45 protein-coding genes and 1 pseudogene are annotated in these 47,847 nt (G+C 39.1%); 19 read left to right on the top strand and 27 right to left on the bottom strand.

Features of this window, described 5'->3' with window-relative positions:
* Nucleotides 1-3,353 (top strand): hypothetical protein (locus VB713_RS02145; protein WP_323309940.1); only part of this gene is annotated, 3,353 nt, incomplete at its 5' end.
* Between the two features lie 446 nt (nucleotides 3,354-3,799).
* A complete protein-coding gene (locus tag VB713_RS02140; protein ID WP_323309939.1) occupies nucleotides 3,800-4,507 on the top strand; it encodes a sugar transferase in 708 nt (235 codons plus the stop codon).
* 36 nt (nucleotides 4,508-4,543) lie between these two features.
* Here the strand turns inward: VB713_RS02140 and VB713_RS02135 are convergent, their stop codons facing one another.
* Nucleotides 4,544-5,377 carry a carbohydrate ABC transporter permease gene (locus VB713_RS02135; protein ID WP_323309938.1) on the bottom strand — a complete coding sequence of 278 codons (834 nt, stop codon included), beginning with the start codon at nucleotides 5,375-5,377 and terminating at the stop codon, nucleotides 4,544-4,546.
* Nucleotides 5,378-5,549: 172 nt separating this feature from the next.
* On the opposite strand from VB713_RS02135, the gene VB713_RS02130 reads away from it, so the two are divergent.
* Nucleotides 5,550-7,196 (top strand): metallophosphoesterase family protein, encoded by a 1,647-nt coding sequence (locus VB713_RS02130; RefSeq protein ID WP_323309937.1) that lies wholly within the window; start codon nucleotides 5,550-5,552, stop codon nucleotides 7,194-7,196.
* A 105-nt stretch (nucleotides 7,197-7,301) separates the two neighbouring features.
* On the opposite strand, the gene VB713_RS02125 is transcribed toward VB713_RS02130, so the two are convergent.
* The 6 genes from VB713_RS02125 to VB713_RS02105 all read right to left on the bottom strand — a co-directional run bounded on the left by VB713_RS02125 (nucleotide 7,302) and on the right by VB713_RS02105 (nucleotide 10,609).
* The gene (locus VB713_RS02125; protein WP_323309936.1) at nucleotides 7,302-7,517 is read right to left on the bottom strand and encodes an NAD(P)H-quinone oxidoreductase subunit O; all 216 of its coding nucleotides are present in this window, start codon (nucleotides 7,515-7,517) and stop codon (nucleotides 7,302-7,304) included.
* A 278-nt stretch (nucleotides 7,518-7,795) separates the two neighbouring features.
* Entirely contained in the window at nucleotides 7,796-8,059 is a 264-nt protein-coding gene (locus tag VB713_RS28205) for a hypothetical protein (RefSeq protein WP_416242403.1), read from the bottom strand.
* 65 nt (nucleotides 8,060-8,124) lie between these two features.
* A complete protein-coding gene (locus VB713_RS28200) occupies nucleotides 8,125-8,316 on the bottom strand; it encodes a hypothetical protein (protein WP_416242402.1) in 192 nt (63 codons plus the stop codon).
* A gap of 271 nt (nucleotides 8,317-8,587) precedes the next feature.
* Entirely contained in the window at nucleotides 8,588-9,421 is an 834-nt protein-coding gene (locus VB713_RS02115; RefSeq protein WP_323309935.1) for a DNA-formamidopyrimidine glycosylase, read from the bottom strand.
* 180 nt (nucleotides 9,422-9,601) lie between these two features.
* Entirely contained in the window at nucleotides 9,602-9,820 is a 219-nt protein-coding gene (locus VB713_RS02110; RefSeq protein WP_323309934.1) for a photosystem I reaction center subunit IV, read from the bottom strand.
* Between the two features lie 204 nt (nucleotides 9,821-10,024).
* Nucleotides 10,025-10,609 carry a PAP/fibrillin family protein gene (locus VB713_RS02105; protein WP_323309933.1) on the bottom strand — a complete coding sequence of 195 codons (585 nt, stop codon included), beginning with the start codon at nucleotides 10,607-10,609 and terminating at the stop codon, nucleotides 10,025-10,027.
* A gap of 247 nt (nucleotides 10,610-10,856) precedes the next feature.
* On the opposite strand from VB713_RS02105, the gene VB713_RS02100 reads away from it, so the two are divergent.
* Together VB713_RS02100 and mraY are read left to right on the top strand one after the other, a co-directional pair.
* On the top strand, nucleotides 10,857-11,093 hold the full coding sequence (locus VB713_RS02100) for a DUF3134 family protein (RefSeq protein ID WP_323309932.1): 237 nt from the start codon (nucleotides 10,857-10,859) through the stop codon (nucleotides 11,091-11,093).
* Nucleotides 11,094-11,174: 81 nt separating this feature from the next.
* Nucleotides 11,175-12,278, top strand: coding sequence for a phospho-N-acetylmuramoyl-pentapeptide-transferase (gene mraY, locus VB713_RS02095; RefSeq protein ID WP_323309931.1), 1,104 nt, complete (start codon nucleotides 11,175-11,177; stop codon nucleotides 12,276-12,278).
* Nucleotides 12,279-12,782: 504 nt separating this feature from the next.
* Here the strand turns inward: mraY and VB713_RS02090 are convergent.
* Nucleotides 12,783-12,962: a PCP reductase family protein gene (locus tag VB713_RS02090; protein WP_323309930.1), complete on the bottom strand. Its 180-nt coding sequence runs from the start codon at nucleotides 12,960-12,962 to the stop codon at nucleotides 12,783-12,785.
* Between the two features lie 260 nt (nucleotides 12,963-13,222).
* On the opposite strand from VB713_RS02090, the gene VB713_RS02085 reads away from it, so the two are divergent.
* Entirely contained in the window at nucleotides 13,223-13,819 is a 597-nt protein-coding gene (locus VB713_RS02085; protein ID WP_323309929.1) for a pyridoxamine 5'-phosphate oxidase family protein, read from the top strand.
* A gap of 278 nt (nucleotides 13,820-14,097) precedes the next feature.
* On the opposite strand, the gene VB713_RS02080 is transcribed toward VB713_RS02085, so the two are convergent.
* Together VB713_RS02080 and psb28 are read right to left on the bottom strand one after the other, a co-directional pair.
* Complete coding sequence (locus VB713_RS02080) at nucleotides 14,098-14,613, bottom strand: MogA/MoaB family molybdenum cofactor biosynthesis protein (RefSeq protein WP_323309928.1); 516 nt, start codon at nucleotides 14,611-14,613, stop codon at nucleotides 14,098-14,100.
* A gap of 42 nt (nucleotides 14,614-14,655) precedes the next feature.
* The gene (gene psb28 / locus VB713_RS02075; RefSeq protein WP_323309927.1) at nucleotides 14,656-14,991 is read right to left on the bottom strand and encodes a photosystem II reaction center protein Psb28; all 336 of its coding nucleotides are present in this window, start codon (nucleotides 14,989-14,991) and stop codon (nucleotides 14,656-14,658) included.
* A 69-nt stretch (nucleotides 14,992-15,060) separates the two neighbouring features.
* On the opposite strand from psb28, the gene VB713_RS02070 reads away from it, so the two are divergent.
* Nucleotides 15,061-16,821: an alkaline phosphatase gene (locus VB713_RS02070; protein ID WP_323309926.1), complete on the top strand. Its 1,761-nt coding sequence runs from the start codon at nucleotides 15,061-15,063 to the stop codon at nucleotides 16,819-16,821.
* 267 nt (nucleotides 16,822-17,088) lie between these two features.
* Here VB713_RS02070 and VB713_RS02065 read toward each other — a convergent pair whose 3' ends face one another.
* Both VB713_RS02065 and VB713_RS02060 read right to left on the bottom strand, forming a co-directional pair.
* Entirely contained in the window at nucleotides 17,089-18,201 is a 1,113-nt protein-coding gene (locus VB713_RS02065; RefSeq protein WP_323309925.1) for a GTP-binding protein, read from the bottom strand.
* Between the two features lie 68 nt (nucleotides 18,202-18,269).
* A pseudogene (locus tag VB713_RS02060) lies at nucleotides 18,270-18,578 on the bottom strand (Uma2 family endonuclease); the annotation flags it as partial.
* A gap of 115 nt (nucleotides 18,579-18,693) precedes the next feature.
* Between VB713_RS02060 and cysS the strand changes: the two are divergent.
* The 4 genes from cysS (at nucleotide 18,694) to VB713_RS02040 (ending at nucleotide 24,332) form a co-directional block, all read left to right on the top strand.
* Nucleotides 18,694-20,151, top strand: coding sequence for a cysteine--tRNA ligase (gene cysS / locus VB713_RS02055; protein WP_323309924.1), 1,458 nt, complete (start codon nucleotides 18,694-18,696; stop codon nucleotides 20,149-20,151).
* Between the two features lie 59 nt (nucleotides 20,152-20,210).
* Nucleotides 20,211-21,284 carry an AI-2E family transporter gene (locus VB713_RS02050; RefSeq protein WP_323309923.1) on the top strand — a complete coding sequence of 358 codons (1,074 nt, stop codon included), beginning with the start codon at nucleotides 20,211-20,213 and terminating at the stop codon, nucleotides 21,282-21,284.
* Between the two features lie 129 nt (nucleotides 21,285-21,413).
* Nucleotides 21,414-22,892: a TldD/PmbA family protein gene (locus VB713_RS02045; RefSeq protein ID WP_323309922.1), complete on the top strand. Its 1,479-nt coding sequence runs from the start codon at nucleotides 21,414-21,416 to the stop codon at nucleotides 22,890-22,892.
* A gap of 90 nt (nucleotides 22,893-22,982) precedes the next feature.
* Nucleotides 22,983-24,332, top strand: a complete 1,350-nt coding sequence (locus tag VB713_RS02040; RefSeq protein ID WP_323309921.1) for a TldD/PmbA family protein — start codon at nucleotides 22,983-22,985, stop codon at nucleotides 24,330-24,332.
* Between the two features lie 76 nt (nucleotides 24,333-24,408).
* On the opposite strand, the gene VB713_RS02035 is transcribed toward VB713_RS02040, so the two are convergent.
* From VB713_RS02035 to VB713_RS02020, 4 genes are all read right to left on the bottom strand, one after another.
* Complete coding sequence (locus VB713_RS02035) at nucleotides 24,409-24,639, bottom strand: Ycf66 family protein (protein ID WP_323309991.1); 231 nt, start codon at nucleotides 24,637-24,639, stop codon at nucleotides 24,409-24,411.
* Between the two features lie 144 nt (nucleotides 24,640-24,783).
* Complete coding sequence (locus VB713_RS02030; protein ID WP_323309920.1) at nucleotides 24,784-25,161, bottom strand: STAS domain-containing protein; 378 nt, start codon at nucleotides 25,159-25,161, stop codon at nucleotides 24,784-24,786.
* Between the two features lie 76 nt (nucleotides 25,162-25,237).
* Entirely contained in the window at nucleotides 25,238-27,592 is a 2,355-nt protein-coding gene (locus VB713_RS02025; protein WP_323309919.1) for an ATP-binding SpoIIE family protein phosphatase, read from the bottom strand.
* Nucleotides 27,593-27,785: 193 nt separating this feature from the next.
* Nucleotides 27,786-27,920 carry a hypothetical protein gene (locus VB713_RS02020; RefSeq protein ID WP_323309918.1) on the bottom strand — a complete coding sequence of 45 codons (135 nt, stop codon included), beginning with the start codon at nucleotides 27,918-27,920 and terminating at the stop codon, nucleotides 27,786-27,788.
* Between the two features lie 98 nt (nucleotides 27,921-28,018).
* On the opposite strand from VB713_RS02020, the gene VB713_RS02015 reads away from it, so the two are divergent.
* Nucleotides 28,019-28,279, top strand: a complete 261-nt coding sequence (locus VB713_RS02015; RefSeq protein WP_323309917.1) for a hypothetical protein — start codon at nucleotides 28,019-28,021, stop codon at nucleotides 28,277-28,279.
* A gap of 156 nt (nucleotides 28,280-28,435) precedes the next feature.
* On the opposite strand, the gene VB713_RS28195 is transcribed toward VB713_RS02015, so the two are convergent.
* From VB713_RS28195 to coaD, 3 genes are all read right to left on the bottom strand, one after another.
* A complete protein-coding gene (locus VB713_RS28195; RefSeq protein ID WP_416242401.1) occupies nucleotides 28,436-29,644 on the bottom strand; it encodes a GUN4 domain-containing protein in 1,209 nt (402 codons plus the stop codon).
* Between the two features lie 641 nt (nucleotides 29,645-30,285).
* Nucleotides 30,286-30,954 (bottom strand): DivIVA domain-containing protein, encoded by a 669-nt coding sequence (locus tag VB713_RS02005; RefSeq protein WP_323309916.1) that lies wholly within the window; start codon nucleotides 30,952-30,954, stop codon nucleotides 30,286-30,288.
* Nucleotides 30,864-31,415, bottom strand: a complete 552-nt coding sequence (gene coaD, locus VB713_RS02000) for a pantetheine-phosphate adenylyltransferase (RefSeq protein ID WP_323309915.1) — start codon at nucleotides 31,413-31,415, stop codon at nucleotides 30,864-30,866. The genes VB713_RS02005 and coaD overlap by 91 nt, the downstream gene beginning before the upstream one ends.
* A 177-nt stretch (nucleotides 31,416-31,592) precedes the next feature.
* Here coaD and lgt point away from each other — a divergent pair, with 177 nt between their 5' ends.
* From lgt to rlmN, 4 genes are all read left to right on the top strand, one after another.
* Nucleotides 31,593-32,474, top strand: a complete 882-nt coding sequence (lgt, locus tag VB713_RS01995; protein ID WP_323309914.1) for a prolipoprotein diacylglyceryl transferase — start codon at nucleotides 31,593-31,595, stop codon at nucleotides 32,472-32,474.
* Between the two features lie 184 nt (nucleotides 32,475-32,658).
* Nucleotides 32,659-33,471, top strand: coding sequence for a precorrin-4 C(11)-methyltransferase (gene cobM, locus VB713_RS01990; RefSeq protein ID WP_323309913.1), 813 nt, complete (start codon nucleotides 32,659-32,661; stop codon nucleotides 33,469-33,471).
* Between the two features lie 341 nt (nucleotides 33,472-33,812).
* The gene (locus VB713_RS01985; RefSeq protein WP_323309912.1) at nucleotides 33,813-34,166 is read left to right on the top strand and encodes a phenylpyruvate tautomerase MIF-related protein; all 354 of its coding nucleotides are present in this window, start codon (nucleotides 33,813-33,815) and stop codon (nucleotides 34,164-34,166) included.
* Nucleotides 34,167-34,339: 173 nt separating this feature from the next.
* Nucleotides 34,340-35,410 carry a 23S rRNA (adenine(2503)-C(2))-methyltransferase RlmN gene (gene rlmN / locus VB713_RS01980; protein ID WP_323309911.1) on the top strand — a complete coding sequence of 357 codons (1,071 nt, stop codon included), beginning with the start codon at nucleotides 34,340-34,342 and terminating at the stop codon, nucleotides 35,408-35,410.
* A 44-nt stretch (nucleotides 35,411-35,454) separates the two neighbouring features.
* On the opposite strand, the gene VB713_RS01975 is transcribed toward rlmN, so the two are convergent.
* Complete coding sequence (locus VB713_RS01975) at nucleotides 35,455-35,634, bottom strand: replication restart DNA helicase PriA (RefSeq protein WP_323309910.1); 180 nt, start codon at nucleotides 35,632-35,634, stop codon at nucleotides 35,455-35,457.
* A gap of 533 nt (nucleotides 35,635-36,167) precedes the next feature.
* On the opposite strand from VB713_RS01975, the gene VB713_RS01970 reads away from it, so the two are divergent.
* Both VB713_RS01970 and VB713_RS01965 read left to right on the top strand, forming a co-directional pair.
* Nucleotides 36,168-37,220, top strand: coding sequence for a DNA cytosine methyltransferase (locus VB713_RS01970; RefSeq protein ID WP_323309909.1), 1,053 nt, complete (start codon nucleotides 36,168-36,170; stop codon nucleotides 37,218-37,220).
* Nucleotides 37,221-37,244: 24 nt separating this feature from the next.
* Nucleotides 37,245-38,357: a hypothetical protein gene (locus tag VB713_RS01965; protein WP_323309908.1), complete on the top strand. Its 1,113-nt coding sequence runs from the start codon at nucleotides 37,245-37,247 to the stop codon at nucleotides 38,355-38,357.
* Between the two features lie 22 nt (nucleotides 38,358-38,379).
* Here VB713_RS01965 and uvrC read toward each other — a convergent pair whose 3' ends face one another.
* From uvrC to VB713_RS01930, 7 genes are all read right to left on the bottom strand, one after another.
* Nucleotides 38,380-40,257, bottom strand: a complete 1,878-nt coding sequence (gene uvrC / locus VB713_RS01960) for an excinuclease ABC subunit UvrC (protein WP_323309907.1) — start codon at nucleotides 40,255-40,257, stop codon at nucleotides 38,380-38,382.
* A gap of 335 nt (nucleotides 40,258-40,592) precedes the next feature.
* On the bottom strand, nucleotides 40,593-41,495 hold the full coding sequence (locus VB713_RS01955) for an NF038130 family PEP-CTERM protein (protein WP_323309906.1): 903 nt from the start codon (nucleotides 41,493-41,495) through the stop codon (nucleotides 40,593-40,595).
* A 340-nt stretch (nucleotides 41,496-41,835) separates the two neighbouring features.
* Entirely contained in the window at nucleotides 41,836-43,032 is a 1,197-nt protein-coding gene (locus VB713_RS01950) for an LL-diaminopimelate aminotransferase (protein ID WP_323309905.1), read from the bottom strand.
* Between the two features lie 164 nt (nucleotides 43,033-43,196).
* Nucleotides 43,197-43,532 carry a thioredoxin family protein gene (locus VB713_RS01945; protein WP_323309904.1) on the bottom strand — a complete coding sequence of 112 codons (336 nt, stop codon included), beginning with the start codon at nucleotides 43,530-43,532 and terminating at the stop codon, nucleotides 43,197-43,199.
* 494 nt (nucleotides 43,533-44,026) lie between these two features.
* Nucleotides 44,027-44,815 (bottom strand): PspA/IM30 family protein, encoded by a 789-nt coding sequence (locus VB713_RS01940; protein ID WP_323309903.1) that lies wholly within the window; start codon nucleotides 44,813-44,815, stop codon nucleotides 44,027-44,029.
* A gap of 226 nt (nucleotides 44,816-45,041) precedes the next feature.
* On the bottom strand, nucleotides 45,042-45,743 hold the full coding sequence (locus VB713_RS01935) for a PspA/IM30 family protein (protein ID WP_323309902.1): 702 nt from the start codon (nucleotides 45,741-45,743) through the stop codon (nucleotides 45,042-45,044).
* Nucleotides 45,744-45,948: 205 nt separating this feature from the next.
* A complete protein-coding gene (locus VB713_RS01930) occupies nucleotides 45,949-47,145 on the bottom strand; it encodes a hypothetical protein (RefSeq protein WP_323309901.1) in 1,197 nt (398 codons plus the stop codon).
* Between the two features lie 97 nt (nucleotides 47,146-47,242).
* Here VB713_RS01930 and VB713_RS01925 point away from each other — a divergent pair, with 97 nt between their 5' ends.
* On the top strand, nucleotides 47,243-47,788 hold the full coding sequence (locus VB713_RS01925) for a DUF721 domain-containing protein (protein ID WP_323309900.1): 546 nt from the start codon (nucleotides 47,243-47,245) through the stop codon (nucleotides 47,786-47,788).
* The last annotated feature ends 59 nt before the right edge of the window (nucleotides 47,789-47,847 follow it).

Genomic DNA, 47,847 nt, shown 5'->3' with positions numbered 1-47,847 from the left:
TGGATAGAGTGCTGTCAGAACTGACGGCAGATGAGTCACTAGCTTCAGTAACTGAGACTTTGAATATCCCCGATGAATTACAAACAGAGGATGCTGTTGAAGAAGAATTAATTCAGGATATTGCGACTGAGACAGAAGAATCTCCCGCTGTGGAAAATCTGGATAGAGTGCTGTCAGAACTGACGGCAGATGAGTCACTAGCTTCAGTAACTGAGACTTTGAATATCCCCGATGAATTACAAACAGAGGATGCTGTTGAAGAAGAATTAATTCAGGATATTGCGACTGAGACAGAAGAATCTCCCGCTGTGGAAAATCTGGATAGAGTGCTGTCAGAACTGACGGCAGATGAGTCACTAGCTTCAGTAACTGAGACTTTGAATATCCCCGATGAATTACAAACAGAGGATGCTGATGATGTAGATCAACTTTATGCAAGTTTGTTTGGTGGTGAAGATGCTCCCAAACCAACAGATGCCATTATTTTGCCTATGGTAACAACAGGTGAGGTATCTACTTCAGAAATTGATTCTTCATTAAAATCTCAGAGTGCCGATAGCATATCCCTATCACCGATCATTCGGGAGCAACAAGAGGATGATTTCTTGCTGTTGTCAGATCCTGTTGAGCAACAAGATTTAAATCTGTTATCAGAGAGTTCTGGTATTGTCAGAGAAACAACAGAGCAACTATCTGAGTTATGGGGAGAATCATTGTTAGCAGAGGAAACGCAGCCACAAGCAGAATTTGCCAGCGTTTCTACAGCACTTGAATCTCAGCCAGATAGTAGTGATACAATCACAGTTTTGACTGACTTATTGGTTGATGCCAGCAATGAAGAACAAGTTCCATCTCTTGATGCTCAAGAAATGACAGTAGGAGAGACTCCGATTACTGTGGAGGATCAAGATTTAGTAGCTACTTACATTTCTGCTTCACCACAGGAAAATTTACTGTATTTAGAAAATACGGAAACGGAAGGTGTGCCAGATATTGTTCTGGATGAAACGCAGTTGCAGCAATTGGATCAAGATTTAGCTAATTTTAATTGGCAGTTGAATTCTGATTCGGAACAGACAACAAATTCAGAAAGTTTGCAAAATTCGTTTTCAGAAAGTTTGCAAACTTCGTTAGATGATAGTCAGTACCTGCTAAATACAGGTTGGCCAATGGCGGAATTTCCTGGCAGCGAACCAACAGAGAATATACCAATAGTTGCAGTTTCTGATCTAGATATTCCCCAAGCTGAATTAGATTTGAGCCAGAATACTGAAAAAAAAAAGGAAGGTACTATTTCGGAACCCGAAGATGCTTTGTTTGTCAGTGACATTTTGAGTGATGATTCTCAGGTGAATATCAATGACCGAGAAGCGGTTTGGTATTTAGGTATTGATTTGGGGACAACGGGAATTTCTGCGGCGTTGTTAAATCATTCCAGGTTGGTTGTTTATCCAATTTATTGGTCAGCAGAAACCCAATTAGGTGAAACTGCTTTTGAGCAATCATTTCGTTTACCGGCTGAAGTTTATTTACCTACGGCGAGTGTTCCTCACTCAGAAGCTGAAAGTACGGAAACTGAGGGGGTAGCACAGACGCAAATATCTGATCATGTGGCTAAAAATTCTATTGGCTCTCGATCTACGCTAGAATCACAACAGCATCTTTATTCAGCCCATTTAAAGCCTTATTTACACGTGGCTATTCCCTATAAAAATACGCAACAAAAATGGGAACCAGTGTTACAGTTAAATGAATTTTCTGCGGGGCCTTTGATTTGGGTAGTGCGATCGCTCTCTAAACTACTATTAACTCTCAAGTCGGCTCAAGGCAGTACTACTCCAGCTTTAATTGCTCATGCTGTGGGTATAGATGCAGAAACTTTTGCTCACATCATTAATAAAGTTACGGGTATTATCTGTACTTGTCCATCTAGTTGGTCAGAACAATATCGCTTTAATGTGCGAGAAGCCATACTCACAAGTAAACTCGTTTCCCATCCCCAACAAATATTTTTTGTTGAAGAAGCGATCGCTAGTTTACTCCCAGAACTCGATCCTGCTAATAATTTAAAATCAGTCCAATTAAATGAAAATCAGGGTTTGCGACTTTTAAAAACTAGCGAACACCCTATGCAGGGTAACACCCTAGCACTGAATATTGGCGCAACTGCCACAGAAATGGCATTAGTCGATTTACCAACAGACTTGAGCCAATTAACATACAGAGATTTCATGCTCCACAGTTTTGCCTATGCGGGTAAAGCCATTGAGCAGGATATCATCTGTCAATTATTGCTACCACCAAAATCACGCCAACCCCGTGGGGAAATACAAGCTGATAGCAATACATCTACTGGTCATCCCTCTCTGCGAGAAATTCCTGGTTTAGACCAGATACAGTGGTCTAGTTTGAGTTGGGAAGGGTTAGACTTACCGCGAGTTGGGGAACCAGATATTTCTGCCCGTATCCGCTTCCAGCAAAGGTTAGAAAGTTCTTTGTTAGGACAAGCTTTATTAGATACTGCCTTGAGTCTGAAGCTGATTTTGCAGCACCAAGAATCTTTTACCCTAGAATTAGCCGACCAATGTTGGGTATTGCAGCGACGAGATTTAGAAAGCCAAGTTTTTGTACCTTATGTACGTCGTCTCAACCGTGAACTTAATAAATTATTAGTAGCTCGTGGTATCCCCACAGAAGCTATTAACCAAGCAATTCTCTCTGGTGGAGTCGCTTCTATTGGTACAGTCAACCGTTGGTTAAGACAAAAACTTCCCAACGCTAAAATTACTCAAGATTTATATCTGGGGGAAAATGGCGCTCCTAATTGTAGTCGAGTTGCCTATGGTTTGGCTACGTTACCTCTGCATCCCCAGGTTTTAGAAATACCCAGGCAACAGTATACAGATTATTTCTTGTTTGCTGAATTGCTGAAACTTTTACCTGATAACGTGCCGGAGGCCTCAGCCATGCGTTCTCTATCTTTTGGTGAAGTTCTGCAATTATTTGAGAGTCGCGGTATTAATACTCGTATTTGTCAACAGCGGCTACTGGCTTTTTTAGAAGGTGAACTACCTGCGGGTGTCATTCCTTATAGTCAGAAGGAAGAGGTATCAGATGTTAGTCCCACATTAAACTCTCTGTGGTTGACAAAAAGCTCCCAGGAAAATCCTGATTATCAAGCGATCGCATCCGCACCACTTTTTGAAAAACAAGGTAATCTCTCTTATCGTCCTAATTCTCAACAACTTCTGTTTCTGCGTCGCTATCTAGATGCTATCAAAGCCAGTACTCTGCAATCACTAGATGAACCACATACAGTTAATTTTTCTGTATCCAGAAATCCTGCTCATTAATATTGCAGAAAAACTTCCTCCAAAAGGAATAGATAAGAGTAGCTCTAGTAAGATTTACGGAAATATTAACTGAATCTTCATTAAAATCATGCCCACTTCAGAGTAGAAACACCGTCTGCTCAAGAGTGGGCTTCTATTTCGATACTGCTCGCTTAAGGAGGGGAAGAAAAACCTTTAACCTTTACCCTTTAACCTTTTTCCAAACAAACTCACAGTTTCCAGGCTCTTAATCGAGTACTACTGGTATCTATTTTTTACATTGAGGGTTTAACTTATTTACACAAAAAACATCAAAAATTTAAAATCCCCCAGCGAATTAAAAGATTGTATGAATTTCTCTGTTTTTGCTTTCCTCTTGACCAATAAATTACTTATAGTCTTACTTGTATTTAATAAAACTTACTTTTAGTTGACAAAACTGAAAATGTAAGAAAACAACATTAATTATGCACCTGTCTACTATTACAACTAAAACAATAAATTATACTGTGGCTAATTTAGGTGTTCTGAATTATCTGAATGTGGTTGACTTATCATCTCAGTCCCACCACCCGTCAACTACTAGTTCGACAAAAAGATTCATTGACATTCTCGGAGCAATTGTTGGTTTAATAATTACATCATTGGTTGCAGTACCTATAGCAATTACTACCTTAATTACTGATCCAGGACCCATATTATATTCTCAAATCCGTTGTGGTCTAAACGGACGCACTTTTCGGATATGGAAGTTCCGTTCTATGGTGGTTGATGCAGATAAACTGAAGTCTATAGTCAAAAACCAAGCCAAAGGTCACATTTTTAAATCTACTGATGATCCTCGTATTACTCCTTTGGGTAAGTTTTTGCGACGCACTAGTTTAGATGAACTACCCCAATTTTGGAACGTCTTAATGGGAGACATGAGTATAGTTGGTACTCGTCCACCCACCCCTGATGAAGTCGTTAAATATGCACCACATCATTGGGAAAGATTACGAGTCAAACCAGGTATAACTGGAGAATGGCAGACTCATGGACGTTCTAATATTAATGACTTTGAAACTATTGTCCACATGGATATGGACTATCAGCGTAAATGGTCTATATCCTATGATTTGATGTTAATTTTTAAAACAATCTGGGTAGTATTACATAGAAAAGGTGCTTATTAAATTAAATAGGAAATAGGGAGAGAACTCAGAACTCACTTATCCCTTGACACCACTACCCGTATCTGTGGGGACAATAAACCTTTGTAAAAATAAAAATAACAGCAACACTGGGGCAATAGAAATTACTGAACCAGCAGCTACCAATCGCCAATCTAGAGAAAACGTACCTGCTAATTTGGCAACTCCCAAGGGTAAAGTATATAAACTTTCATCTTGGATAACAATTAAAGGCCACAAAAAGTCACTCCAAGCACCGATAAACACAAAAATAGCTAGAGTGATGAGTGCTGGACGAATAGCTGGCAACATCACGAACCACCACAATCCTAATTCAGAACTGCCATCCATACGGGCAGCTTCTTCTATTTCTTTCGGTACACTCATAAAAGCTTGTCTGAGTAAAAAAATCCCAAAAGCAGAAGCCAAACTGGGAAAAATCATGCCTAAATAACTATTTGTTAAGCCTAATTGAACAGTCAAAATATATAAAGGAATCATGACAATTTGGAAGGGAATCATGATTGTAGAAATAATGGCAATAAAAATCCCATTTTTTCCCACAAATGATAATCTTGCTAAGGGATAAGCAGCTAAAGCGCAAAATAGCAGATTTAATCCCACAGTCAGTAAAGATACGAGAATACTGTTATATAAATATTGCCCAAAAGGTAGAGATTCCCAAACACGAGCGAAATTATCTAATGTAGGTTGACTTGGCCATAACTGCGGTGGTGACTGTAAGATATTTTCTGTAGGCGATTTCAAGGCTGTACTAATTAGCCAGAGTAGGGGAAAAAGGGTAAGGAGTGCGATCGCACCCAACAAACCATATATGATGAAAATTTGCAGTTGTGATTTTTTGAAATCCATATTTTTGTTTCGCGTAAAGTAAAGATATTAATTCAGCTTGTGATCTAAATATATGAAAACTGCTGTAAATAATCACTTAGGCTACAGCCGCTACAAAATTTTCCTAACAACTGTACTTATATTGCTATTATGTTTTACGGTGGTAAGCGTGCATAACCTGGGGAAAACAATCATGATATCACCACCGCAACTGTTGACAGACCCATTTTTGCAACTACCAACCGCAACTTCAGTGAGAGTAGTTTGGTTTACCGAATTTGCAGGTGATAAACACTTAGTTATTTACGGTGAAAAACTGGATAAAAGTTCAATTGCAAAAACCACCAAACTCAGCCGTACTAGAGAAGATCAACAATCAAGAGTAGCAAATCAAACTGAGAATGGGCAAATTTATCAACAACCAGTAAAACGGGAAATTTGGCGACACGAAGCAGAAGTTACAGGGTTAATTCCAAATGTGCGAATTCCCTATCACGTTAACAGTATACGAGAAGATGGCACAAGCGTTAATAGCGAAATTTTTACCCTTGCACCCTCTCCAAAATCTGGTACACCATTAAAAATTCTCCTCACCTCTGACCACCAGCTTAAACCCATGACTGCCGCAAATCTGCAAAAAGTAGTAGAAACTGTGGGAAGTTTAGATGGTGTATGGTTTGCAGGAGATTTAGTCAACGTTCCAGACCGCGCTTCAGAATGGTTTGATGATAATCGCGGAAATGCTTTATTTCCAGGTTTACAAGGTCGTGCTAATTATCAAATGGAACACAACGGTGTAAAAGTAACTTACACAGGTGGAAAAATTATTCAAAATGCACCTATGTTTACTTGCATTGGTAATCATGAAGTTATGGGGAGATTTGCTAGAACAGAAAGTTTAAATGATGAATTTAATGATACGATTCCTCGTGAATTTGCTCAAAAGTTGTATGGTGAAACATCTTTGAAAGATCATTATTTTAATACTGAAACTTACGAAGAAATTTTTACCTTACCAGAAACTCAAGAAGGAGGAAAAACCTATTATGCTGTTACCTTTGGTGATGTTCGTTTGGTAGTTTTATATATCACAAATATGTGGCGACATCCTCAATTAGATTCAAAAAATAAAGGTAGATATAGGGAAACAGAAAAAGATTTTAATCATCCTGAAAACTGGGGCTATGGACAGTTAATTTATGAACCAATTTCTGAGGGGAGTCAACAATATAATTGGCTACAACAGGAATTAAAAAGTTCTGAATTTGAACAAGCTAAATATAAAATTGTCATGTTTCATCATCCACCTCATACTTTGGGAGATAATATTGTTCCGGCTTATACTAATCCAGTAGCTGTAATTGAACGGGATAACAAAGGAAATATTCAAGAAATTCGTTATGAATATCCCAAAAATGCAGATTATATTATTCGTGATGTTATCCCTTTATTAGAAAATGCTAATGTGCAGTTAGTATTTTATGGACATTCCCATTTATGGAATCGCTTTGTCAGTTCCAGTGGAATGCACTTTTTAGAAACTTCTAATGTTGGTAATTCTTACGGTGCTGCTTGGGGTGAAAGAAAGCGAGAAGTACCAACAGGCTATCAAGAAGATTATACTGAAATTGGAGATCCTAATGGTTTAGAACCAGTCTTACCAAGCATTGCACCATTATTAGGAGAAGATGGCAAAACGATATCTTATATTGCTAGTAATGATATTACTGTTTTCAGCATTTTCGACACCGGAACAGGTGCTATTAGCAGCTATCGCTTTGATACCAGAAAACCTAATGCTGAAGTTATTAAGTTTGATGAATTCCAGATTAATAGGTGATTGGTAAGAGTTATTTCCTCTTAACCAAGTAGTATTGGATAAGGTGGGTATTACCCACCACAAGTAAGAGTTCAAGCGTATAAATTCAGCGCCATTCTGAAAATCTTATGCAAACTCTTCCAACTGTTCCAACTTTAACCAAATATTGGGTGTTGCTACTTTTCCAAACTTAACCAAAGCGTAATCACCCTTGATATCGACAATTTCCCCTTGGCTATCAAACAAATAAGCAGGGAAGCGAGAATCACTAGCTTTAGCTTCTATACTATTTTCTAACTTTTCGCGGATAGCGCGAACCATATTGCCTTTTTTAACAGCCATGAGTTCCCCTCGTTCCAAAATAAACGCTTTTACTCAAAATTTTATCTTGCTCCCAGACCTAAAGGCATAATTTCTTTGCTCAAATAAGATAACCTCCTACTCTCAGGTAAGGGGTTGAGGAGATTTTATATTATTTATCGTTAGATAGTTCTTCCTTATCAAGTTCATGATAACAAATTTAAAACCTTTTGTCAACCCTCCCCATACTCTATATTCTGGACTTTGATTAATTTTTCAAATTCTTTTGGAAATTGCTGATTTGCCAATTTTCTCATCAATTATTGAGCAAATTTAGCTAATAATTCCTCACGAGATGATTGTAGAAGCAAAGGAGTAAATTCTTCCCTGGTCATGGCTATCAAAAAGTCGATGATTGTTGCTAAATCTGAATCAACTTCCCCAAACCGTACTTGCATGATACTTTCAATCATAGCGCGTCGTTCTCTTTCTACACCTTCTTGTCGTCCTTCCTGGAGTCCTTCTTGGAGTCCTTGTTTTTTTAGTTCTTCCAATTGTTGTTGATACATTTCTGATAGTTTCATAACATCTTTATCAATATCTTGTTCTTGACGTTGACGAGCCGATAAAACAGCAATTAGGTCATGTACTAATTGTATAATATGGGAAATAGTAGTCCGAGTATTTCTAGACTTTGTGTAGGTTGAGGTGAAGGAATAAATAAAACGTCAATTTGTCTTACTTCTGCTGTGATATCTTTGCTAGTTTCTACTTGACCGTAAGGTGTTAATAGTTCCGTTAGATATTGTTTTGCAAATTGATCATGTATAAATCGAGTCATTCAAGTTGATTTAAAGACAGAAATATTAATTTTACACTCTTTGAATAAGATGTAGTGACAATAAAAATGCATGGGTTTAGCAGCACTCGCCACGCAACATTGGTGTCAACTTAACGTAAAAGCCTTGTAATGACCGTATATCAAAATTACTCAATTACCAATCAATTCCTAAGAACCCCCTACCCCTTCCCTTGTAGGGAAGTAGGGAAATTAAAATCAAAGTCTCTTTCCTACAAGGAGAGAGATTGAGAGAGAGGTTTCTTAATCCCCCTCATTTCTGACACTGAGAACAAAAGTGACTAGAACGCCCACCTAATTTAATACGGCTAATTAAATTACCACAAACTTTACAAGGTTCCCCAGTGCGGTTGTAAACCCAAGCTTCACCGCCATAATTACCATTAACACCTTTAACGTTGAGGAAATTACTGAAAGTTGTCCCACCAGCGGCAATACTGGCAGATAAAACTTGAATAATTGCTGTTCTTAAAGGTTCAATTTGTTTGTTGTGTAATTCTGTACAGAGGGTTGTGGGTAAAATACCACTTTTAAATAAAGCCTCATCAGCATATATATTACCTAATCCTGCAACTATAGACTGATCTAACAGGGCGGTTTTAATAGGACGGCGAGATTTTTGCAGTTTATTTGCTAAATATTCAACGGTGAACTCTGGTGAAAATGGGTCTAATGCTAGTTTTGTCAAACCTGTGATGATGGTTTCTACAGGTACTCCAGTAGGAACATACCATATCTGCCCAAAGGTGCGCTGGTCAACAAAGCGTAATTCTTGATGTTGCCCAAAAAATAACCTGACCCTTGTGTGTTTGTGTAAGGGTTCATGTTTGTTTTGCCATAATAATTGACCAGTCATTCGTAAATGAACACCTAGCCATGAACATGGGGAGAGTTCAGCTAAAAGATATTTACCCCGACGATGCCAAGATATAATGGCACTTCCTTGAATTTTTTCTATAAACTCGTGAACAGAAAACGGGTAGGCGACCGTGCGTTCTAGCAACACATCTCCCCCCGTTATTTCTTGGTTAAGGGTTAATTGATTTAAACCCCGTCGAACTGTTTCAACTTCAGGCAATTCAGGCATTTGAGCGGAATAAGTGAAGAAAAGACAACGGCGATTAGAAATCGCTACTACACAAACAAAGTCCACGCAGGTGGACTAATGAAAAAGTAAGGAGTTTTCACCGATATAGGTGGACTTCTCCGAGGGCAGACAATGGGTGTCTTATCTGTGTAGCCGTGATTTCTAATCGCTTTTCACTGCTTACTTTTTGGCAGCAGCCTTAGCTTTGGGTGCTTCGACTTCGATTAATTCATCTACGGCGAAGTTATTGGTATTGATCCCAGAGTAATTGACGTTAGGGAAACGAACAATTACAGAGTATTTGATGCCGCTTTGGTCTACAGAAGCTACGGTTCCTACATCTTGAAACCAGTAGGATTCTGGACGGAGGACGCGTACTTTAGAACCACGTTGAACCATGATTATCTTCCTTGTGAATTAATTAATCGCCAAATTAGGGCTAATTGTTTTCACTCTACAACCTGAAGGTCTTTGCTAGAGTGTTTGTTAAGTTATTTGTCAAGGAACAGGGAAGAGGGTAATAACTCAATCACCTATTACCCTCTTGACAAAGTACCTATAATAGAATAAGGTCGTTCGCAACACTCCTTGCGAATTAATATTTTATGACTTGCTCAAAACAAAGACGCTTCCCTCGTTGCCTCTGCCGATTCTCAAATCTTGATCTATGTAGGTGATGTCTAACCATCCTTGTTGGCGATCGCTCTTGATAGGAAAGTCAATAGCTGTAAACTTCTGACCCGATTCAATTTGGTGGATAAAATCTGCTGGTGACTTGTAACCAATTAGCTTTTGTAAGCCAATAATAGAACGCTGGAATTTTACTTGGACTCGACGTTCTGAGACTGGTTCAAATTTAGCGGCTACGCTAACTAATCCGGCTAAAGAAGGTAGTCCGTAAACTTCAGCTATGTTATAAACACTGGTAGTTTTTACTCGAATAGATTGGTAAATCTGGCCAAGTTTATATAGGGGGAAGCGATCCAGGTTTAACAAAGCCGTGCTGGTCGTGTAAAGTAGTCGCCAATCGCCTTCTAGTAATTGGGTAGCTTCTAAAGGGCGTGGAGTGGGGTTAAAGTCTTCTAAACTAGCGATCGCAGCTAAGATAGCCTGTTTCTGGGTGTCATTTGCCAGCAAACCACGATTTGTAGGAGCGATCGCATCCAAGAGAGCAGATTTGACTATCATCACCTTATACCTCAAAATGTTTTGATGAAATTCAGCATTAACAAAATATTAATTTTCTATGTATATAATCTGTTGTGCAATCAACTCAGAATGCTCTACTGTTGATGATACATAGGCGTATTAAATAAATTTTTTTGTTTAATTCGGATTTATCAATCAAAGAGTTGAATCATTAACTTAATTATCCCGTATCAAATGATAGACTCTTAATGTCTAGTTACATAAATCTCTTCGTGTCTTCGTTGATATGTTAAATTCTCCCCTACGTGAAGAAGCTCGTCACCAGCGAGCCGCTGTAATTTCCCGAAAGCCAGAGTCCTCTATGATGGACTGGTGGCAATTCAGCGGTCGTTTTATGGCGTGTGACCTTCACAAATCAATATTTGGAGGAAAAGAGGAAGAAATATCCGACTTTTTGGGTGGAGAATACGGATTTAGCACCATTGAGGATGATGAAGGGAATATCAGCATAGATGAGGATTAGCCTTGAAGTCTTGGAGACTGAGTTTCATTGATAGTCCTTGTGGTTTGATTTTTTTAAGTGTGGAGTGAAGGAAAGATTTCTGTGGACGCTAAAATATCTCCTAACCAAGGTTCAAACGTTTCTGGAATTGGGTTGGCTTCTCTGTTAGCCCTCTCATTGAGTACAGCTGCCTTAATTTTAGATTGGCTGGCACATAGATTACCTTGGCATACAGACTCATTAACCATGCCGTTTTTGCTGTGTGCTGTAGGTGCGGCTGCTGCGGGTAACTGGGTTATACCCTTATTACAAGCATTAAAAACAGGACAAATTATCCGGGAAGATGGACCTCAAGCACATCTGAGAAAAGCTGGAACTCCGACTATGGGGGGTGTGTTTTTCATACCTGTAGGAGTGATAATTGCTTGTATCTTGTCTAATTTTGCTCAAGATGTGGTTGCTGTTTCAGCCTTAACACTCAGTTATGGCTTGATTGGCTGGATTGACGATTGGCAAATTTTGCGCCGTAAATCAAATAAAGGTATATCTCCGAAAATGAAACTGGCTTTGCAGATTATTTTTGCGGCTTGTTTCTGTTTATGGATGATGTTGAATAGAGATTTTAGTATAACAAATATCGCTTTACCTTGGGTCAATTTTTCTATACCTTTAGGATTAATGTTTTGGCCTTTGGCTGGTTTTGTGCTAGTTGCTGAAAGTAATGCTACTAATTTAACTGATGGAATTGATGGGTTAGCGGGGGGAACAGTAGCGATCGCTATTTTCGCATTAGGCGCTGTCATTGCATCAACCTCACCAGAACTAATGATATTCTGTGCAGCAATCAGTGGTAGTTGCTTAGGATTTTTAGCCCATAACCGCAACCCAGCCCGTGTATTCATGGGAGACACTGGTTCCCTCGCATTAGGAGGGGCTTTAGCTGCTGTAGCACTGCTGAGTAACAGCTTAGTCGCCCTGTTTATTTTAAGCGGCATCTTCTTTGTAGAAACCCTATCTGTAATGGCGCAAGTCACCTATTACAAAGCCACCAAGGGTCCAGATGGTAAAGGCAAGCGGTTATTTAAAATGGCTCCTCTACACCATCATTTAGAATTAACTGGCTGGTCAGAACTGCAAGTAGTCACAGTCTTCTATATTATTGCTGCAATTTTAGCTACCATCTGCTTAACAATCATTAAATTTTGAAGTTTTTAACAAATTAACGAAGACAAAAATATTAACCTCCTATTAAATTAGGGGGTTTTTTATATAACTTTGTTGCCACAGTCTTATCGTTTAAGTAGGCAAGTGTAATTAAATGTAAGATAGAAACCGTGTCTAAAACTATTATCAATCAAGGGTTTGAGAAGATATTGAACCTATGCTGTTATCTTATAAATAATTGTGTCTCTCTACTTACAACAAATTTTACAAGTAAAAAATGTTTAGTAAACTAGAAGAACTCTTTATAAATTTAGTTATATGGATACTCAAAAAATAGAATTAAGTAGTAGCGACTGTCTTGATTGTCAAGCGACAACGCAACCCAACAAATGCGTATAAATGTTGGGTTTTGTTCCTCAACCCAACCTACACAACCTAGAAAAGCTCTTAACTTCCCACATCCTTCTTACTTAATTGTATGCACCATGATGCAGAACCAAATAGTTATTTTAACTTGGGATCTGGTGAATTTTCGGCTTTCATCGGTTAATCATATTTTTTGTTGAATTGTTTTTTAACTTGTTCATAAATTTCAAGAGTGATTGTAGATATACTATGTTCTTGAGCGTAAGTTTCAATCTTTTTGCGGGCAAAAGGACGGACAAAAAAGGGAATGTCTTTGAGTTTCGCTTCGGCTTCAGCGGTCCAGGCAATTTTTTCACTCATTGATTTTGAGGTTAATATCTGCACAAGAACAACAATTATATCAGATGGAAATGGTTCAAGAATTATTTACAGGCTGATCTGTGGTATCAGTTAGATAGTTTAATGGATTGCGAACAATATCTGCAAGAATTACACAAGTAAGTAGAAAGGCGCAAAAAACAGAAGTATGTAACGAAACGTAAAGTTGCCTCAAAACCTCTTCCCTCCTGCCTTGTCATAACGACAATTTTTAACGCCACTTATACAAGGAGTTAGATTTTATGCCTCGTAAATTTAGCACTATTGCTTTTACTCCCGCAGTCAAAGCCATGCAAGAAAAAATGGGTTCCCGTGAAAACTATGAACGCTTTGTGGCTAAAGGTGCAGATAATAACACCATTACTTCTGATTTAGAAGAGTTTATTGGGGGAATGGAAGGATTTTATCTGGGTACTGTGAGTTCTAATGGCTATCCTTACATTCAGTTTCGAGGTGGTAAAGCTGGATTTTTGAAGATTCTCAATGAGCGAACTTTAGGCTTTGCTGATTTTCGCGGTAATGTGCAGTATATATCCGTGGGAAATCTATCTGAAAATGATAAAGCATTTCTATTTTTGATGGATTATCGAAATCGTCGCCGCCTGAAAATTATTGGTCGCGCTCGTATTGTAGAAGATGATCCTGTCACACTTGCTCAAGTGCAGGATAAAGACTATGACGCAACTGTGGAAAGAGCAATCATATTTGAAATTGAAGGTTGGGATTGGAACTGTCCACAACATATACCAATTCGCTATTCAGAAGCGGAGGTAGAAGCGATGCAGTTGAGAATTAGGGAATTAGAGGAGCTTTTAGCAGAAGCGAGGAATAGGAGTTAGTATACTAAAAACGGGTTAAAAGCGTCATTCTGAACGAAGTGAAGAATCTCTGAGATACTAGAGCCTACGGCACGCTACGCGAACGCTGCACTACGTTACGCTCAGTATGACATAAGTCCAAATTTCACCCGTTTGCAGTATAGTCAGGAGTCAGGAGTCAGGAGGAAGAAGAAGAAGGAAGAAGGAAGAAGGAAGAAGAATATTTTTCTCTTCTGTTCCCTGCCATATCAAATATTCTGTATGCTGAATCCTTACGGAAAAAGAATCAATTTTGACGTTTAATTCTGAATATTTCCTCTCATTTGTTTTACCAAATGTACTAATTCAGGTAGAATCAGTTTTTCCATTCCTAGTCTTACAGCATTACTAGAACCAGGAAGAGAGAAAATTAATGTATTTTTATATACACCAGCTACAGCACGAGAAGCGATCGCTCGTGAACCAATTTCTTGATAGCTTAAAAAGCGAAATAACTCACCAAATCCCGGTAAAGTTTTTTCTAACAACTTTTCTATAGCATCATAAGTGGTGTCTCTAGGTGCAATTCCTGTCCCACCATTAAATATCAAAGCATCTAAATCGGCATTTTTACCCAACAATTCTATCTGTTGTTGAATCTGCGCTGGTTCATCTTTGATAATTTTGTAAACTCCGACAGAGTGATCAGCCTTCAACAGCAAGTGCTGAATCAGTTGACCACTTTTGTCTGTTTCCGGATTGCGTGTATCGCTGACGGTAACTACAGCACAAGTTACCGCCATTTTGAACGAGTCTGCGTGTGGTTGAGGTTGCATGGATATTTCAGTTTTAGCCAATAACCAATGACCAATAACTACTTATGATTGGCTCAATCCTAGATCGTTTTCCTTGGCATAGCGATCCATAAACCGCATAAACCGATCCCATTCTTCAGGGGTTTTCATGAGATAAACTGCTTCTAAAGCTTCTGGCCTACCGTTAATAAATTTACCCTTAACCTCGCGGGTAAGTATTTCCCCTTCTTCATCAATCATGTACATCCCGGTGATTTCTTCGTTGCTACCTTGTGCCAAAATCTGAGGATTGGTAAAAATAAATGTTGCTGTACCTTGATCACCACTGCGCGATCGCGTCAAGCGTACCTCTGGAACTACTGCTTCGTCAACACCTTTAGAAAACTGAATTTTCGCCATGATGAATGAATTTAAACTTTTGTGATCGTTAATGTAATATTCTCTCATCATAGAGGAGGCATTTTACCTATGGCAGTTAAATCTAGTTCACGATTTAGAGCAAAGCGCAGTTTATTGGCTGGGTTTCTAACCCTGGTAATTATCATAGTCGGAGCTATTGCTGCTAATTCCACCCCAGCGACAACCAAAACCAAAAACGTAATTATCATGATTGGGGATGGTATGGGTTGGGAAATGGCTCGCGCTGCTGCTGTTGCCAAAGGATATAATTACACATCGGGTAAAGGAGAAGGACTCAGCTTTCAAACCTTGGATAATTACACCCTCGCTACCACCTACGGGACTACAATTGCTCCTGCTAATGGCGTTTTCAATACCAGCAATTCTGCATTAACTAACTCTATTTCCATTACAGGTGGTAGTCCGGTTTTACCAGGTTTTAAATTCCAACCCATATTTAACCCAGGAAATAAACCATCAGGAGGCGGAGAAAATCTCAGTTCTGATGCAATTGGTAACTTAGTCGGATATGATCCAGTTCGTGGTGGAATCAATCCTTGGACACCAGGAAATGATCCTGAATATATCAAACACAGTTATCCCGACTCAGCGAACACAGCCACTACACTGTATACCGGAGTTAAAAGCTATAACAACGCTATTTCAGTAGATATATTTGAAAAACCACTAGAAACAATTCTCAAAACTGCGGCTGATGCTGGTAAATCGACAGGGATTGTCACTTCTGTACCCATTGATCATGCTACTCCTGGTGCAGCAGCAGCTAATGTTAATCGTCGGAATAAATATGATGGTGACTACCCGACGTTAGACAACATTTTGCAGCAAGAACTCCGCATTTATCAACCGACAGTGATTTTAGGTGGTGGACATCCTCTCACTGGTGCAAGTAGTCAAGCTTTACCAATGGGAGTAGAACCACCGACAAAGTTTGAATATATAACTAAATCAACCTATGCAGAATTGAGTAAAAACCCCAATAGCAACCGCTACGATTATACATTTTTAGAACGGGGTCAGGATGCTGCGGCTAAATTAGCCATGACTGCGAGTAAGTTAGATCCTCAAAAAGGCGATCGCTTGTTAGGATTATATGGAGCGCGAGGACAAGAGGGAAATCTCCCTGTGAGTACAGCTAACGGAGACTACAGCAATACAGGTTTGAGCATCTTTTCTCTATTTTCCTCTCAAGGACAAAAACCCGATACAGTCCGTCCCTTGCTTCCTGGGGAAACAGATAAATCATTTATTGCTAGAGAAATTAACGAAAATCCCACCCTCAAAGATTTAACAAAAGCAGCTTTAGAAGTTTTATCAAAAGACGAAGATGGATTTTGGTTAATGGTAGAAGGTGGTGATATTGATTGGTCTGCTCATGATGATAACCTAGATAATTTAATTGGGACAGTATTGGATTTTGATAAAGCTGTCCAAACTACAATTGACTGGATTAAAAATAACGGTGGTTGGGAAAATAACCTTCTTATTGTCACCGCAGATCATGACCATTACCTAACTTTAAATCCAAATTTTGCAGAACTTTTAAAAAACAACAGTGCAGAAGCTTTAACCTTAGAATCCGACACAACAAAAGCAGGTCATTTTTGGGGTTCTGAACCTCAAGTTAAATATGGTTGGGGAAGTCACGCTAACCGACCAGTTCCTGTTTACTATCAAGGCAAAGGTGCAGAGATTTTAACTAATTTTATTGGGAATGGATTTAAACTTTATGGTTATGATGTTCCTGGAATTAATGGTTTGGTAGATCAAATCCACATTTATCAAACTCAACGTGCAGCGATTAAATGAATGATATCAATTCTATGTAAAGTTGCATTGATAAAAAATGCAGGAAAGATGCCTGCACGACTACTAGTACCGAACTGGAATCCAAAAAGATTGTGTTGAACAGCCTATACAAGTCTTTGCTCCAAACCCCATCAAATCTCAATACTGCTCGGTTAAGGCTCAAAAGTCATTATATGGTAGGTTGGGTTGAGGCACGAAACCCAACATTATCAATATTTTGTTGGGTTTCCTTGCGTCAACCCAACCTACGGAACTACTTACTAATTTCTACTTCCCAAATCCTTTACCTCGACTAACTGAAGGGAGACAAATACAGTTTTCTAGCTGCTTGAGCAAAGTTTCGGTATCTAGATTTTGACCAATTAGTACTAACTGGTTTCTCTTTTCACCTTTCCATTCATCATCATCAATGGTAAAGCGTTTACCGCAAAGGTGGAAAATATGACGTTGGGGACTTTCATCAAACCACATAATCCCTTTAGCGCGAAAAACATTTGTAGGTAGTTGATTATCTAGAAAATATTGAAACTTTCTAATTGAAAGAGGTTTATCACTTTGGAAAGAGATGGAAATAAATCCATCATTTTCTAAGTGTTCGGAATGATGGTGATGATGCTCGTGATCATGATGATCATGTCCGCAGGTAGAATGATCGTGATCGTCATGATGATCATGTTCATGATGAGAGTGATCATGATGCTCGTGTTCGTCTGTTTCTGATTCAAAATATTTATCAGATTCAAATAAACCAACACTGAGAATTAAAGGAAGTGGAACTTGGGAGTTTGTAGTCCGAATAATTCTTGAATCTTCTTTTAGATTGTTGATTTTTTTCTCTAGTTCTTGCAAAGTGCTTTCATCAACTAAATCTGTTTTGTTGAGGATAATTACGTCACCATAGGTTATTTGACTTAAAGCCGCTTCAGAGTTGAATAAATCCAAGCTATAATTTGCTGCGTCAACTACGGTAATAATAGAATCTAGTCGGGTTAAATCTCGTAATTCTGAACCCAGAAATGTCATGGCTACTGGTAAAGGATCTGCTAAACCTGTAGTTTCTACAACTAGATAATCTAGTTTTTCTTCTCGTTCTAGAACTTTATAAACAGCATCAACTAAATCATTATTAATGGTGCAACAAATACAACCATTATTTAATTCCACCATATTTTCATCGGTGGCAACGACTAATTCGTTGTCAATGCCAATTTCACCAAATTCGTTGACTAAAACGGCAGTTTTGACACCTTGCTGATTGGTTAAAATATGGTTGAGTAAAGTGGTCTTGCCGCTACCTAGGAAACCCGTAATAATTGTTACTGGTAATCCTTGCTTGGGAGCTGCCATTGCTGGAGATTCGGAACTAACTGTTGTTTGCATAGTAATGAAGTAGAATTTTGGTTTATTTTAAATTTTATCTTGATTTTAGCTTCCAGCCATAATCATGTTTACATACCAGCTTGGAAAATTTGGTTAGCAGTTAAGCTTAATTCTGGGAAAGTAGGAGATACTATAGTTTCGTCTCCTCTAAATTGACTAACTTGATATTCTCCATTTATTAAATTATAGATAGAAATTGTTGGTTTTTTAGGATTTCCTATATAGGGAGTTCCACCTAAAGCTAAGTAATCAACAATCCAATATTCAGGAATACCTATTTCTTCATAATCTTTTACTTTTGCCAAATAATCAACACGCCAGTTAGTACTAACAACTTCAATAATTAATGGAATTGATGCAGCTTGAGTAACTGTAGATGTAGTACTAATAATAATGGTAGCTAATTTTTAGCTTGCTTAATATTCTCACTTATTCTATTGCCATCAAGTTGCGTTATCATTGTTTATCGTCAGATTGCCGTATTCCTCTATTATGACCCTATCTATTTACAATACTCTCAGCCGTCGTCAAGAACAATTTACCACCGTCGAACCTGGCAAGGTTAAGATGTATTACTGCGGTGTGACGGTTTATGATTACTGCCATTTGGGTCATGCTAGAGCGTGCATTGTCTGGGATGTGGTACGCCGCTATCTTCAGTTTATCGGCTATGATGTGCGTTATGTCCAAAATTTTACTGATATTGATGACAAAATTCTCAGACGCGCACGGGAAGAGAATTCGACGATGGAAGCAGTAGCCGATCGCTATATTCAAGCATATTTTGAGGATATGTCACGGCTAGGAATTAAAGAAGCTGACGAATATCCCCGTGCGACTCATACAATGAACGGGATTCAGCGATTAATTCACGATTTAGAACAAAAAGGTTTTGCTTATCCTGCTGATGGTGATGTCTATTATTCTGTGCAGAGTTTTGCAGAATATGGCAAACTTTCGGGACGCAAACTAGAAGATATGCAAGCCGGTGCAAGTGAACGGGTAAATGTCGAAGACGCAGAATATCAAAAGAAGAAATACCCCTTCGATTTTGCCTTATGGAAAGCCGCGAAACCGTCAGAACCTGCGTGGGAGTCACCTTGGGGTCAAGGCCGTCCAGGATGGCATATTGAATGCTCGGCAATGGTACGAGACCGCTTGGGTGATACCATTGACATTCATGCTGGTGGTGCTGACTTAATTTTCCCTCACCATGAAAACGAAATTGCTCAATCAGAAGCGGTGACGGGTAAACCCTTAGCTAATTACTGGTTACACAACGGTATGGTCAAGGTAGATGGTGAAAAAATGTCCAAGTCTTTGGGCAACTTTATCACGATTCGGGAATTGTTAGATCGTGGTGTAGATCCAATGGCTGTGCGGTTATTTGTGATGATGGCACAATATCGTAAGCCTATTGATTTTACCGATGAGGCCATATTAGCTGCAACCAATGGCTGGCATACTTTACAAGAAGGTTTACTCTTCGGTTATAAACATGGTAAAAAGTTAGGGATTGGGGACTGGGGACTGGGGACTGGGAATCACCTAATTTCTAATAGCTACATAGAGAAATTTAAAGAAGCTGTTGATGATGACTTTAACTTTCCTGGTGGATTAGCAGTAATTTTTGAATTAGCCAAAGAACTAATTCGTGAAGGAAATATTATTGTACATCAAGGGAAAACGGAAACTCCCGCCGAGGAATTACTAAAACAGTGGCAAACTCTAGTTACTTTAGCAGATGTTTTGGGTTTAACTGCCCAACCAGAAGCAGAAACTCCTCCCCAGGATGGTTTAAGTGATGGGGAAATTGATGATTTAATTCAACAAAGACAGGAAGCACGGAAAGCCAAAAATTTTGCGGAAAGCGATCGCATTCGTGATCAACTTTTAGCCAAGGGAATCAGCTTAATTGATAGTAAAGAAGGCACACGCTGGCATCGTTGAAGAAGCAGGAATATCAATCATCAATCACCAATTACCAACTACCAATCACCAATTAATATATGACAGAAAAAAAGATTTCCCTTTCAGAATTGCTGCTAATTGTTGCAATTGGTTGTTTGGTGATTCTCTTGTGGCAATTACGGAGTTTGTTAGTCACATTAATGATTGCTGTAGTTTTAGCAGCTGCGATCGCACCTATTGTTAACGCCGCCGAAAAATTACGCATTCCCCGTTGGTTAGGTGTCATAGTTGTATATGTTAGCCTAATTGCTGGGTTGATTGGTGCAGGTTTAATTATTGGTCCCTCTGTTTCTGAGCAAATCCAACGACTAGCGAATAAATTGCCTATTTACTTAGAAAATTTGCGAATTGCAATCGAAAATCTGGCTATGCGAGTGGGAATAACTCAAGTAGAGACATTTGAGCAATTCCTGGATATTCAATCTCTCACAAATTGGTTATTTCGTTCTAGTCAGCAAGTACTTGTGCGTTCTTTAGGCTTGACTCGTGGCATTGTTGGGGGTGTGGTAAATCTAATTTTAGCCTTAGTTATTTCCGGGTACATGGTTGCCGGTAGTAGCAATTTAGTCAAAGGTTTAACAGATTTATTTCCCCAACCTTGGGATAAACACTTAGCTGCTCAAGTTACACCAATTTCCCGTCGCATGGGGGGTTATGTTCAAGGGCGAGTTTTGGTATCAGCGATTTTAGGTGTTGTCATCACCCTCAGTTTAAGTGTTTTAGGACTATCAGAATTTGCTCTGGCACTCGGTGTAATTGCTGGATTTACAAATTTAATTCCCTTTATCGGGCCAGTACTAGGAGCAATTCCGGCATTAATTGTAGCGATTCCCCAAGGTGGATTAACTTTTTTGTGGGTTCTGCTGTTATTTGTGGTAATTCAAAATATAGAAAGTTATGTTCTTGATCCCTTGCTGGTCGGTTCATCTGTGCGTGTTCATCCCTTATATCAACTTTTAGCAGTATTAGGAGGAACACAGGTTTTAGGAATTATTGGCGCTGTGATTGTCCCCCCTTGGGTGGCTGGTGTCGCAGTGTTGTTAGAAAATCTCTATCTACGTCCAAAAATGTTAGCTCAAGGTAAGTCATCTGTAATTGAGTTAGATAATTGACTATGGATAAATAAGTAAAAATTACTAGGCAAAATATTTTAAGTGCCAAAAAAATCACCAAATTCGTGTTTATAAGATGACTTTTGTGTTAAGCATAATAACTTAACCAATCTTTTTATAATTTGCGTTATGTGGTCAGAATTAACAAAAGAGATACCTTCTCTACGAGACGCTACGCGAACGATTAGCTTCGCTCTCGCTCATCTCAATATTCCTGCTGATTGGATCGGTATTCGCGCCGTCAAGGAAACAGCATCCATTCATTTTGTGCGTGATGGTTTACCCAAAAGCAACGGTAAATACTTGACCACAGGAGCCATGTTAGAAGTAATGGTGAATGGTTGTTTAGGTTATGCCGCTACCAACTCCTTATCATTACCATCCTTGCAAACTGCTGCCCAAACAGCCTATAAACAAGCACTAGCAGCTAGTGAATGGTGGATATATCAATTTAATCAAAATACACGTCCTAAGGTTGTAGGCGAATATAAATCACCTTTTCTAGAACCATTTAGTGCTATTAGTCCAGGGGAAATCAACGATTTACTCATTCGGATTTGCCAAAAGCTGAAAATTAACGACAAAATCGTCCAAACCACCGCCAGAATTAACACCAGCGAGAAAGAAACTTGGTTTGTCAGCAGCAATGGATCAGAAGTGTATCAAAAAATCCTTTCCTTGGGAACTCATTTTGGTGCGATCGCTCAAGATGGTGCGATCGTTCAGCCACGCACTAACAATGGCACAGAAGCCAACTCCTATCAAGGTGGATGGGAACTGTTAAACCAAGATCACCTCTGGTCTCAAGTGCAGAAAGTGGGCGAACAAGCATTAGAATTATTAACAGCCCAAGAATGCCCAAATACTCGCACAAATTTACTTTTAGCACCAGACCAAATGATGCTGCAAATCCATGAAAGTGTTGGTCATCCTTTAGAAATTGACCGCATTTTAGGAGATGAGCGCAACTATGCAGGTGGTAGTTTTGTCACCAAAAAAGATTTTGGTCAACTCAAATATGGTTCATCCTTGATGAATATTACCTTTGACCCCACCGTAGAAGGTGAATTTGCCAGCTATGGTTTTGATGATACTGGTGCAGTAGCTACTAGAGAATATGTTATTAAAGAAGGAATATTACAACGGGGTTTAGGAAGTTTAGAAAGTCAGTCTAGAGCAGATTTACCAGGTGTAGCTTGCGCTCGTGCTTCTTCATGGAATCGACCAGCTATAGACAGAATGGCTAACTTGAATTTAGAACCAGGAAATGCCACTTTTGAAGAAATGATTAGCGGTATAGAACAAGGCGTTTATATGGAGTCTAACCGTTCTTGGTCAATAGATGATCGTCGGTATAAATTTCAGTTTGGTTGTGAATATGCAAAGTTAATTGAAAACGGTAAACTTACTAAAACCCTTCGTAATCCTAATTATCGTGCCACTACTCCAGAGTTTTGGCACAGTTTAATTCAGGTAGGAAATGCTGATAATTGGCAAATGTATGGTACACCTTTTTGTGGGAAGGGAGAGCCTAATCAAGCCATTTGGGTAGGACATGGTTCACCTTTTTGTGTATTTGCTAATGTTGAGGTTTTTGGGGGAGGTTAGGAGGAGTTTTTTAACGCAGAGGTACGCGGAGGTTAGCGCGGAGGTTCGCTGAGTTTTTTTGTGTTTGCTAATTGTAGGTTTAGGATAATTATGAAATTTGAAGAGTTATCAGTTTTAGAAAGTAATTTTAATCAGTTGGTAGAAGGTTTGTTGATTAAGAAAATGGCAACTGAACATTTTACTGTGAGACTTAGCAGTGAAATTAGTCAGTTTACTCGCTTTAATCATGCTAAGGTGCGACAAACAGGATTAGTTGCTGATGGTTGGATTAAATTGACTTTAATGGAAAATCAGCGCAGTAGTTTTCGTCAGTTTCCTTTTACTGGAGTTTGGGAAGTTGATTGGCAATTAGGGTATAATGCTTTGCAAGAGTTACGTGAAGAGTTGACTTTATTACCTATTGATCCTTATCTAATTATACCTATAGGAGCTAATACCAGTCGGGAAGTAAATACAGGAAAACTATTAACATCAGAAACAACTATTTCTAATATTTTGGAATCGGTTAATGATTTAGATTTTACTGGTATTTATGCTGGAGGAGTTGTTATTAGAGCTTATGGTGACTCTAATGGGCAGAAACACTGGTTCGCAACTGATTCTTTTACTTTAGATTATTCTTTGTTTAGAGAATCAGGACAAGCTGTAAAAGGTACTTTTGCTGGTAGTAATTGGGATGAATCTACTTATATTGCTAAAATAAATGATGGTAAAGAGCAATTAGTCATGCTGTCTCATCCAGCAAAAGAATTACCAAGAGGACAATACAAAACTTATTTTGCACCGTCTGCTGTTGCTGAATTATTGAGTATGCTTTCGTGGGGTGCTATTAGTGAAGCTGATATTCAACAAGGGAATAGTGCTTTAGCTGTTTTATCACGTCAAGAAAAACAACTTTCAGCAAAATTTACTTTAAAGGAAAACTTTCAACAGGGTTTATTTCCGAGATTTAATGATTTAGGCGAAATGGCAGCACCAGAGTTAAATTTAGTAGAAAAAGGGATTTTAATCAATACTTTAGTTAATTCTCGGACTGCTAAGGAATATAATAAACCCGCTAATGGTGCTAATAGTTCAGAAACCTTACGTGCGCCAGAAATCAGTCCTGGTAATTTAGCATTTGCGGATATTTTAACCAGTTTAGATACAGGGTTATATGTTTCTAATTTGCATTATTTAAATTGGAGCGATCGTCCTGCTGGTAGAATTACAGGTATGACACGTTATGCCTGTTTTTGGGTAGAAAATGGCGAAATAGTTGCACCTATTGAAAACCTACGTTTTGATGAAAGTCTCTATCGTTTCTGGGGTGAAGACAATTTGGTTGATTTAACCGATTTTCAAGAGTTTATTCCCGATGTCGGAACTTATGAAAGTCGTCAATTAGGTGGTAGTTTAGTTCCTGGTATGTTGGTGAAAGATTTCACTTATACTTTATAAAAGTATTGTGCAAAGATGCAAATAAGCTTTCTTATCTTTGCGTCTTTGCGTGAAAATAATCTAAAAATATCTTTACTTATTTTCTATCAATTGTACTAATTACAATATCTTTGATGAGCAAGTAAGTAATTAATATGAACAACAAAAATTGTACAAACTGAAGAATAGGATCTAATCTCCAACCTTGAAACAATAGGATGAATCCACAAAATAGCATGATCAATGGTACAAATATTAATTGAATAATATCAAATACCAATATTAAATTCCTAGGTTTAGGTCGGCGTAAAAATAGCAAAAATAGCATAACTAAAAAGTAAGCAACCGCAAAAAGTAAATAAATAATTCCAATTAAACTAGTGCTGTTTCTACCAAAACTGACTTGAGCTAAAGTGAACATTGATCAAAAATCCTGTGAGAAAACCTGCGGTTGGTACTACTACGAATTATTTTAATCACTTTCTCCATCTACTTCAGCTTGCATGGCTTCCAAGTAGGCATCTAACTCTTGAGTATTGGCAAACACCTCAGAGAGAGGAACAGCTTTAACGATATCAAATACTTTCTTCACTTGAGGAGTAGGATGGGTAAAATATACCTTACCCTCTCTTGATTTCATCGTTTTTCGCGCCTTGGCAAGAATTCGTAGTCCGGCACTGGAGATAAAATTCAATTTCTGGAGATCTAAAATCAGAGTCTGGATGTTCGGTGTCAAGCTGTTGTGAATAGATTGATCCAAATCCGCTGCTGTCAGTGTATCAAGCTGACCGTCCAATGCTAAACACAAGGTAGTGGGGTTAGTAGTTTCTACGTAGATTTGCAATGACATAGATTATTATTTTGTAATTAGTATTTATTTGTAGTTTAGCTGAAATTGGGTGATTTTAAGCTACTTTAGCGATCGCCTATGGCCGGCGTTTCGCGATCGCTTGCCGAACTGTCAAAATGTTCTTACCGTTGAGATAAACATAGTCTACTTGCTCTGCGAGTTCTTGCACCAAAAAAAAGCCAAATCCGCCCAGAGAGCGATCTTCATCATCCATCATCATATCTGGTGAGGCAATTTCAGTTAAGGGATTAAAAGCCTTGCCACTATCTTTAAAAGTCATTATTAACTGTTGATCATTGATTTCAACTCGCAAGTCAATATAACCGCTGCTGTGATTTTCATAACCATATTGAATAATATTGACTAAAACCTCTTCGACAATTAACTGGGCATCTTCAATCAATTCCACAGTCAGACTAGCTGCCTGCAAAATCTTACCTAAGCTTTGTTTCACTGTCTCTAACTCAGTTAATTCGCTGTTGAGAGTCAGGTTCCATTCCATAACATTTACTGCTTGAGAAAAAGGACTTGACGGTAGATACTGCACAGCTAACAAGGTCATATCATCTGATTGCGGTGCATCCCCCACAAACTCCTGGCAAAAATGTACAATTGTGCGAACTGCACGGGCTGGGTTGCTTGGTGGATAGGATGTCATCATCTCAATTAACCGGGTTTCAGAAAATATCTCGCCCTGGGAGTTCATCGCTTCTGTGATGCCATCAGTATAAAGTAAGATTAAATCGTTGGCAGCAAGTACACACTCACTTTCCTCAAACAGAGAATCTTCATACAGTCCCAGTGGTGGACTAGTTTCCAAATCTAGATACTTAACCTGCTGATCGTGTATCAATATAGGAGCATCATGACCGCCACTGGCATAAATAAATTTGCCACTACGTAGATCGATTACACCGCAAAACACGGTAACAAATAAACATTCTTCATTTTCGGCACATAGTTCCTGATTAACGGTGTGCAGGATTTCCCTGGGGGTATGGAAGGGTTTGGTGAGAGTGCGAATTAAGGTGACAGTGCGTGCCATCAGTAGTGCAGCGGGGAATCCTTTATCAGCGACATCGCCAATAATTATGCACAAGCGATCGCTTCCCAAGAGAAAAAAGTCATAGAGATCACCACCCACAATCCGCGCAGGTTTCAATAAAGCAGATATCTGATATGGCGAATTAGGACTGCTATCTACAGTAGTCCGGGGAACCATTGTGCGCTGAATTTGGGCAGCAATAGAAAGTTCGCTTTCTAATTTTTGTTTAGCCGCTGTTGTCTCTTGCAGATTGCTGATATACAGTTGCAGAGAATCGCGCATTTGCCGAAAAGATTGGGTTAACCGCCCCACTTCATCATCGGAAGTAACTGCGGGTAGGATGGTATCAAGGTTGCCCTGAGCCATTTCTTGTGTGCTAGTGTTGAGTTCACGCAAAGGGCGGGTAGTAAGTTGAGAAATAAAGGCAATTACCACACATATCAACAACATATCCTTCGACATGGAAACAATTATCAACCACAGGTATTGTTGTTGAAATTGCTCTAACTTCGCAGCGGGAAATGTGATGCCAACAATCCAATCTGTAGAGTTTACCTTTGTCGTTACTAAAATACCTTGGGAATTATTTCTAGTATTAATCAACCCCGGACTTGATTCCTGATTATTTAGACTATGATTGTGCTGAGATAACGATATCTGAAGTAGTTGAGGATTTTCTGGTTTGACAATCCATTGTGAATTTGATGGTGAAAACACAAAATAATTACCCAATTCTAGACCATGCGATTGATTTTTCTGGGCTAATTTTTCTGCCATATTAGGAGATACCCAATCTAAATTCACTTCCATCGCCAGCCAATTGATAGTTTCTGGATTACTATTAGCAGATAAAGGAACGCAATAAGTGATAGCTGATGGATGATTAAGGGGATAGGGTTGTGTCCAAAACGGTGAGGTAGCGGGGGTATTGCCCTTGATTTGGCAGCGAGTTAGCCAAACTTTGCTTGCTTCTAGATTAAGTTTGGTGTATTTTCCCTGTCGGTCATAGTACCATCCAGTCTCAGAAATATTGCTGGCATTAATGAGTGCAATTGCCTGAATTTGAGGCTGTTTTTCAACCAGAGCTTTTAATATTGATAACAGTTCATTTTGATTAACAGCATTGGAATTTTGTGCAGATTTTTCAATACCATAAATCGACAGCAGAATACTTCTTTCAATGGCTTGCAGTTTCCCTTCCATCTCATTGGCAACACTGTCAATTCGAGACTGAGCTAAATCAATCAACCAACCATCTACACTTTTTTGTAACAGTTTACGTGCTTGCCAATAGGAAACCCCATAAATAGCGATCGCTGCGACAACACAACTAAATATCAAGCGATGGGTAATACTTTTAAAGCGAAATATGGATAGCTTCTTCATAACTAAATTTGTTTATAAAGCGGTGTGGATAAACTCATATTTGATATAACAAGTCCTCTCATAATACAAATATTGTAGTTGTATTTTTTGGGGCTTTGGTAATTCTTGATAATGCACCCATGACTGAACCTTTATCAGTTCCGTTGTCATCCCAACCTGTGACTATATCCCATAATAATAGCTGTCGTGGTGTCTAGGATATTTGGGTGAGTTGTTGGAGGACTTGTTCTATTGGTTCTTCTTCGACTCCGACTATATATAGTAGGGGATAGCGGGCGCGAAGCATTAAGTCTATTCGCTGGATTAGTTGGTGATGAGGGTTATTCATTTGTGTAAATAGGGAATAGTTGTTAATGTATCAATTTTTTGTTAAATAAATGTATTTTGCAGTATAATGTTTATATTCTTTAGATTAAAAGCAATTTTATGTCTACTGGTAAATATATACATCTATTAAATTCAAATGAAATAGAGTTGGTGAAGGAAATATTACTACAAGTTTCGCCAGAGATTTTAAGTAAAACGATTAGTTATTCTAAAAATCCAGAAACTCTAAAAAAATTAATAACTATAGATATAGTTAAAATAAAAAACGAGGTTGAACATTTAGGAACACCAGAACAATTAAAAATCATTGAGAAGTTAGACAGTCTATATCAGCCCAAAGATGCTTTTTTCAAACCATAGTATTTCTGTAGGAAATAATCTCTTGATAAGTCTTAGAAAGTTGCTGTAACCGTTATATATGACCGATTTAGTTGTTCCTCATTTCAACTATATCACCCTTGAGGAGTTTAACTTTAACTATTGTGGAGGCATCCCTTGCCCGCCTAAATCTTTAAATTAGGTGCGTTTTCGCTTACAAGTCTGGATGCGAGTGAACAGATCCATCGACCGCAACGTCAAAGAAGTCAAAGAAGTCAAAGAAGTGGGACGAAGAGATAAAGGCAGATTCTCAATCTCGCTATAAGCCAACCCGTACACCGAACCTGCCAGCCCCCTAGTCCTAGTTTTAGAGCTATAGCAGCTATAGAGATTCTCAATCTCGCTATAAGCCAACACGTCTTCCAAACCAGAACCCTGCCGATGCTTCAAATAAGCCTTCCCTTCACAACCCTTTACTAAACCCCGCGGTATATCTTCCATCTCCATACCAACAATTTCATGATGAACTGACCAAGGAAGTAGACCCTTTGGCCCTTCTTTATTAGCAAATTCTTGTGAGTATGTCATTCTATACAACTCCACCGCTTCTGGAAAAGAAAGATAGTAGTAGTCATCCCACGAGTCTGGATAGAAACTGGGCAAGATATCACTGTATCGGTTGCTCACCCACCCGTTTTTCCTCCATCCTACTTTGTCACAAAAAGCTAAGGCTTCCGAAACTGTCCAATCTTCAGTTCCACCCAAACTTTGATAAATACGCTGTTGAACAGAAAAACCAAACTTTCCATTGCTATATTTTACCCACAACTTGTCAATAGTACGGAGGTCTTCACAGGGGAATTTATTAATACTGTCAATATTTAACCAACCTTCTCTTTCCCGTTTGGCTACTGCTAACATTACCCGTCTTGTTTCTTTGTCAGCTTCTTCCCATTTCCCTGCTGCGAGTAAATCTCTTAAATGAGTATAGTCTGTTGAACATCCTAGTTTTAAATGTGCATCGGAGTTTCTTAATGCCTGATTAACTTTACTTATTAAGATTTGTTCAATATTTTGTTGATTTGGGTGTTTAAAGACAAATTTTCTGATTTTCTCAAGTAAGCTTGGTTCTGAAGATTTATTTTCTTCTTTCCAAAACTTTAACAATAAATAAGCCGCTTTTTGTACTTTTAAAATCTCGTCATTTAAACTTGCAATTACCAAATCTAAACCCTGTTCCCCATAATTTAAGGCTTGCTCAAGTGCAGCAATTCTCACCTGTGCATCTGGATTTTGTAACCGCAACTTTACCCCTTCAATACCACCTAAAACCGCAGCACCTTCTAGAGATGGACTATTACCACCAAGCACAGCATCGTATTCTCGCGGTTGTTGTGGATTATTCATGATTGGTTAATGATTGGTTTCATGTATGCTGTATTAAAAATAGCATATTATTGTCTGAATCAGGATGTCCAGGATTTGAGGATGTACAGAATGTGATTGGATGATTTTTTGTGTTGTGGTGAATGTTGTGGTTGTCATAATCAGGATGTCCAGGATGTAAGGATGTACAGAATGTGATTGAATGATTTTTTGTTAGTTGTTGATGATTGTTATAGAGAAAGGTTAATTTTTATGAAATGACCGTAATAATCAATATATCATTCACTTCTAGTAATCATCCTGTTAATCCTTTAATCCTGGGTATCCTGATTCTGACAATTTTATAATCTGAGTCATTAACCATCAAATAACAATCCTGTAAATCCTTTAATCCTGGGTATCCTGATTCAGACAATATATTACAATGTGATATAGAGGTAAGTCAGGAGTCAGGAGTCAGGAGTAAAACTGGCTTTGTGTATAGGTTTGAATTTAGATTTAGATGTTGTACCTCCTAACTACACAAAATGCTGTATCTGATTTAGACATTTTAATATTTAAAATATATCATCATGAATTTACTAAAAATTGGATGCAATACCAGGAAAGGTAAATGCATCAAGATGATTTTCAACTTCGCCACAATTATGAATTACGAATGATTATCTCTTTTTAGAATTGGGTGAATTACGCTGCTTTGGTATATCTCCTCGCAGTTGTAAACGGCCATTAGTGATAATTCGCAACATTTCTTGAAGATCCTGTTCGATATTTTCCAGGACATTATCGGCATATTGATCGGCACCATCTTCAATTTCTTGAGCTTGTGCGATCGCACTTTGTCTCATTTCCTCCAATTCTTGCATACAAGCACGTCGTTTCTGCTCAATTTCTGCCAGAGTATCTTGCATCATCGCATCACACTCTTGCTGCACTTTTCGCCGCAACTGTTCAGCTTCCCGTTCTGCCTGTCTGATAATATCGCTCTCAGCCAAAATTTGCGCTCTTTTGGCTTGTGCTGATTCCACAACCTGTTGTCCATATTCCTCAGCTTCCAGCATGATTTCCTCCTTTTGTTGGAGGAGTTCCGCCGCTTCCTGAAACACCGACGGTAAAGAAACACGCACAAAATCAAGCTGTTCTAGTAGCTTATCTTCATCTACTAGAGTGCGTCGTACTAGGGGAATTTGTAGACCAGAAAGAACAATATCCTCCAGCCGATTGAGTTCTAGCTGAATATCTACACCTGTTGGTCCAGTAGGCTGCTCTGGAGGTGGTGGGTTGTTTCCGTTGTGATTAGATTCAGGGCGGGAGAGTTTTGGTTGTAGCATTGGTATATATCTAAGGCAATGTGTGGGGGAACGAGATGATCGACAGAGCCACCAAACTTTGCAATCTCTTTTACCACACTACTACTTAAAAAACTATACTCATTTGAGGTTGCCAGAAAAACTGTCTCAATTTGAGTAGAAAGTGTTTTATTAGTGTGAGCCATTTGCAGCTCGATCTCAAAGTCGGAAACCGCTCTTAAGCCGCGTAACAAAACTTGTGCTTGTCGCATTTGGGCATAATTAACGGTCAGACCGTCAAAGCTATCTACTTCCACATTAGGTAAATGTTTTGTAGTCAGACGAATTTGGTCTATTCTTTGTTGTACTGTAAACAGTGGCATTTTGTTAGGATTTCGCAATACAGCCACTATCACCCCATCAAACAGCCGACTACCCCTCTGAATAAGGTCAAGGTGTCCTAAAGTAATAGGGTCGAAGCTCCCAGGATAAATAGCAATCATTCATATATATCAAACGGCTTTAGGTAATTATAGCGACAGAAGCGGCAGGGGAGCAGGGAGCAGGGAGCAAGGGGGAAAAATGAAACATTTCCTATTTTGAATTGATTTCCACCCAGCTTATGATGTTTAGGGTCGGGAACGTAGCAGTAGTCAATCAACTCTTTTAGGTAATTTTGCATGGAACTGGATTTTTTTGCTTTGCCCTTAGGGTTTCAATTTACTTCTCCAGGACCGATTCTGTTAAAACTAGGGCCGATAGTTATCCGCTGGTATGGCTTGTTGATCGCCTCAGCCGTGTTAATTGGCGTTAGCCTTTCCCAGTATTTGGCAAAACGTCGTCACGTTGATCCAGAGTTAATCAGTGATTTATCAATTTGGCTGGTAATTGGAGCTATACCCGCAGCTAGGCTGTATTACGTTTTATTTCAATGGTCAGAATATTCCCAGCATCCAGAACGGATAATTGCGATTTGGCAAGGAGGTATTGCCATTCACGGAGCGATTATCGGCGGTGTAACGGCGGCGTTAATCTTTGCCAAACTCAAAAAGATATCTTTTTGGCAATTAACTGATTTGGTAGCGCCTTCGCTGATTTTAGGGCAAGCGATCGGACGTTGGGGAAATTTTTTCAATTCTGAAGCTTTTGGCAACCCTACGAATTTACCCTGGAAGTTATATATTCCCCCTGAGCGTCGTCCCCCTAGCTTGGCTAATTTTGAATACTTCCATCCCACGTTTCTCTACGAATCTTTGTGGGATTTAATGGTATTTGCACTGCTGCTAACTTTATTTTTTCGCGCTTTATCTGGCAAGCCAAGGCTAAAGGTGGGGACTTTATTTCTAGTTTACTGGGTAGCCTACAGCTTAGGGCGCTTGTGGATTGAAGGCTTACGCACAGATAGCTTGATGCTAGGTCCGCTGAGAATAGCGCAAATAGTTAGTTTAACAGGAATATCCTTTGGTTTGGCTGGTTTAGTCTGGCTTTATTTTCTTAAACGCCCTTTACCTGATGTTGTTTCCCCCTCTAAAGGTAATGGGGTAATGGGGACTGGGGATTAGGGACTGGGAGAGGTTAATAATCCAATGACCAAGGACTAAAAATAAAAAATGCCCCAGAGTTCTCTCTAGGGCTTAACCAGGGTGCATCTACCATTTCTCTCTACTAGGCAAAGGGAGTTGATCCGGAAAGGCTCTGAGCAAATGCCAAAATTTTTTTTGCTGCTGAATTTTTGTGTGAGTTTGTATGAGTGAATGTACGAATGATTTGAGTTACGCCAGTGTGATGCCACATCCCTTAGAATCAGCGGTGTATATTGTGGGTGCAGGGCCTGGAGATCCTGATTTATTAACGGTGAAAGCCCAAAAATTGCTGGCTGCTGCTGATGTAATTTTATTTGCTGATTCCTTAATTCCTGAACAGATTTTAGATATTTGTCGTCAAGATGCTGAGATTATTCGCACGGCAAATAAGACTTTAGAAGAGATTTTGCCGATTATGATTGAGAAAGTGCGATCGCACAAATCTGTGGTTCGTCTTCATTCCGGTGATCCTAGTCTTTACAGTGCTATCCACGAGCAAATGCAGCTTTTAGCCGAGGCAAATATCCCTTTTGAAGTCATCCCTGGTATCAGTGCTTTCCAAGCTGCTGCGGCTAAACTGAAGATAGAATTAACTGTCCCTGGTTTAGTGCAGACTATCATCCTCACCCGCATCAGTGGACGGACAGAAGTCCCCGCGACAGAGGAATTAGCTACCTTAGCAGCACATCAAGCTAGTCTTTGTTTATATTTGAGTGCGCGTCATGTCGCTGATGCTCAAACTAAACTACTAGAACATTACCCACCACAAACCCAAGTAGCAATTTGCTTTCGCATTGGTTGGCCTGATGAAAAAATCCTGGTTGTTCCTCTTGACGAAATGGCAACTTGTACACACAGAGAACAATTACTCAGAACTACACTTTATGTAATTAGCCCCGCACTTTTACCAGTAACAGGTCGCTCTCGTTTATACCATCCTGAGCATAATCATTTGTTTCGTTCATCTCATCTTTAAAGTGCTGAGTACTGAGTACTGAGTGCTGAGTGTGGAGTGTGGAGTGTGGAGTGTGGAGTGTGGAGTGTGGAGTGTGGAGTGTTGAGTGTTGAGTGTTGAGTGTGGAGTGTGGAGTGTGGAGTGTGGAGTGTGGAGTGCTGAGTGTAGAGTGCTGAGTGTAGAGTGCTGAGTGTAGAGTGCTGAGTGTAGAGTGTGGAGTTTTGAGTGTGGAGTTTTGAGTGTGGAGTTTTGAGTGCTGAGTTTTGAGTATGGAGTTTTGAGTGTGGAGTTTTGAGTGTGGAGTTTTGATGTAATTTCACATAGACTTGGTATTAGTAATTGTCAAGTTAAAATTTTTGATTATGCCATTAATTAAAGTCCAAAGTTCTGTAGCTGCCCCAGAGAAAAGTGAAATTGAGTCAATGCTCAAAGGTCTTTCCGCTAAGTTGGCTAAACATACAGGTAAACCAGAATCTTATGTAATGACTGCCTTTGAACCGGAAGTACCCATGACTTTTGCCGGAACTACTGACCCAGTTTGCTATATTGAAATTAAGAGTGTTGGCACAATGAAGCCTGAACAAACCTCAGCTATGAGTCAAGACTTTTGCCAGCAAATTCATCAAGTTTTGGGTGTTCCTAAAAATCGAATTTACATAGAATTTGCAGATTCTAAAGGTTCAATGTGGGGTTGGAATAGCACAACTTTCGGTTAATCAAGAAATTTGACTCTTTTTCAGGTTCTAGATGATTCTCAATTCTTTTGCCTGAATCTTTAATCGTCACGAAAAACTTTTATGGCTTACGCCACCCTATCGGCAACCCCTACAAACTAGGAATTATTGTGAGGGGTGTAGGATAGAGATCCCGCATCAATTAATGATTTTTTATGTCTTCTACACCATTTGTCTCTCAGGTAGATTTACCCGAATCTGAAAACTCTGAACTTGTTTCTCCCCTCCTCGGTGCTTCGGTAACGGAGTTAACTGCTTGGGTTCAGCAGCAGGGACAACCTGCTTATCGGGGAAAGCAATTGCATAATTGGATATATGATAAGGGAGTGCGATCGCTCGCTGATATTTCTGTGTTTCCCAAAAGTTGGCGCGAGCAAGTTGCAGATGTTCCCATTGGCCGCTCATCTCTACATTACCGTTCTGTTGCACCGGATGACACTGTAAAATATCTTTTGAAACTCGCAGATGGGGAAATTGTTGAAGCTGTGGGTATCCCCAGTGATAGGCGGTTAACGGTATGTGTTTCTACTCAAGTTGGTTGTCCGATGGCTTGTGATTTCTGCGCTACGGGGAAAGGCGGCTATAAACGCAATCTTAGCTGTGCGGAAATTGTTGATCAAGTATTAACTGTACAAGAAGATTTTCAGCAACGGGTGAGTAATGTCGTGTTTATGGGGATGGGTGAACCGTTGTTGAATACGGAGAATGTCATCTCTGCGATTAAATCCATTAATCAAGATGTGGGCATAGGAGCGCGATCGCTTACCGTTTCTACTGTAGGCATCCGCGATCGCATTCGTCAACTAGCCGAACACCTTTTTCAAATTACCCTAGCGGTGAGTCTCCACGCACCTAACCAAGCATTACGGGAACAACTCATCCCCAGTGCTAAATCCTACCCTATAGAAGACTTGCTAGATGAATGTCGAGAATACGTAGAAATAACAGGACGCAGAGTTACCTTTGAATATATCCTCCTCGCTGGAGTAAACGACTTACCAGAACACGCTTTGGAATTATCAAAACGTCTGCGGGGTTTTCAAAGTCATGTAAATTTGATTCCTTACAACCCCATTGAGGAGGTAGATTATCAAAGACCAAACCGCGATCGTATTCAAGCCTTCGTTAACGTTCTCCAACAACAAAACACCGCTGTTAGTGTCCGTTACTCCCGTGGTTTAGAAGCTGATGCAGCTTGTGGACAATTGAGAACAAGTAAAAGGTAATTGGTAATTACAAATTATTTAACCAGTTCCCAGTCCCCAATAGTTTACCTTTTTGCGTAAATACCTGGGGCATAAGCCTCAATGACTTTACCAGTACGAGTGCAGGTGATCATCAAATAATCACAACTTGGGCATTGTGTCCGTGTAATTTGACTCTCAGCAATGTAGTGACGTTCAGCGGCACTGCCGCAATTTGGGCAGTGAATTTTTTGTAATACTTGCATTTTAAAACCCCTGGATTTAATAAAATTTTGGAAAAATTTGCAAAAACTGTAACTCTAGTCAGTAAATATTTCAGCCTTAAAATTGGCTAACTTTTCTTAACAAACTTTAACAGAAAAAAATTTTGATATTCTTTCGTCATTATCCTAACCTTTATACTTCATTGCCCTCACACTTTAGATATAGAAATTTACTTTTGCTGTAATTTCTTCTGAGGTTATTAGTGATCCCTGGCTATAAATCTTTGAGACAGTCGTGTTTTTCCTCTTGTTTCAAAATAGTCTGTCTTTGTATTCAACCGTTACAGACTGAGAAAAACTGTAGTTTAAGTCACAAAATTTGTATTTTTATATTTAATTAAGATTTGGTATCCGGTGAGTATCTCACCAAAATGGAATTAATACAGCGCTGTTGATGATTATTGTAGCTTCTGAAACTGAGTAGATAAATATACCACATGATCTCAATTTTTGAAGATGTTGTCTTAAACTTTGCTATAATGTTGAGTCTATTTGTATTAGATACAACTTATTTTATGGAAAAATTTAAACTCAAATTTGCTGATCTCTTCGCAGGTATTGGAGGTTTTAGATTAGGGTTTGAAAAAGCAGGATATGACTGTGTATATTCATGTGAAATTAATGAAGCTTGCCAAAAAGTCTATTTTCATAATTTTGGAGAAATTCCCGCAGACGATATCAGAAAAATTGATTTTAAAAATTTACCTTATTTCGATGTTTTAACGGCTGGTTTTCCTTGTCAACCTTTTAGTATTTGTGGTAGAAAAAAAGGATTTCAGGATACTAGAGGAACTTTATTTTTTCATATATGTGAAATCATTGAATATATAAAACCCCCTGTAGTTATCCTGGAAAATGTTAAACATATATTACATCATGATCAAGGTAAAACATTAGAAGTAATACTATATTCTTTAGAAGATATAGGTTATATAGTTAATTACGAGATTCTTAACTCTAAGGATTTTGGTTTACCACAAAATAGAGAAAGAGTAGTATTTGTTGCCACAAAAGACAAAAAATTTGATTTTAGCCTTCTCAAGAAAACTCATCCATTTCCCAAGCTAAGAGAATTTTTGTGTAGTTCTGGAGAATTTGAATATTTAAATCCCCAAGAATACACAATGATAGATCATCCAAAAGAACAACCATCTGGTTTGATTTTTGTAGGATATCGTAATAAAAGTATCTGGAAAACAGGTGTAAGGCCAAACACAGAACATTTATCAAGAGTTCATCATCAGCCTAATAGAATTTATTCTATAGAAGGAGTTCATCCAACAATACCTTCTCAAGAAACTTCAGGTAGATTTTTTATTTATATCCCAGAAGAAAATGCAGTTCGTAAATTAACACTGCGGGAATGTTATAAAATTATGGGTTTTCCTGATGATTTCAAAACTCACAATAATTTAGCAGAATGTTATAAACAAATAGGCAACTCTGTATCTATACCAGTCATGTATGAACTTGCTAATCAAATTAAAGAACAAGTTTTTTCTGATATAAAGATACAACCTGAAATAATTAACTTCAGAGGAAAATTTCAGCTAAAAACAAACATTTAATGATCAATACCAGTGCTAAATCAAATGAATCACAAAGAAAAATTGTTGCAAATTTATGATGAATTACCAGAATTTGATATTACACAAATTCAAATTCCGCAAGAGTATCAAGATTATGTGATTGAAATTGCGAAAAAATGCTTTGCAAGAAAAGCAGTTTCAACAGTACTAATTACTCTCTTAGTACATAAGATTTTATATCCATTTCAGGATATTAGATATCATCAAGCTGAAATGCCAGGTGGTTTTTCAGGGAGAACTATAGATACAAAGTACATTACTCCTACATTAACAGAGTTAGGCTTACCTGCAATGGCAGAAAGTGGTTGGTTAACTCGTTCTTTTGAACAACCTTATCCTTATACGTTAAATTATAATGGCAATATCAGTCCTAAGTCTCTGAAAACGGCATTTTTAAACATTATTGATTTTGTGCAAACCCATCCTGAACAATCAGAAGATGTGTTAAAGTTACTACTAAAATTTATCCAATCAGCCAAGAATACCAACTTAGTTGAAATTATTAAATTAACCAATACTGAAAAGTTAGATATAAAAAGTTTAGTCGATGCTTTAGAAGAGCATTTTAACTATAACTATAAAACTAAAGGAGGTTCAAAATTACCTGTGATTGCCTTCTATGCCATTTATCAAATTTTAGTGAGAGAAATTTCTAGATATAATTCATACACACTGGGAAAATTAGGCAGTCATACAGCTTCAGATAGAACTTCTAAGACTGCTGGAGATATTGAAATTTTTGATGAAAATAATCATCTTGTTGAAGTTATAGAAATAAAACATGGACAAGAAATAAATCTGCAAATTGTTTATCGTGCTAAAGATAAAATTCTGAAATATAATCCTGGCAGATATTATATCTTTGCTTCGCAAGAAGTTAAACAATCAGAAGCTGTTCAAATTAATGAAGTTATTAAAGAAGTGACATTAGAACATGGATGTCAAATAATTGTTAATGGAATTATACCCACAATTAAATATTATTTAAGGTTAATCATGTCTATAACTGATTTCATGGATATTTATTCTAAATTAATAGAATCAGATACTGAAATTCAAAAAATTCACAAAGATAAATGGAATGAAATTTTAGGTAAATTAATGATTGATGATTAAAGTCAAGATAAAATTAGATTTCTCAACTAGGATGAAAATAATCATAAATCTCTTGTGCTAAATGAGTTCCAATTCCCGATACTTCAGCGAGTTGTGTGAGTGTCGCTTGACGGATATAATCAACAGAACGAAAATGAGCTAAAAGCAACTTCTGACGATGTTGTCCTAAACCGGGAATTTCATCTAAACGCGATCGCGTTAATTTATCACTTCTTTGCTGACGATGGAAACTGACTGCGAACCTGTGTGCTTCATCCCGCAAGCGTCTCAACAACTGTACCCCTGGTTGTTCTGCTTCTGTTTTTAAAGGTTGAGATGAACCAGGTAAAAAGATTTCTTCACGTTTTTTCGCTAAACTGACAACCCGTAAATCTGCTAACAAATTCATTTCTTCTAAAATAGTCACAACAGCAGATAACTGACCTTTACCACCATCAATCATAATTAAATCAGGCCAGTCAGGATTATCCAATCTTGCTAATTTGGGATTTTCGATATATTTTCTAAAACGTCTTTGAATAACTTCTGCTAAACTGGCAAAATCGTCAGAATGTCCAATCTTAATATCAGGATTTTTAATTTTGTAATGACGATAATATTGTTTTGCTGGTAAACCATCAATAAATACGACTTGAGAAGCTACCGCATTAGAACCTTGAATATGAGAAATATCATAACCTTCAATACGTTGGGGTAAATCGGGTAAATCGAGAATTGCAGCTAAATCTTGGGTAGCTTGGAGATTACTACTTCCCAATTTCTGCATTCTTTGTAACTCAAATTGGGCGTTACGTTCCACCATTTCGATTAATTCTGCCTTAGTTTGACGCAAAGGAGCTAAAATTGTCACTTTTTTACCTTTGCGTTGAGTCAAAACATCAGTCAGAATTTCTGCATCAATTAATTCATGTTGTACCAAAATTTCTGTGGGAATTTCTACACTTTCCGCAGTTTGGTAATGTTCTTCTAAAACTCGTTGTAAAATAGCTCCAGGTTCGGCGTGAGCATCCGCTACAAACCCTAATCTTCCGACTAATTGACCTGCACGAATTTGGAATAATTGAATACAGGCGTGTTGATCATCTGCGGCTAAAGCGATCGCATCCCGCGACACGGTATCATCTGGTAAGGAGACTTTCTGCTGTGCATTCAGAGCTTTTAAACCAGTAATTTGATCACGAACTCTTGCTGCTGTTTCAAAATTCAATTCTTCAGCCGCAGCTTGCATTTGTTCTGTCAAAATATCAATTAGTTCCTGACTTCTCCCTTGGAATACCATCGCTACCTTTTGGACTATTTTGCGATATTCTTCGGTGGAAACCAGTTTTTGACAGACACCAGGACAGCGACCAATATCATAGTTTAAACAAGGACGGTCTTTAAATAAAGGTTGTGGCCTTTGTCTGAGGGGAAATATGCGTTTACACAGGTGGACTATTTCTCGCAGTAACCCAGAATCTGTATAAGGCCCGTAATATTTATCTTTGGCTTTCCCTAATTGGCGTTTGCGGGTAATGAAAATACGCGGATATTCTTCTGACCAAGTGATGCAGAGATAAGGATATTTTTTATCATCTTTGAGTAAGACATTAAAATATGGCTGGTGCTGTTTAATTAAATTGGCTTCTAGTGCTAAAGCTTCTACTTCGGTGTCAGTGACGATAAATTCAATCTCTGTCACCAACTTAACCATTGTGTTGATGCGTTCCGTCTTGTTGGTAGATTCCCGGAAATAGGAACGAACACGCGATCGCAATTTTCGAGATTTACCTATATAGATTATGCGATCGCTTCCATCTCGCATCAAATAAACTCCCGGTTCAGCGGGAATCTCTCCCAGACGGTTTTCCAGTCTTTCGGGATTTTTAACTAGTGGTAGTGTTTGAGCAGATAGAGTCACGGTTAAAGTTAGGTAATTTTACAAATATACCCTTCTTTATTTTAAGAAATATTTCTGAGAAATTGGCTGCTGCTATTGAGAATATAAAAAAATTGTTTGCAATACATAGAAATAGTAGAGGTAAAGTACAATCCTCAACCCCTACCTTCTAGATTTATGGTATTGAATTGAAATCTGAGAGGATGTTTGAAAAGTATCAGAATTGATCGAGATCACCCCAACCCCCTTAAAAAAGGGGGGCAAAATTTCTCAAAGTCCCCCTTTTTAAGGGGGATTTAGGGGGATCTACAAGTGTTAGATACCACACGAAAAAGTTTTCAAACATCCTCTGAGTTTTAAGCAGACGCTTTTTTAAATTTGCGTTGTGCAGCTACAATACCAGCAACACCAAGCACACCAAACATTACAGAAGGTTCGGGTACTGCTTGAGGATCTCCTTGGATGGTGACTTCATAATTACCATTGTGGGAGTTAGTATTATCGTTTGAATTTAAACCTGAAGCAGTAGCTTGAAAACTGTAGAGATAGTCAGTGACTCCATCATAGGTGTATTTGACAACTTCACTGGCTTGAAATCCAGCGGGTAGAAAACTTGCAAATGTAGCAAATGGTGAACCTGTTGCAGAATAAGCAGCTTTTAAATTGTAGTGACCTGCTAACCCAATTTTAATTAAGCCAGTTGTATCATCTTGGTTAACATAGGAGATATTAGGGTCGCTAGAGCGTTGAAAACCTTTTAATCCTAAAAATTGGTTGAACATTCCCTTTGCGAAGTTAGTACCAATAAATCCACCATAACCAGCCTTGGTGATAAATTTATTGAACCACTGATTAGCAAGGTTATTTTGTCCATAGGACATATTCAAGGTAGCTCCAAACCAATCCGATGCTGTCAAGCTACTCAGGGTAATCTCTTTGCCACCAATTTGCCCTGACAGAGTTGTATTTTTAGTGAAATCAGTTGCAGTAAAGGTTCCTTTTTCGGTGCTGGCACGTAACTCAACGTTACCAGTAGGGCTTCCAGCGTTGCCAGTTAAGACTGCTGCTGCATTTGCTGAGGTGCTAGGTATTAGAACTGTGTTGTTCCCGGAAACACCATAGACTAAATAATCACTTGCCGCTGTGCCACCAATAGTAGCACCAGTGAGAGTACCAGCTTGTGCAGGGGTAACTGCTACAGCACCCAAACCAATCGCCATTGATGCACCAACTAACAATTTCCCAAAAGAGTTTTTCATTTTTTTAGCGTCGAGTTTAAAGTTATTTCTATGCTTTCGAGCCGAGTTAATTATAGACATATCCATAAAAGCAGAGACGTTCAGTGGAACGTCTCTACAAGGATTCTAGGAAACGTACATTTTATTTTCACTAGATGTCTAATAGGCTTGCTAATTAAGCAGTAGCTATTGCCGACTTAGCTATTGCCGACTTAATAGTGGAACACACAAATATACTCTAAAGGAATTTAGCGGTTTATTTGATAAAGATAGTGTATTTTTTCAATAAAAACATAAAGATTATTACTGTATTTGTCTACGTTAATTTACTTAGAGAAGCTGGAACAGCCTGAATTGACAATTATTTCAGAAACTCTGCAATTCTCTCTACAGCAGTTTCTAAAACATCTGGCTCTTGTACCAATGCAAAACGCACATAGCCTTCTCCAGCTTTGCCAAAACCTGCACCAGGGGAAGCAGCTATACCAGTTTGTTTAACTAGCTCGGTGCAGAATTCAATGGAATTGTTACTCCAAGGTTCAGGTAATTTTGCCCAAATGTACATTGTTGCTTCGGGTGTAGGAACGTTCCAACCAATGCGGTGTAAGGCATTTACGAAAGCGTCACGACGTTGACGGAATGTATCAACGGCAACTTTAACACCATCTTGATTTCCCGTGAGTGCTGCGATCGCACCGTTTAAAATTCCTAAATATTGATTAAAGTCTACTGCTGCTTTTACTTGCCTTAAGGCTTGAATTAGTTCAGCATTACCGATCGCATAACCTATGCGGAAACCACCCATATTGTAAGACTTCGACAGGGTAAAAAACTCAATAGAGACGCTTTTCTCTGGGTCAGCTTGCAAAATTGAGGGAGCGAGGGATTGGGGATTGGGGATTTCGGCTTCTGTAAAGACTAAATCTACGTAGGGGAAATCGTGAACTAGGACGATATGATGTTGTTGACAAAAAGCTACGGCTTCTTTAAAAAACGATAAAGGAGCGATCGCACTGGTGGGATTATGGGGATAGCTTAATACCATCATCCGTGACTGAGCCAAAACTGAAGCGGGAATATCAGTCAACACGGGTAAAAAATTATTTTCTGCCTTTAATGGCATTGCGTAAATTTGCCCACTAGCTAAATAAACTCCTCCGACATGGGAAGGATAGCCAGGGTCTAATAACAAGGCAAAATCGCCAGGATTAAGGATTGCTAAGGGTAAATGAGCAGTTCCTTCCTGAGAACCAATCAGAGGTAAAACTTCTGTTTCTGGGTCAACTTTAATGCCGAATTTTTGTTCATACCATTGTGCTGCCGCTTGACGAAAACCTTGTGTACCTCGAAACAGCAAATAACCGTGAGTACTGGGATCATAGAGAGATTTGGCGATCGCTTCAATGACATGATTTTCCGCCGGCAAATCCGAAGATCCCAGCGACAAATCAATTAATTCTCTCCCAGCGGCCACAGCCACAGCCTTGGCTCTGTCCATATCCGCAAATACATTAGATTGTAGAGGTTGTAAACGCCTAGCAAATTGCATTTTAGTCATTGGTCATTGGTCATTGGTCATTGGTCATTAGTCATTAGTCATTAGTCATTAGTCATTAGTCATTGGTCATTGCTCAATAGTCATTGGTCATTGGTCATTGGTCATTGCTCAATAGTCAATAGTCAATGGTCAATGGTCAAATACTATCAACCACTGACTAAAGATTAATTATTATTTAAATGCTGTTCTAAAAGGCTGAGTAATTTATCTTTGGTAATTACTCCTTCGGTGGATTCTATGAGTTTGCTATCTTTAATTAGCCTTAATGCTGGTACACCTTCCACTTGATATTGTTTAACGGTGACAGGGTTGGGATCTATTTCCATTTTCACAATTTTCAAGCGATCGCTGTAAGTATTAGCAGCTAAATTAATCATTGGCGACATCAATTGACAGGGACCACACCAAGAAGCCCAAAAGTAAACTAATACAGGCTGCTCGGCTTTTAATACTTCTTTGTCAAAGTCGGCATCAGTGATAGTAATTATACCTTTACTCATTAAAGTCTCCATTAGGTGGCATTGATCAAAGTTGACTCACAGAATACTTTATCCCAATCTGTTCCCACTCCACTATTTATAGCAAGCCTAGAGAACTGCGGAGAGATTTATGGACTTAGACCCAAAAATCAAAAAATGCAAGGTGAGTAAAAGCGATCGATTTATTTCTGACTTTTAGTTAAAAGTCTATGATTAAGAAGGGTAAGTAATCTTACATAGGGCTTGCGGAAAAAGACTTTTCGTTAGAGCTAGGAGTCAGGAGTCAGAACTAATCAAGAATGCAGGTGTAGCTCAATTGATGTGGTGAGAGCAATGGCTTTTTTTGCGATCGCACTATTGCAACTAATACATTGATAGCAGAACTAGCTCAAGACTGGAGTAAACCTGAAGGGACACAGTTGATTAAACTTTTATTTCCAGACGTGCTGCCCATTTGATCGAAAATCCCACAGCCAAGAGGTGTAGGATTCTCTCAAAAGATTTTTCTGCAAACGTTACAGATTATCCAATTGCTTGCGTAGGGCTTCCAATTCAGCATCAACTGGTTCAGCAGGTTTCGCTGTACTGGTTGGTTGTGGGGATGCGGTACTTGGTTGTTCTGACGTTAGTAGTTTTGGTTCTGGAGCAGGTGCTAATGATGCTTTTAGGGCTGCTAATTCATCATCTACATCACTACCAGATTCTAACCGTGCAAATTGGCTTTCTAAATCTGCACCTGCCAACTCTCCCATTGACTGAGCGCGAGCTTCCTGGATCATTACCTTTTCTTCCATGCGCTCAAAAGCAGACATGGCGCTACTGGTATTCATCCCACTGACCATACCTTGCAGTTGCTCTTGGGCTTTAGCTGTAGTAATCCGGGCTTTGAGCATTTCTTTCTTGGTTTTAGCTTCAGAAATCTTGCTTTCTAGTTGGATTAAATTGCGCTTCAGGCTGTCTACCTGAGTAACTTGCTGATCTAGGCTGGCTTTGAGTGCAGTACCAGTTTCTGTGTAGGTCTTTTTGCGCTCCAAAGCTTGACGTGCCAGGTTTTCGTCACCTTTTTGCAGAGCTAGTTGGGCGTTACGTTGCCATTTGTTGATTTCATTTTGCCCATCATTGTACTGTTTCTCGGTTCGTTTTTGGGCTGCGATCGCTTGAGCCACTCCCTGACGTAGCTGTACCAAGTCTTCCTGCATTTCCAGGATGGCTTGTTCTAGCATTTTTTCTGGATCTTCGGCTTTACTGATCAGATCGTTAACATTAGAACCAATTACTCTTTTAAGACGATCAAATAATCCCATAAGTCTGTTGTTCCTGTTGAGGTTTACGCGCTTGGTTGGAAAGTGAGCTTTTTTATGGTTTAATAGCTACCTATTTTAAATTTAATCTTTTCAGTTGGGATTGGTATCCTCTCTCCATTCTGAATCATGAAGCTATAATTCAGCTACATTAACTTAATTTGCAATTTAGTCATAGGAGTATGGATTACGCCAAGCTACGTTATCCGTAGTGATGGGAACATCTCCCTCATCTCTCCATCTCCCCATCTGCTTGCGTTTTTTTATCTACCTCACCTAACATCTGAGTTTTCATCGCTGTTAGTTCAGCATCAATGTTATTACTAGATTTCAACTTAGCAAATCTTGTTTCCAGATCATCACTACTAAGTTGAGCAATTACTTCTGTTTGCGCTTCCATCTGCAAGACTTTTTCTTCCATCCGTTCCCAAGCGCTCAAACTTGTTGTGGCAGAAACTCCACTTAGCATTTCTTGAAGTTTATAAGATGCTTGGGCAGAACGAGCGCGAGCAATATACATATCTTTTTTGGTTTTTACCTCCACAATTTTCGACTCCAGTGTCCGCATATCCTGTTTCAGTTTCCCCACAACTACTTGTTGCTGCTCTATTTGCTGAAGGAGAGAAGTCGAAGTTTCTTGGTAAGCTTGGCGTTTGGTGAGAGCTTCTCGTGCTAGAGGTTCATTACCTTGTTGCAGAGCTAATTGGGCGCGACGATACCATTCTTCTGCTTGGGATTTAGCAGCCACTGCTTGACGCTCAGTGCGTTTTTGAGTTGCGATCGCACAAGCAACCCCTTGCCGCAATTGCACCAAATTTTCCTGCATCTCCAGAAAAGCTTTCTCCATAACTTTTTCCGGATCTTCAGCACCATTCACCAAATCATTGAGATTAGAACGAATTACCCGCAGAATACGCTTCATCACTTCCATCTTGACTCTACTCCATTAGGGGGATTGGTGATTGGTGATTGGGGACTGGGGACTGGGGATTGAGGACTGGGGATTGGGGATTGGGGATTGGGGACTGGGGATTGGCTAGAAAAGTATTTATCTTTCTTCCCCCTGCCCCTGCCCCCTGCCTCCTGCTCCCTGCTCCCTGCCCCCTGCCTCCTGCTCCCTGCCCCCTGCCCCCTGCCTACTTCTGTACACTAGCTTTAATTCCCTTTGCTTTTAGTTGTTGCAACCTGAGTTTTACTTCCTCTTTAGTCTTCAACGCACCCAGATAAATATACTTTTGGTTAGGGGATAAATAGGCATCAGGAACTACTTGTCGCGCAGCAGTTAAAGCACCCTTGCCTTGATTATCAACCACCACATAATAGAACCCATCTGATGACGGTTTGATTTCTTCATTTAGCGTTGGTGAGGTTGCCGTTGACTGAGGCTGAGGTGTTGGGGTGACAGGGGTGACAGGGGGGACAGGGGGAACTGAAGTTTGGGGAATTACTGGATTTTTTGGAGTTTGGACGGCGATAGGTTGAGGTATTGCTGTCGGAGTTGGTTGGACTTTAGGTTTCAAACCCACTACATCATTGGGATCTTTCACTTCTGGAAATTCACGAGCAGCCAAATTAGGATATTTGGGTATTGGTGTAATTTCTGGTACTGCTATCGGTGGGGCATTACTCTCAGTTATTTCAGGATTTACAGTATTTGGTGAAGAAGTAACGTTAAATAATTTACTTAAATTCAATTGCGGTAAAGTTTTGGGATTGAATACCACATAACCTAAAGTCAGACTAGCCAATAACAGCAGCAGCATAGAACCAATACCCAAAGGTGATAGTAAGCTGTCACTAGAATTACTTGATTTCTTTGTTGGTGGTTGTTCTTCAGTCAAACTCCGTAGCAGTGCTTCACTAGATTCTAAATAGTCATCTGGCTGTTTAGAAGTATCCTCAGATGGGAGGAGAGCTTGATTTTCAGAAGCTTTAACCTTTGTCGGTACTATGCTGCTGATGGATTTTGGATCTGCTGGAGTTTCTGTTTTGCTAGACTCTTGGCTAGAAGACAGATGGAAATGATCAATTTCTTCCTGTTTGTCTATCCCTGGGGATGGGCTTTCCTGGGGAATTGGGTTAGTGTTGACTTCTACTGCTGACTGAGTTTTTCCCAGTGTTGCAGTCATGCCATTTTGTTGGGGTTGATTACTCATGTAAGTCTCTACACCAACTTGTTTTGGCGGACGAAATCCACTGCGTGTGCGTCGGTATCGAGTTAACTCTTGATCTAGCTGCACTTCTAAACTCGCCAGTGCTGTGGATAGTACTGGCTTTAAGCCAGACTGGTTAGGCGGTTGAGTGCCAGAATCGATTATGGGATTTTGACTCATTACCATGATGCCTCAAACCTAATACTGCTGGATAAATTTTATTAGAATTTTATTAAATTCTATACCAAGCTCAATTTTTGCTTTGTTTGGATTAAAGATGTCATTCAAATCTGTTAATGATATTTTAGGCATTCTGGAACAGAAAGCCAAATGGCAAGAACAACCATTTCAATACGTGCTTAAGTTTTGGGTAGAAGTGGTTGGTGCTAAGGTTGCAGCACACACTCGTCCTGTGTCAATTCAGCGAGATGTGTTGTGGGTAGCAACTTCTAGTGCTGCTTGGGCGCAAAATTTGACTTTTGGGCGCAATGCCATACTTGTAAAGTTAAATAAAAAGTTACCTGCACCTTTGATGGATGTTCGGTTTTCAACTGCTGAGTGGAAGCTCATGCCATTAAAAGGAAATCAACCACCAACGGTTTCACCACCAGAACATCCTAGTTACCTCGGTGCTAAGAGTGGTTCTGAACCTGAAGTTAAAACCTCTGTTGACGATGCTCAGAGTGCATTTGCGGGTTGGGCTAGGGCTATGCAAGAGCGATCGCACAATTTACCCCTTTGTCCACAATGTCAATGTCCCACACCACCCGGTGAACTCCAGCGTTGGCTTGTTTGTTCTCCATGTGCTGCTAAAGAGTGCTAAGAGGGGAGTCAGGAGTCAGGAGTCAGGAGTCAGGAGTCAGGAGTTCAGGAGTTCAGGAG

Origin of the sequence: Anabaena cylindrica UHCC 0172, from assembly GCF_034931625.1 — a bacterium.
Lineage (GTDB): Bacteria > Cyanobacteriota > Cyanobacteriia > Cyanobacteriales > Nostocaceae > Anabaena > Anabaena cylindrica_A.
The sequence above is the reverse complement of the archived record's forward strand: the minus strand, read 5'-3'. Positions and strand labels throughout refer to the sequence as shown.

Bases quoted from the DNA above. Each gene is read 5' to 3' on its own strand.
- VB713_RS02140 (WP_323309939.1), top strand. From the start codon at position 3,800: ATGCACCTGTCTACTATTACAACTAAAACAATAAATTATACTGTGGCT.
- VB713_RS02135 (WP_323309938.1), bottom strand. From the start codon at position 5,377: ATGGATTTCAAAAAATCACAACTGCAAATTTTCATCATATATGGTTTG.
- VB713_RS02130 (WP_323309937.1), top strand. From the start codon at position 5,550: ATGATATCACCACCGCAACTGTTGACAGACCCATTTTTGCAACTACCA.
- VB713_RS02125 (WP_323309936.1), bottom strand. From the start codon at position 7,517: ATGGCTGTTAAAAAAGGCAATATGGTTCGCGCTATCCGCGAAAAGTTA.
- VB713_RS28205 (WP_416242403.1), bottom strand. From the start codon at position 8,059: ATGAAACTATCAGAAATGTATCAACAACAATTGGAAGAACTAAAAAAA.
- VB713_RS28200 (WP_416242402.1), bottom strand. From the start codon at position 8,316: ATGACTCGATTTATACATGATCAATTTGCAAAACAATATCTAACGGAA.
- VB713_RS02115 (WP_323309935.1), bottom strand. From the start codon at position 9,421: ATGCCTGAATTGCCTGAAGTTGAAACAGTTCGACGGGGTTTAAATCAA.
- VB713_RS02110 (WP_323309934.1), bottom strand. From the start codon at position 9,820: ATGGTTCAACGTGGTTCTAAAGTACGCGTCCTCCGTCCAGAATCCTAC.
- VB713_RS02105 (WP_323309933.1), bottom strand. From the start codon at position 10,609: ATGATAGTCAAATCTGCTCTCTTGGATGCGATCGCTCCTACAAATCGT.
- VB713_RS02100 (WP_323309932.1), top strand. From the start codon at position 10,857: ATGTTAAATTCTCCCCTACGTGAAGAAGCTCGTCACCAGCGAGCCGCT.
- VB713_RS02090 (WP_323309930.1), bottom strand. From the start codon at position 12,962: ATGAGTGAAAAAATTGCCTGGACCGCTGAAGCCGAAGCGAAACTCAAA.
- VB713_RS02085 (WP_323309929.1), top strand. From the start codon at position 13,223: ATGCCTCGTAAATTTAGCACTATTGCTTTTACTCCCGCAGTCAAAGCC.
- VB713_RS02080 (WP_323309928.1), bottom strand. From the start codon at position 14,613: ATGCAACCTCAACCACACGCAGACTCGTTCAAAATGGCGGTAACTTGT.
- psb28 (WP_323309927.1), bottom strand. From the start codon at position 14,991: ATGGCGAAAATTCAGTTTTCTAAAGGTGTTGACGAAGCAGTAGTTCCA.
- VB713_RS02070 (WP_323309926.1), top strand. From the start codon at position 15,061: ATGGCAGTTAAATCTAGTTCACGATTTAGAGCAAAGCGCAGTTTATTG.
- VB713_RS02065 (WP_323309925.1), bottom strand. From the start codon at position 18,201: ATGCAAACAACAGTTAGTTCCGAATCTCCAGCAATGGCAGCTCCCAAG.
- cysS (WP_323309924.1), top strand. From the start codon at position 18,694: ATGACCCTATCTATTTACAATACTCTCAGCCGTCGTCAAGAACAATTT.
- VB713_RS02050 (WP_323309923.1), top strand. From the start codon at position 20,211: ATGACAGAAAAAAAGATTTCCCTTTCAGAATTGCTGCTAATTGTTGCA.
- VB713_RS02045 (WP_323309922.1), top strand. From the start codon at position 21,414: ATGTGGTCAGAATTAACAAAAGAGATACCTTCTCTACGAGACGCTACG.
- VB713_RS02040 (WP_323309921.1), top strand. From the start codon at position 22,983: ATGAAATTTGAAGAGTTATCAGTTTTAGAAAGTAATTTTAATCAGTTG.
- VB713_RS02035 (WP_323309991.1), bottom strand. From the start codon at position 24,639: ATGCTATTTTTGCTATTTTTACGCCGACCTAAACCTAGGAATTTAATA.
- VB713_RS02030 (WP_323309920.1), bottom strand. From the start codon at position 25,161: ATGTCATTGCAAATCTACGTAGAAACTACTAACCCCACTACCTTGTGT.
- VB713_RS02025 (WP_323309919.1), bottom strand. From the start codon at position 27,592: ATGAAGAAGCTATCCATATTTCGCTTTAAAAGTATTACCCATCGCTTG.
- VB713_RS02020 (WP_323309918.1), bottom strand. From the start codon at position 27,920: ATGAATAACCCTCATCACCAACTAATCCAGCGAATAGACTTAATGCTT.
- VB713_RS02015 (WP_323309917.1), top strand. From the start codon at position 28,019: ATGTCTACTGGTAAATATATACATCTATTAAATTCAAATGAAATAGAG.
- VB713_RS28195 (WP_416242401.1), bottom strand. From the start codon at position 29,644: ATGAATAATCCACAACAACCGCGAGAATACGATGCTGTGCTTGGTGGT.
- VB713_RS02005 (WP_323309916.1), bottom strand. From the start codon at position 30,954: ATGCTACAACCAAAACTCTCCCGCCCTGAATCTAATCACAACGGAAAC.
- coaD (WP_323309915.1), bottom strand. From the start codon at position 31,415: ATGATTGCTATTTATCCTGGGAGCTTCGACCCTATTACTTTAGGACAC.
- lgt (WP_323309914.1), top strand. From the start codon at position 31,593: ATGGAACTGGATTTTTTTGCTTTGCCCTTAGGGTTTCAATTTACTTCT.
- cobM (WP_323309913.1), top strand. From the start codon at position 32,659: ATGAGTGAATGTACGAATGATTTGAGTTACGCCAGTGTGATGCCACAT.
- VB713_RS01985 (WP_323309912.1), top strand. From the start codon at position 33,813: ATGCCATTAATTAAAGTCCAAAGTTCTGTAGCTGCCCCAGAGAAAAGT.
- rlmN (WP_323309911.1), top strand. From the start codon at position 34,340: ATGTCTTCTACACCATTTGTCTCTCAGGTAGATTTACCCGAATCTGAA.
- VB713_RS01975 (WP_323309910.1), bottom strand. From the start codon at position 35,634: ATGCAAGTATTACAAAAAATTCACTGCCCAAATTGCGGCAGTGCCGCT.
- VB713_RS01970 (WP_323309909.1), top strand. From the start codon at position 36,168: ATGGAAAAATTTAAACTCAAATTTGCTGATCTCTTCGCAGGTATTGGA.
- VB713_RS01965 (WP_323309908.1), top strand. From the start codon at position 37,245: ATGAATCACAAAGAAAAATTGTTGCAAATTTATGATGAATTACCAGAA.
- VB713_RS01955 (WP_323309906.1), bottom strand. From the start codon at position 41,495: ATGAAAAACTCTTTTGGGAAATTGTTAGTTGGTGCATCAATGGCGATT.
- VB713_RS01950 (WP_323309905.1), bottom strand. From the start codon at position 43,032: ATGACTAAAATGCAATTTGCTAGGCGTTTACAACCTCTACAATCTAAT.
- VB713_RS01945 (WP_323309904.1), bottom strand. From the start codon at position 43,532: ATGAGTAAAGGTATAATTACTATCACTGATGCCGACTTTGACAAAGAA.
- VB713_RS01940 (WP_323309903.1), bottom strand. From the start codon at position 44,815: ATGGGATTATTTGATCGTCTTAAAAGAGTAATTGGTTCTAATGTTAAC.
- VB713_RS01935 (WP_323309902.1), bottom strand. From the start codon at position 45,743: ATGGAAGTGATGAAGCGTATTCTGCGGGTAATTCGTTCTAATCTCAAT.
- VB713_RS01930 (WP_323309901.1), bottom strand. From the start codon at position 47,145: ATGAGTCAAAATCCCATAATCGATTCTGGCACTCAACCGCCTAACCAG.
- VB713_RS01925 (WP_323309900.1), top strand. From the start codon at position 47,243: ATGTCATTCAAATCTGTTAATGATATTTTAGGCATTCTGGAACAGAAA.